Annotated in this window: 54 protein-coding genes and 1 pseudogene (1 of these 55 running past the window's edge); 27 read left to right on the forward strand and 28 right to left on the reverse strand. The window is 64.9% G+C overall.

Going from position 1 to position 56672, the window contains the following annotated elements; genetic code table 11:
• The 4 genes and pseudogenes from QZ755_RS10815 to QZ755_RS10830 form a co-directional block, all read right to left on the reverse strand.
• Nucleotides 1-731 (reverse strand): annotated as a pseudogene (locus QZ755_RS10815) (fumarylacetoacetate hydrolase); the annotation flags it as partial.
• A 12-nt stretch (nt 732-743) separates the two neighbouring features.
• Entirely contained in the window at nt 744-2522 is a 1779-nt protein-coding gene (locus QZ755_RS10820) for an IlvD/Edd family dehydratase (RefSeq protein WP_294322695.1), read from the reverse strand.
• Nucleotides 2523-2581: 59 nt separating this feature from the next.
• Nucleotides 2582-3991 carry a sugar porter family MFS transporter gene (locus QZ755_RS10825; protein WP_294322771.1) on the reverse strand — a complete coding sequence of 470 codons (1410 nt, stop codon included), beginning with the start codon at nt 3989-3991 and terminating at the stop codon, nt 2582-2584.
• Nucleotides 3992-4125: 134 nt separating this feature from the next.
• Nucleotides 4126-5181, reverse strand: coding sequence for a LacI family DNA-binding transcriptional regulator (locus tag QZ755_RS10830; protein WP_294322697.1), 1056 nt, complete (start codon nt 5179-5181; stop codon nt 4126-4128).
• Nucleotides 5182-5339: 158 nt separating this feature from the next.
• Here QZ755_RS10830 and QZ755_RS10835 point away from each other — a divergent pair, with 158 nt between their 5' ends.
• Nucleotides 5340-7748, forward strand: coding sequence for a glycoside hydrolase family 3 N-terminal domain-containing protein (locus tag QZ755_RS10835; protein ID WP_366509174.1), 2409 nt, complete (start codon nt 5340-5342; stop codon nt 7746-7748).
• Between the two features lie 1057 nt (nt 7749-8805).
• Here the strand turns inward: QZ755_RS10835 and QZ755_RS10840 are convergent.
• From QZ755_RS10840 to QZ755_RS10860, 5 genes are all read right to left on the reverse strand, one after another.
• Nucleotides 8806-9177, reverse strand: coding sequence for a tetratricopeptide repeat protein (locus QZ755_RS10840; RefSeq protein ID WP_294322698.1), 372 nt, complete (start codon nt 9175-9177; stop codon nt 8806-8808).
• Nucleotides 9178-9326: 149 nt separating this feature from the next.
• The gene (locus QZ755_RS10845) at nt 9327-9755 is read right to left on the reverse strand and encodes a biopolymer transporter ExbD (protein ID WP_294322699.1); all 429 of its coding nucleotides are present in this window, start codon (nt 9753-9755) and stop codon (nt 9327-9329) included.
• Nucleotides 9756-9767: 12 nt separating this feature from the next.
• Nucleotides 9768-10253, reverse strand: a complete 486-nt coding sequence (locus tag QZ755_RS10850; protein WP_294322701.1) for a biopolymer transporter ExbD — start codon at nt 10251-10253, stop codon at nt 9768-9770.
• Nucleotides 10254-10328: 75 nt separating this feature from the next.
• A complete protein-coding gene (locus tag QZ755_RS10855) occupies nt 10329-11123 on the reverse strand; it encodes a MotA/TolQ/ExbB proton channel family protein (RefSeq protein ID WP_294322703.1) in 795 nt (264 codons plus the stop codon).
• 85 nt (nt 11124-11208) lie between these two features.
• Entirely contained in the window at nt 11209-11901 is a 693-nt protein-coding gene (locus tag QZ755_RS10860) for an energy transducer TonB (protein WP_294322705.1), read from the reverse strand.
• A 223-nt stretch (nt 11902-12124) separates the two neighbouring features.
• Here QZ755_RS10860 and QZ755_RS10865 point away from each other — a divergent pair, with 223 nt between their 5' ends.
• Nucleotides 12125-12985, forward strand: coding sequence for a hypothetical protein (locus tag QZ755_RS10865; RefSeq protein WP_294322707.1), 861 nt, complete (start codon nt 12125-12127; stop codon nt 12983-12985).
• Between the two features lie 8 nt (nt 12986-12993).
• Here QZ755_RS10865 and QZ755_RS10870 read toward each other — a convergent pair whose 3' ends face one another.
• Both QZ755_RS10870 and QZ755_RS10875 read right to left on the reverse strand, forming a co-directional pair.
• Nucleotides 12994-13743: an SDR family oxidoreductase gene (locus QZ755_RS10870; protein WP_294322709.1), complete on the reverse strand. Its 750-nt coding sequence runs from the start codon at nt 13741-13743 to the stop codon at nt 12994-12996.
• Nucleotides 13740-14111 carry a dihydroneopterin aldolase gene (locus QZ755_RS10875; protein ID WP_055784047.1) on the reverse strand — a complete coding sequence of 124 codons (372 nt, stop codon included), beginning with the start codon at nt 14109-14111 and terminating at the stop codon, nt 13740-13742. The genes QZ755_RS10870 and QZ755_RS10875 overlap by 4 nt, the downstream gene beginning before the upstream one ends.
• A gap of 129 nt (nt 14112-14240) precedes the next feature.
• Between QZ755_RS10875 and QZ755_RS10880 the strand changes: the two genes are divergently transcribed.
• Genes QZ755_RS10880 through QZ755_RS10895 form a run of 4 tightly spaced genes read left to right on the forward strand, consistent with a single transcriptional unit; the run spans nt 14241 to nt 17141 of the window.
• Entirely contained in the window at nt 14241-14750 is a 510-nt protein-coding gene (locus QZ755_RS10880; RefSeq protein WP_294322712.1) for an N-acetyltransferase, read from the forward strand.
• A gap of 41 nt (nt 14751-14791) precedes the next feature.
• Entirely contained in the window at nt 14792-15355 is a 564-nt protein-coding gene (locus QZ755_RS10885; RefSeq protein WP_294322714.1) for a DUF1285 domain-containing protein, read from the forward strand.
• A complete protein-coding gene (locus QZ755_RS10890; protein WP_294322716.1) occupies nt 15352-15942 on the forward strand; it encodes a CoA pyrophosphatase in 591 nt (196 codons plus the stop codon). The genes QZ755_RS10885 and QZ755_RS10890 overlap by 4 nt, the downstream gene beginning before the upstream one ends.
• Nucleotides 15943-15974: 32 nt before the next feature.
• Nucleotides 15975-17141, forward strand: coding sequence for a CCA tRNA nucleotidyltransferase (locus QZ755_RS10895; RefSeq protein ID WP_294322776.1), 1167 nt, complete (start codon nt 15975-15977; stop codon nt 17139-17141).
• On the opposite strand, the gene QZ755_RS10900 is transcribed toward QZ755_RS10895, so the two are convergent.
• From QZ755_RS10900 to QZ755_RS10910, 3 genes are read right to left on the reverse strand one after another with little or no spacing between them, the layout of a single operon-like run.
• Complete coding sequence (locus QZ755_RS10900) at nt 17111-18865, reverse strand: EAL domain-containing protein (protein WP_294322718.1); 1755 nt, start codon at nt 18863-18865, stop codon at nt 17111-17113. The genes QZ755_RS10895 and QZ755_RS10900 overlap by 31 nt on opposite strands.
• Before the next feature lie 54 nt (nt 18866-18919).
• The gene (gene parC / locus QZ755_RS10905; RefSeq protein ID WP_294322720.1) at nt 18920-21172 is read right to left on the reverse strand and encodes a DNA topoisomerase IV subunit A; all 2253 of its coding nucleotides are present in this window, start codon (nt 21170-21172) and stop codon (nt 18920-18922) included.
• Nucleotides 21173-21232: 60 nt separating this feature from the next.
• Nucleotides 21233-21814: a TetR/AcrR family transcriptional regulator gene (locus tag QZ755_RS10910; RefSeq protein ID WP_294322721.1), complete on the reverse strand. Its 582-nt coding sequence runs from the start codon at nt 21812-21814 to the stop codon at nt 21233-21235.
• A 425-nt stretch (nt 21815-22239) separates the two neighbouring features.
• Here QZ755_RS10910 and QZ755_RS10915 point away from each other — a divergent pair, with 425 nt between their 5' ends.
• Together QZ755_RS10915 and purC are read left to right on the forward strand one after the other, a co-directional pair.
• On the forward strand, nt 22240-23046 hold the full coding sequence (locus tag QZ755_RS10915; RefSeq protein ID WP_294322723.1) for a hypothetical protein: 807 nt from the start codon (nt 22240-22242) through the stop codon (nt 23044-23046).
• Nucleotides 23047-23140: 94 nt separating this feature from the next.
• Nucleotides 23141-23920, forward strand: coding sequence for a phosphoribosylaminoimidazolesuccinocarboxamide synthase (gene purC, locus QZ755_RS10920; protein ID WP_055755990.1), 780 nt, complete (start codon nt 23141-23143; stop codon nt 23918-23920).
• A 63-nt stretch (nt 23921-23983) separates the two neighbouring features.
• Here the strand turns inward: purC and QZ755_RS10925 are convergent, their stop codons facing one another.
• Genes QZ755_RS10925 through QZ755_RS10940 form a run of 4 tightly spaced genes read right to left on the reverse strand, consistent with a single transcriptional unit; the run spans nt 23984 to nt 27410 of the window.
• Nucleotides 23984-25786 carry an acyl-CoA dehydrogenase C-terminal domain-containing protein gene (locus tag QZ755_RS10925; RefSeq protein WP_294322726.1) on the reverse strand — a complete coding sequence of 601 codons (1803 nt, stop codon included), beginning with the start codon at nt 25784-25786 and terminating at the stop codon, nt 23984-23986.
• 4 nt (nt 25787-25790) lie between these two features.
• Entirely contained in the window at nt 25791-26234 is a 444-nt protein-coding gene (locus tag QZ755_RS10930) for a MerR family DNA-binding transcriptional regulator (protein WP_294322727.1), read from the reverse strand.
• Between the two features lie 32 nt (nt 26235-26266).
• A complete protein-coding gene (locus QZ755_RS10935; RefSeq protein ID WP_294322728.1) occupies nt 26267-26731 on the reverse strand; it encodes a histidine kinase in 465 nt (154 codons plus the stop codon).
• Nucleotides 26732-26771: 40 nt separating this feature from the next.
• The gene (locus QZ755_RS10940) at nt 26772-27410 is read right to left on the reverse strand and encodes a squalene/phytoene synthase family protein (protein ID WP_294322729.1); all 639 of its coding nucleotides are present in this window, start codon (nt 27408-27410) and stop codon (nt 26772-26774) included.
• A gap of 110 nt (nt 27411-27520) precedes the next feature.
• On the opposite strand from QZ755_RS10940, the gene QZ755_RS10945 reads away from it, so the two are divergent.
• From QZ755_RS10945 to QZ755_RS10955, 3 genes are read left to right on the forward strand one after another with little or no spacing between them, the layout of a single operon-like run.
• The gene (locus tag QZ755_RS10945; RefSeq protein ID WP_294322731.1) at nt 27521-29515 is read left to right on the forward strand and encodes a TadE/TadG family type IV pilus assembly protein; all 1995 of its coding nucleotides are present in this window, start codon (nt 27521-27523) and stop codon (nt 29513-29515) included.
• The gene (locus QZ755_RS10950) at nt 29512-30096 is read left to right on the forward strand and encodes a TadE/TadG family type IV pilus assembly protein (protein ID WP_294322733.1); all 585 of its coding nucleotides are present in this window, start codon (nt 29512-29514) and stop codon (nt 30094-30096) included. Before QZ755_RS10945 ends, QZ755_RS10950 begins: the two co-directional genes overlap by 4 nt.
• Before the next feature lie 50 nt (nt 30097-30146).
• Nucleotides 30147-30761 (forward strand): histidine kinase, encoded by a 615-nt coding sequence (locus tag QZ755_RS10955; RefSeq protein WP_294322778.1) that lies wholly within the window; start codon nt 30147-30149, stop codon nt 30759-30761.
• 180 nt (nt 30762-30941) lie between these two features.
• Here the strand turns inward: QZ755_RS10955 and QZ755_RS10960 are convergent, their stop codons facing one another.
• From QZ755_RS10960 to QZ755_RS10970, 3 genes are all read right to left on the reverse strand, one after another.
• Nucleotides 30942-32381, reverse strand: coding sequence for a pyruvate dehydrogenase complex E1 component subunit beta (locus QZ755_RS10960; RefSeq protein ID WP_294322735.1), 1440 nt, complete (start codon nt 32379-32381; stop codon nt 30942-30944).
• Between the two features lies 1 nt (nt 32382).
• On the reverse strand, nt 32383-33432 hold the full coding sequence (gene pdhA, locus QZ755_RS10965; protein ID WP_294322736.1) for a pyruvate dehydrogenase (acetyl-transferring) E1 component subunit alpha: 1050 nt from the start codon (nt 33430-33432) through the stop codon (nt 32383-32385).
• A gap of 100 nt (nt 33433-33532) precedes the next feature.
• The gene (locus QZ755_RS10970; RefSeq protein WP_294322739.1) at nt 33533-33889 is read right to left on the reverse strand and encodes a septum formation initiator family protein; all 357 of its coding nucleotides are present in this window, start codon (nt 33887-33889) and stop codon (nt 33533-33535) included.
• 62 nt (nt 33890-33951) lie between these two features.
• On the opposite strand from QZ755_RS10970, the gene QZ755_RS10975 reads away from it, so the two are divergent.
• Together QZ755_RS10975 and QZ755_RS10980 are read left to right on the forward strand one after the other, a co-directional pair.
• Complete coding sequence (locus tag QZ755_RS10975) at nt 33952-34320, forward strand: tRNA-binding protein (protein WP_294322741.1); 369 nt, start codon at nt 33952-33954, stop codon at nt 34318-34320.
• A 113-nt stretch (nt 34321-34433) separates the two neighbouring features.
• Nucleotides 34434-35156: a hypothetical protein gene (locus tag QZ755_RS10980; RefSeq protein ID WP_294322742.1), complete on the forward strand. Its 723-nt coding sequence runs from the start codon at nt 34434-34436 to the stop codon at nt 35154-35156.
• A 76-nt stretch (nt 35157-35232) separates the two neighbouring features.
• On the opposite strand, the gene eno is transcribed toward QZ755_RS10980, so the two are convergent.
• A complete protein-coding gene (eno, locus tag QZ755_RS10985; protein WP_294322743.1) occupies nt 35233-36507 on the reverse strand; it encodes a phosphopyruvate hydratase in 1275 nt (424 codons plus the stop codon).
• A 143-nt stretch (nt 36508-36650) separates the two neighbouring features.
• On the opposite strand from eno, the gene QZ755_RS10990 reads away from it, so the two are divergent.
• The 5 genes from QZ755_RS10990 to QZ755_RS11010 all read left to right on the forward strand — a co-directional run bounded on the left by QZ755_RS10990 (nt 36651) and on the right by QZ755_RS11010 (nt 38558).
• Complete coding sequence (locus tag QZ755_RS10990; protein ID WP_294322744.1) at nt 36651-37145, forward strand: hypothetical protein; 495 nt, start codon at nt 36651-36653, stop codon at nt 37143-37145.
• 8 nt (nt 37146-37153) lie between these two features.
• Entirely contained in the window at nt 37154-37489 is a 336-nt protein-coding gene (locus QZ755_RS10995; RefSeq protein ID WP_294322745.1) for a phage holin family protein, read from the forward strand.
• On the forward strand, nt 37486-37791 hold the full coding sequence (locus QZ755_RS11000; RefSeq protein ID WP_294322746.1) for a hypothetical protein: 306 nt from the start codon (nt 37486-37488) through the stop codon (nt 37789-37791). The genes QZ755_RS10995 and QZ755_RS11000 overlap by 4 nt, the downstream gene beginning before the upstream one ends.
• A 4-nt stretch (nt 37792-37795) precedes the next feature.
• Nucleotides 37796-38245 (forward strand): hypothetical protein, encoded by a 450-nt coding sequence (locus QZ755_RS11005; RefSeq protein ID WP_294322747.1) that lies wholly within the window; start codon nt 37796-37798, stop codon nt 38243-38245.
• 91 nt (nt 38246-38336) lie between these two features.
• The gene (locus QZ755_RS11010; protein WP_066687371.1) at nt 38337-38558 is read left to right on the forward strand and encodes a DUF4170 domain-containing protein; all 222 of its coding nucleotides are present in this window, start codon (nt 38337-38339) and stop codon (nt 38556-38558) included.
• A 171-nt stretch (nt 38559-38729) separates the two neighbouring features.
• On the opposite strand, the gene QZ755_RS11015 is transcribed toward QZ755_RS11010, so the two are convergent.
• The 5 genes from QZ755_RS11015 to carA form a co-directional block, all read right to left on the reverse strand.
• Nucleotides 38730-39386: a rhomboid family intramembrane serine protease gene (locus QZ755_RS11015; protein ID WP_294322748.1), complete on the reverse strand. Its 657-nt coding sequence runs from the start codon at nt 39384-39386 to the stop codon at nt 38730-38732.
• 6 nt (nt 39387-39392) lie between these two features.
• Nucleotides 39393-39869 (reverse strand): transcription elongation factor GreA, encoded by a 477-nt coding sequence (gene greA, locus QZ755_RS11020; protein ID WP_066687369.1) that lies wholly within the window; start codon nt 39867-39869, stop codon nt 39393-39395.
• Nucleotides 39870-39958: 89 nt separating this feature from the next.
• The gene (gene carB, locus QZ755_RS11025) at nt 39959-43291 is read right to left on the reverse strand and encodes a carbamoyl-phosphate synthase large subunit (RefSeq protein WP_294322749.1); all 3333 of its coding nucleotides are present in this window, start codon (nt 43289-43291) and stop codon (nt 39959-39961) included.
• A complete protein-coding gene (locus QZ755_RS11030; protein WP_294322750.1) occupies nt 43291-43782 on the reverse strand; it encodes a hypothetical protein in 492 nt (163 codons plus the stop codon). The genes carB and QZ755_RS11030 overlap by 1 nt, the downstream gene beginning before the upstream one ends.
• 110 nt (nt 43783-43892) lie before the next feature.
• Nucleotides 43893-45080, reverse strand: a complete 1188-nt coding sequence (gene carA, locus QZ755_RS11035) for a glutamine-hydrolyzing carbamoyl-phosphate synthase small subunit (RefSeq protein ID WP_294322751.1) — start codon at nt 45078-45080, stop codon at nt 43893-43895.
• A 145-nt stretch (nt 45081-45225) separates the two neighbouring features.
• Between carA and QZ755_RS11040 the strand changes: the two genes are divergently transcribed.
• The 8 genes from QZ755_RS11040 (at nt 45226) to QZ755_RS11075 (ending at nt 54697) form a co-directional block, all read left to right on the forward strand.
• The gene (locus tag QZ755_RS11040; protein WP_294322753.1) at nt 45226-45678 is read left to right on the forward strand and encodes a GatB/YqeY domain-containing protein; all 453 of its coding nucleotides are present in this window, start codon (nt 45226-45228) and stop codon (nt 45676-45678) included.
• A gap of 39 nt (nt 45679-45717) precedes the next feature.
• Nucleotides 45718-47523 carry a DNA primase gene (gene dnaG / locus QZ755_RS11045; RefSeq protein ID WP_294322754.1) on the forward strand — a complete coding sequence of 602 codons (1806 nt, stop codon included), beginning with the start codon at nt 45718-45720 and terminating at the stop codon, nt 47521-47523.
• A gap of 168 nt (nt 47524-47691) precedes the next feature.
• Nucleotides 47692-49734 (forward strand): RNA polymerase sigma factor RpoD, encoded by a 2043-nt coding sequence (gene rpoD, locus QZ755_RS11050; protein WP_294322756.1) that lies wholly within the window; start codon nt 47692-47694, stop codon nt 49732-49734.
• A gap of 174 nt (nt 49735-49908) precedes the next feature.
• A complete protein-coding gene (locus tag QZ755_RS11055) occupies nt 49909-50559 on the forward strand; it encodes a hypothetical protein (RefSeq protein ID WP_294322758.1) in 651 nt (216 codons plus the stop codon).
• A gap of 48 nt (nt 50560-50607) precedes the next feature.
• Complete coding sequence (locus QZ755_RS11060; RefSeq protein ID WP_294322780.1) at nt 50608-51453, forward strand: MoxR family ATPase; 846 nt, start codon at nt 50608-50610, stop codon at nt 51451-51453.
• A 103-nt stretch (nt 51454-51556) separates the two neighbouring features.
• The gene (locus QZ755_RS11065; protein ID WP_294322759.1) at nt 51557-52099 is read left to right on the forward strand and encodes a CHAP domain-containing protein; all 543 of its coding nucleotides are present in this window, start codon (nt 51557-51559) and stop codon (nt 52097-52099) included.
• Between the two features lie 54 nt (nt 52100-52153).
• Nucleotides 52154-53509 (forward strand): hypothetical protein, encoded by a 1356-nt coding sequence (locus QZ755_RS11070; RefSeq protein WP_294322761.1) that lies wholly within the window; start codon nt 52154-52156, stop codon nt 53507-53509.
• Between the two features lie 9 nt (nt 53510-53518).
• Nucleotides 53519-54697, forward strand: a complete 1179-nt coding sequence (locus tag QZ755_RS11075) for a VWA domain-containing protein (RefSeq protein WP_294322763.1) — start codon at nt 53519-53521, stop codon at nt 54695-54697.
• Here QZ755_RS11075 and QZ755_RS11080 read toward each other — a convergent pair whose 3' ends face one another.
• The gene (locus tag QZ755_RS11080) at nt 54698-54988 is read right to left on the reverse strand and encodes an Hpt domain-containing protein (RefSeq protein WP_294322764.1); all 291 of its coding nucleotides are present in this window, start codon (nt 54986-54988) and stop codon (nt 54698-54700) included.
• Nucleotides 54989-55068: 80 nt separating this feature from the next.
• Between QZ755_RS11080 and QZ755_RS11085 the strand changes: the two genes are divergently transcribed.
• Nucleotides 55069-56672, forward strand: partial view of a hypothetical protein gene (locus QZ755_RS11085; protein ID WP_294322766.1) — the 5' portion only. It continues 682 nt past the right edge of the window; 1604 of the gene's 2286 nt are visible here — the first part of the coding sequence; its start codon is at nt 55069-55071; its stop codon lies off the right edge, out of view.

The raw sequence follows: 56672 nt of genomic DNA on the forward strand, positions 1-56672 counted from the left end.
GAACAGGACGCGTTATTGTCCTTCGCCTTGCCCAGCAGCAGTGCCGATCGCCCTTCGAAATCGCGCAGGTTGACGTCGTTGCCTAATGTCGCGCCCACTGCCTTGCCCTGGGCATCGACCAGCAGCACCACCTCCGGCTCCGGGTTGTTCCACGTCGAATCGGACCGCACGCCGACGTCCGCGCCCCAGCCCACCGTCGACAGCACAGGCGATTTGGTGAAGATTTCCGCATCGGGGCCGATCGCGACCTCCAGATATTGCGACCACATTCCCGCCTCGATCAGCGCGGCCTTCAGCTCGGCCGCTTCGTTCGAACCGGGCTTCACCGAACGAATGCCACCACCGATGCGCGCTTCGAGGTCGCCGCGAATGCCCTGTGCCGCATCGGCATCGCCACGTGCGCGTTCCTCGATCACGCGTTCCAGCGCAGACACGGCAAAGGTCACGCCTGCCGCCTTCACGCATTGCAGGTCGATCGGCGACAGGATCGGCGGATGCTCGCCCGCCGGATCGGCCAGCGCCGCCACGGCGCAGACGACCGGACCATCGAGCGTCGCCACATCGCTGCGTTCCAGCAGGTCGGCGACGGTGGCAGCATGGGCCGACACGTCGATGACCTTGCCGCCCTTCAGCACGACCGGTGTCGGGCCGTCGGCCAGTTGCATCCGGCCGACCAGCAGCGCCTTGTCGTGATCCGCCGGCAGCATCCGCGCGGCATGTTCGGTCTTCATGTCCACCACCCCTTAGTGATTGTGGCGCGGCGTCGTTTCCGACGTCCGGCGATATTTGAGCGCGAGATCGAGGACGCCGCCGTCACCCAGCTGGCCGACCTTCTCACGATAGATTTCTTCCCACGGCGTCTGGCTGGCCGGGACCGGCGGGATGCCCTCTCCCTTGCGCCGTGCGATTTCCGCGTCGTCCACCAGCATGTCGCAGCGACCATGGTTCAGGTCGATGCGAATCATGTCGCCAGTGCGCAGCCATGCCAGCCCTCCGCCGACCGCGCTTTCGGGTGACGCGTTCAGGATCGACGGGCTGTCCGACGTCCCCGACTGCCGCCCGTCGCCGATCGTCGGCAGGCTCTGAATCCCCCGCTGTAGAAGCGCCACGGGCGGCTGCATGTTGGTGACTTCGGCCGATCCGGGCCAGCCGATCACACCCGCGCCGCGAATGACGAGGATGCAATTCTCGTCGATGTCGAGCGCCGGATCGTCGATGCGGTGGTGATAATCGTCCGACCCGTCGAACACGATCGCGCGCCCTTCGAAACAGCCTTCGTTGCCCGGCTGCGACAGGTAGCGTGTCCGGAAGTCGGGACCGATCACGCTGGTCTTCATGATCGCGACGTCGAACAGATTGCCCGACAGCACCAGAAAGCCGGCCTGGTCCTTCAGCGGCTGATCGTACGGCCGGATGACCTCACGATCCGTCGCGACGCGGTTGGCGACATTTTCGCCCAGAGTCTTGCCGGTGACGGTGGCGACGCTCCCATCGACCTTGCCCACCGCAATCAGCTCGCTCAGCACCGCCGGCACGCCGCCAGCACGGTGGAACCGTTCGCCAAGGAACCGTCCGGCCGGCTGCACATCGACCAGCAGCGGCAGTTCATACCCATAGTCCATCCAGTCGGACGGCTTGAGTTCGACATCGGCGTGGCGCGCCATCGCGTGCAGATGCGGGTGCGCGTTCGACGATCCGCCGATCGCGGTGATCAGCGCGATGGCGTTCAGGAACGACTGGCGCGTCAGAATCTTCGACGGTCGCAGGTCGTCATACGCCATCTCGACGATGCGCCTGCCGGTCTCATAGGCAATCTGCCCTCGCTCACGATACGCTGCCGGGATCGCCGCGCAGCCCGGCAGCGACATGCCCAGCCCCTCGGCAATCGCGTTCATGGTCGATGCGGTGCCCATGGTGTTGCAATGTCCGGCCGATGGCGCCGAAGCGGTCGCCGCCTCCAGAAACTCTTCCTCGGTGATCTCGCCCGCCGCCAGCTTGCGCCGCGACCGCCAGATCACCGTGCCCGACCCGACCAGATCGCCGTCGTGCCAGCCATCGAGCATCGGCCCGCCCGACAGCACGATGGCCGGAATATCGACCGTCGACGCCGCCATCAGCGCCGAGGGCGTCGTCTTGTCGCAACCGGTGGTCAGCACCACCGCATCGATGGGGTAGCCGTTCAATATCTCGACCAGCCCCAGATAGGCGAGGTTCCGGTCGATCGCCGCGGTCGGCCGCCGGCAATTCTCGAAGATCGGATGGGTTGGAAATTCCATCGGAATTCCGCCCGCCGCCTCGATCCCCGCCTTCACGCGCTTGACCGTTTCCAGGTGGATGCGGTTGCACGGCGTCAAGTCCGATCCCGACTGGGCGATGCCGATGATCGGACGCCCGCTGGTCAGTTCCTTGGGCGTGATGCCATAGTTCATGAACCGTTCGAGATAGAGCGCGGCCATGTCGAGACGGCCGGGCGCGGCAAACCATTCGCGCGAACGAAACGGGCGGGCGGGAGTGCGGGTCATCTTGTCCACTCGATCATGAAGAAAAAGCCCCGCCCGTCGTGAAACGGGCGGGGGCAAGGTCAGCCCTGCATGTCCTCCAGCTCCTTGCCCTTCGTCTCATGAATGAACTTCTGGACGAGGAAGAAGCTGATGACCGCGCAGGCACCATAGAAGCTGTAAGTGATCGTCAGGCCTAGCCCGGCAGCCATCACCGGGAAGCTCTGCGCGATCAGGTAATTGGCGAACCACTGAGCAAAGCCGCAGATCGCCAGCGCCGATCCGCGCATCTGGTTCGGGAACATCTCGCCCAGCATGACCCACATGATCGGGCCCCAGCTGACATTGAAAAATACGACGTAGAGGTTCGCCGCCCACAACGCGAGCGTGCCGAGTTCAGCCGACAGCTGCAGCTTGCCCGCCGCATCCAGCGTGCCGTTGTGGAAGCAATAGACCAGCGCCCACAGCGTCACCGCCATGCCGGCCGATCCGATCAGCAACAGCGGCTTACGCCCGATCTTGTCGACCAGCGCAATGGTCACGAAGCACGCCGCGATCGACACGACACCCGACAGGATGTTGATCTGCAGCGACTGATCTTCGGTGAAACCGGCCAGCTGCCACAACGTCGCACCGTAATAGAAAATAACGTTGATGCCGACCAGCTGCTGGAACACCGCCAGCACCAGCCCGGCCCACACGATCGGACGAATGCCGCCCTTCACCGGATCAAGAATGTCGCGCAGTGCCGGACGATGGTCCTTGCTGAACGATGCCTCGATGTCGCGGATCTTGATCGCGGCGGCGGCAGGTCCGAATAACCGGGTCAACACGATGCGCGCCTCGTCGAGCCGCCCCTTCTGCACGAGATAGCGCGGGCTCTCAGGAATGAAGAGCAGCGCAACCAGGAACACGGCGGCCGGAATGGCCTGCATCCAGTACATCCAGCGCCACGCTTCATACCCGCCCCACCAGATCGAGGTGGAAGCACCGGCCGCTGCGGCAAGGTAATAGTTCACGACGAACGCGGCGGTCAGGCCGGTGATGATCATGATCTGCTGGATCGTGGTCATCCGCCCACGAATGTTCGCAGGCGCGACTTCGGAGATATAGGCGGGCGACAATACCGACGCCGCGCCGACCGCCATGCCGCCCATGAACCGCGCGACGACGAATAGCAGCTGGACATGGCTGAACCCCTGGACCAGCGCACCGATCAGGAACAGCACCGCCGCCAGCATCATCACCTTGCGGCGGCCCATCGCATCGGCCAGCTTGCCGGCCAGAAACGCACCGACGAAACACCCGATCAGCAGCGAGCCGACCGTAAAGCCCAGCCCAGCTTCGCTCAGGCCGAATGCGGTCTTCAGGCCCTCCTGGGTCCCGTTCACCGCACCGCTGTCATATCCGAACAGCAAACCGCCGATCGTCGCCACCGCGACGATGGCGATGACAAGCGCGATATTCACGCGCTCCCCGCCCGCCTCTGTCATCCCCATCCACTCCCAAGCTCACTGCCGTACTGGACGACGTGTTAGCGGTAACGGTGGCGAATAATTATGATAATTGCAAGCGTCGCGATCAAACTGTCGCATGGATTACGGTCAACGGCACCCACCTGTCCGAATCAATGCGGTGCAGGCCCCGAGGATTCGCGCACGACCAATTCGTGTTCCAGCACCCGGTCCTCGTTTTCGCCATCGTCGATGCCCGCGCGCCGGTCACGTATTTGGGCGAGCAGCATCTCCACCGCCGCCTCTGCCATCGCTGCAATCGGCTGACGGATGGTGGTGATTTCCGGCCATGTCGTGGTCGCCAGCGAGGTATCGTCGAACCCGACGATGCTGACATCCTGCGACACGTGCAATCCGCGCCGATGCGCCACACTGATCGCCGCTGCCGCCATATCGTCATTGCTGGCAAAGATCGCGGTTGGCCGGTCGGACCGATCGATCAGCCTTTCCGCCGCATCGATACCCGATCGATAGGTGAACAGGCCCTGTTCGACTGGCATCGCCGCGACCGGCAAGCCGGCCGCTTCGATCGCAGCGACGAAGCCGCGCCAGCGCTCCCCGCTTGCCCCGTTGTTCGGATTGCCGCGAACGAAGCCGATGCGACGGTGGCCAAGGCCGATCAAATGCTCGGTCATCGCCTTGGCCGCCGCGAAATCGTCGATTCGCACCGACGCTCGCCCCGGCTGCGCCATGCCGACCGCCACCGCCACCGATGGCGTCCCCGCCGCGTCCAGTTCGTCCTGCACCAACGGAGCATCCGACAGCGGCGGAGGCAGGATGACCCCCTGCACCGGCGTCGAGGCGAAGCGCCGCGCACCCTCTGCCTGCGCCTCCGGGCTGTCGCCGTCGCACGGCTCCAGCACCAGGTGGCAACCCACCTTGCGCGCCCCTTCCAGCGCACCGATCAGGAAGTGCGACAGATACGCCATCGAAGGATTGGCATAGAGCAGGCCGATCTGCGCCGCTTCTCCGGCCGCGAGGCTGCGCGCGGCACTGTTGGGCGAATAGTTCAGCTGCTCGATCGCCGCCGACACCGCCTCGCGCGTCGACTGGCGGACATTGGCGCCGCCATTGACGACTCGGGATACGGTCATCGCTGAAACGCCGGCAGTTCGCGCGACGTCCTGTATCGTGACGCTACCACCACTGCGGCGACTAGGTTTATCCATGAAAAACGGTGGCTCCTTCGCAATGCTGATTATGGCGCGGCAACGCCGATTGCAAATCGCGACGATCGGTTGACGCATCGCGGTCAGCCCGATAGCTGATAGCGCTACCAATTACGGTGACGGCGCTGCCGGACGCCGAATGTCATGGGAGAGAGATCGTGACCCTAGCGTCCAAGCCCGTTCGCCTTGCGCTCGCCTGCCTGCTGGCGACTGCCGCCACCGGTACCGTCATCGCACAATCGCGCCCTGCCCGTCCGACTGCTGCCGAAAAGATGCTGTACAAAGACGCGTCGCAACCGGTTCCGGCGCGGGTCGAGGATCTGCTGCGGCGCATGACGCTGGAGGAAAAGGTCGCCCAGATGATTGGCGTCTGGGAAAAGAAGGGCGATATCCAGGACGCTCAGGGTAATTTTTCGGCGGCCAAGGCCAGTCGCGCCTTTCCCAACGGGCTCGGCCAGATCACCCGCCCATCGGACAAGCGCGGGGTGACCGTCAGCAACAACGCCGCCGGTGTCGCCGCGGACGCGGTCAACCGCACCGCACAGGAAACCGCCGACTATATCAACGCCGCACAGCGTTGGGCGGTGGAGAAGACCCGGCTCGGCATCCCGATGATCATGCATGAAGAGGCGCTGCACGGCTATGTCGCGCGCGGCGCGACCAGCTTCCCGCAATCGATCGCGCTCGCCTCGTCATGGGACCCGGCCTTGGTCGAGCGTGTCTTCGGCGTGGCGGCGCGCGAAATGCGGGCGCGCGGTGCCAATCTGGCGCTGGCCCCCGTCGTCGACGTCGCCCGCGACCCGCGCTGGGGCCGGATCGAGGAAACCTATGGCGAGGACCCCTATCTGGTCGGCGAAATGGGCCTTGCCGCGATCCGTGGATTCCAGGGCACGACCCTGCCGCTTGGCGCCAACAAAGTCATGGTCACGCTCAAGCACATGACCGGCCATGGGCAGCCGGAAAACGGCACCAATGTCGGCCCGGCCAACATCTCCGAACGCACCCTGCGCGAGAATTTCTTTCCGCCGTTCGAGCGTGCGGTGAAGGAACTGCCGGTCCAGGCGGTGATGGCATCGTATAACGAAATCGACGGCATCCCAAGCCATGCGAACAAATGGCTGCTCGACGACGTATTGCGCCGCGAATGGGGCTATAAGGGATCGGTCGTCAGCGACTATTTCGCGATCAGAGAACTCAACACCCGCCACAAGCTGTACGGCAACGACATGGCCGCTGCCGGCCGCCGCGCGCTAGACGCCGGGGTCGATATGGAGCTGCCCGATGCGGAAGGCTGGTCGACCCTCGCGCAGATGGTGAAGTCGGGCCAGGTGCCGCAGGCACAGGTCGACAACGCCGTCCGCCGCATCCTGACCATGAAATTCCAGATGGGGCTGTTCGAAAACCCCTATGTCGACGCCCGCACCGCCGAAGCGAAGACCGCGACGCCGGACGCGATCGCCCTGGCCCGCGAAGCTGCCGTGCGATCGATGGTGCTGCTCAAGAACCAGAACAACCTGCTGCCGCTCGATCCGTCCAGGGTCGGCAAGATGCTGGTCGTCGGCACGCACGCCCGCGACACCCCGATCGGCGGCTATTCGGACGTGCCCAAGCATGTCGTCAGCGTGCTGGAGGGGATGCAACAGGCCGCACACGGCCGGTTCTCGGTCGACTATGCCGAAGGTGTCCGCCTGACCCGCAGCCGCCAATGGGCCGCCGACAAGGTGGAACTGGTCCCGGCAGCCGAAAACGCTCCGCTGATCGAGGAAGCCGTGCGCAAGGCGGCGCAGGCCGACACGATCCTGCTGGTGCTGGGCCAGAACGAACAGCTGAGCCGCGAGGCTTGGGCCGACAACCATCTGGGCGACCGACAGAAGCTCGACCTGATCGGCGAACAGAACGAACTGGCGCGCCGCCTGTTCGCGACCGGCAAGCCGGTGGTCGTCGTGCTGTTGAACGGCGGTCCGCTGGCGGCGACCTATATCGACGCGACCGCACCGGCAATTCTGGAGGGCTGGTATCTTGGTCAGGAAACCGGCCATGCCGTCGCCGATGTCGTACTGGGCCGCGCCTATCCGGGCGGCAAGCTGCCGGTATCGGTGCCGCGCAGCGAGGGCCAGCTGCCGATCTTCTACAATCACAAGCCGACGTCGCGGCGCGGTTACCTTTTCGACAGCACGGCACCGCTCTATCCGTTCGGCTACGGCCTGTCCTACACCAGCTTTACCATAGGCGCACCGCGTCTTGCCAAGGGCACGATCGGCCGCGACGAAACCGTTCGCGTGTCGGTCGACGTCGCCAACGCCGGCCGCCGCACCGGTGACGAGGTCGTCCAGCTCTATGTCCGCGACGACGAAGCGACGGTGACCCGCCCGGTCCTCGAACTGAAGCATTTCCAGCGCGTGACGTTGCAGCCCGGCGAACGCCGGACGGTGACGTTCGACCTGAAGCCGAGCGATCTCGCCTTCTGGAACGTCGAGATGCACCGGGTCGTCGAACCCGGTACCTTTACCATCAGCGCCGGCAACAGTTCGACGCAGTTGAAGGCTACGACCCTGACCGTACGCTGACCGGCGATACGGGCCGGTACGTCGATGCTTCATGACGTACCGGCCATCGGACCAGACTGTCAGGCTGCCGCGCCAGTCTTTCGGTGCGTGTGCGTGCATGCTCGGCAATGGCGGTAAATCTGTAGCGCGGGGACCTTGGCCGAAGGGCAGTTCTGGGTTCGGCGTCCTAAGTCATGATCGCAAGGTCCGGTCCGGCGCGCGCAACGCGCCTGCTAACGGCACGAAGCCATCTGCAACGACACGGCCTCGGGACACTATGCTGTCAGCCGCCCGTTCCCGGTTCGATCTACCACAGATGCAAATAACCGGAACGCCGATCCTGCGGACGAAGGAGAGCGGGGCGGTTGGCTGTTCCGCACATAACGGCACCCTGTGCGGTGGATGCCGTACCGGCAGAATTGCCGCGTAGCCGGTTACGTTACAGCAGAAGGGGCACGACTGTTCCTGGCTGCTTCGTTGGCGAGGGTCGTCACCAACCGCACCAACGCGAACCCGTCTTGTTGAGCGCTTCCACTGCTACCCCGGCCAAAATTCAACTGCCCGGAACTGGACATGCCGCTTCAAGGCACTCGTTTCCCTGAGAACCCAATCGCTGGCGAGCTTCCGTCGACCTTCCATCAAACAGTGCCACCACAGCGTATTCGCCGCGTGGACTGGGACTGGGGATGATTCCGCCCACAACGCACGCCAGGCGCCAATGCCCCCAACCCGGCCCGCTCCTTTGAGCTGAGGTAACGCGAAACTGACGGCAGCTCGTCGATCCGACATGTGTCAGCCGACTTTGAGGTCCTAACCGAACACCAGCGGGGCTTTAGGTAGCGGCAGAACGACGTTCGTAGTTGCGCCCTGCCAAAGCCTAATCCGGGATTCGGTTGGCAAGCAACCGGATTGCGCTATCGAATCGTATCCGGATCGCCCGAAGTAACGAACACGCCGGCGTGGTCGATCAGACGACCTCTCGTCACGGGCACGTCAGCTTGGAAATGCGGGGAACTGGACTAAACCCGACAGATCCGGACGCCGTCGATGGCCATACCGGATCGATCGGGAAGTCGGATCAGCGAGCAGTCAACTGCAGCGCGCCGGGTTGCTCGAGCAAACGCAATCCGCGACGCGCGACGTCGTGGGAGTTGGCGACCTGCGACGACGACATGAGCAGCGACGCATTCTTGCTATCCAGTACACGCTCATACAGGTCCCGCGCTTCGGCCGGCCGCTGCGTCATCACATAGACGGCGGCAAGATTGAGAAGAACTTCCGGCTCGCGGCTTCCGGCACGGGTCTCGCGCTCCAGCGTGCGTCCAGCGGAAGACAGGTTGCCGGCCGTAATCGCGGCATGGGCATATTGTGCATCCTGGGCGTTCGCGCTGGAGGCGATCCCCATCACCGCCAGCGCCGAGCCAAGCAGTGCAACGGTTCCGATTCGCATGACATCATCTCCTGTTTGTTACATCGTGATGACATCAATGTTTCATTTTAAAGACGGTTGCACAAGCGATCTGACCGGCTTCAGACACAAAAAAGGGCGACCCGAAGGCCGCCCCTGATCGCCGTTGTTCCGGCCGGGCAAATCGCGGGTCAGAAGTCGCCGCGATACTGCTCGTTACCGACGAAGCCGAGCTTCGTCACATTGGCGCGCTTGACGATCGCCAGCACCCCGTCGACCACTTCATACCGCGCAGTCGCGTCGGGCTGGAAGTGAAGTTCCGGCTGCGGGCTCATCGCCACGGTCTGATCCAGATACTGGGTCAGCGTGACCTCATCGACCGGCGAGCCGTTCCAGAAGGTCTGGCCCTGTGCGTTGATCGAGATCTTGTTCTTCTGCGGGTCGATGTTGTTCTGCGGCCGATTGTCTGGCTGCGGAAGGTCGACCTTCACCGCGTGGCTCTGGATCGGAATGGTGATGATGAACATGATCAGCAGCACGAGCAGCACGTCGATCAACGGCGTCGTGTTCATGTCCATCATCGGTTCGTCGTCTGCGCGACCGCCGCCACTCATTGCCATGTCAGGCTACTCCTATTGACGCGTGCGCGGCGTGGTGTTCGGGTCCGGTTCGGAAATGAACCCGACCTTGGTGAACCCGGCCGACTGCATCGTGTAGATCGTGCCGCCGATGCAACGATACGGCGTGTTCACGTCGCCGCGAATATGCACTTCCGGCAATTCGAGGTTCGGGTTGCCGATGCCACCCTGGCGGGCGACTTCGTCTTCCAGCTTCTTGACCGCGCGGGTGCGCAGTTCGTCTGCCGTTACCCGAGTCAGACCCCAATATACCGCGCACTGGCCATCGAGGCCCTGCACCGACAACGAGACGTTTTCCGGCTTGGTCGTCGTCGGTTCGAACACGACCTTCGGGACCTTTAGGCCGCTCACCTGCTGGACCACGACCGGAACCGCGATCAGGAAGATGATCAGCAGCACGAGCATGACGTCAACGAGCGGCGTGGTATTGATGTCCGAGAGGGGGGCTTCATCGCCGCCGTCGCCAACACTCATCGCCATGAGGCTATCCTATCCACTTCTACTCAATCGAACCGCCGGACCCGATCACGGACCCGGCGGTAGTGCGCCGTCAGATCAGGCGCGCGGTGCGGTCGGCACGCCACCGGCCTGACCGGCGGTGGTGCTGCCGACTGCCGGCTTGGCAACCGGGGCCGGGCCACGAGCGGCGATGGTCGGACGAACCGCGCCGTTCGACGCGAGATAGCCCAGCACGTCGTTCGAGAACGACGACAGGTCCTTCTGGATCGACTTGTTGCGGCTCTGCAGCCAGTTGTAGGCAAGCACGGCGGGAACCGCGACGACCAGACCGATGGCGGTCATGATGAGCGCTTCACCGACCGGACCGGCGACGTCACCGATGGCGGCCTGACCGGCGGCACCGATCTTCACCAGCGCGCGGTAGATGCCGACCACGGTACCGAACAGACCGACGAACGGCGAGGTAGCGCCGACGGTCGCTAGGAACGGCAGGCCGCTGTTCAGCTTCGAGTTGATCGCCGATTCCGAACGGGCGAGCGAACCGTGGAGCCAGTCATGCGCTTCGACCGGATCGGTCAGCTTGCCATGCTGTTCCTGTGCGGCGAGGCCGTCGTCGACGATCTGACGATAGGCCGAGTTCTTGTCGAGCTTGGCAGCGCCTTCACGGAGCGAGTTCGACTGCCAGAACGAGGCACGGACGCGCTTCGCCTGGTTCATGATCTTCTGCTGTTCGAACAGCTTGGTGAACAGGATGTAGAACGAGCCGACCGACATGATGACGAGAATGACCAGCGTGCTGATCGCGATCGCGCCGCCCTGCTGCAGTGCCTCGTAGAAGCCGAAGTTCGGAGCCCCGGCGGGCGCACCGGCGGCAAGGATGGGGGTGAGCATCGAATAGTTTCCTTAGAGCTGATATGTTCTGGAAGAATATTGCCCCGGACGGCCCCGCGACCCGGAAGTCGCGAGGTACCCGGTCTTACCGATCTGCCGGCAGCTGCCAGCGAACGCGACGCGACGAACTCGACCGGATCGCATTGCCGGCCTGATCGAGCGCCGGGCTGTACCGGCCGCGACGAGTGATCGCGGAGCAGGCAGCGCGATCAAGCGCAGCCGAACCGGACGATGACGTCACGCGGCAGTTTTCGACACGACCCTGCGTGTTGATGTCCCAAGCGATTGCCGTCACGCCTTCGTCGCCGCTGTTCAGCGCGCTGGGCGGATAGTCGTCGTTGGTGATCCACTGCGCAGGATCGCCCTTTGCCCCCGCGGCCTTGCTGACCACGGGCGCCGGCGGCGCGGGAGGCGCGACCGGAGCCGGCGGTGCGGGCGGGCCGGCGGTCGGAATCGGCGCATAGGTCGGCGGCGGCGTCGTCACCGACTGCATCACCACAGGCGGCGGGGCCTGCGTGCGAACGATCGGCGGCGGCGTCACGACCGGCGGCGGCGACTGCGGCTGCGGCTGCTCGGGCGGTGGCGGGGGAGGAGGAATCTCCTCGGGCGGGGGCGGCGGTTCCTCGACGTCGAATGTCTCGGTGTCTTCGACCGCCTTCTTCACATATTTATAGGCAAGGCCGGAAATGAACGCATACCCGATCAGCACGTGGAGCAACCCCACGATGATCAGCGCGACGATCCGGCCACTACCTGCTTTTTGGTCAGCGTAAGCCATTCAGCAACCAAACTCCTCTAGCCCGGTACATTGGATCGATCCGTCCGGCGAAAACCGGCACGCAACGACCGCGTGTCCGGGGCTACGCGGCATTCCGGACCGCGATTGTCTATCGCGGCCTTTTAAACGACGCAAACGCTTTGTCGGACGAAACATTCGTACAATCGCCCCATGACCGAAATAAGTCTGTAACCACGGTTTTCCGGGGGGTAAGAGCGAGTGCATGAAACGCACTCCGCTCGCTACCGCAGCAATATCGCTTTGCATAGTCGCATGTTCGCCGGTTCTGGCCGGTCAGGGCGGGCCGGTTTCTGTTACCGCTACCGCCGATTCGACCCCGATCGCCTATGCCCGCCTCGCCCGGCTCGCGCTGGACAGCGACATCGTGCTGGACGCGACGATTCGCTCGGTCGCCCGGATCGCACCTGACGAGGCGCCCGGCCTCGCCGCCGGCCATGTCCGGTTCTACGTCACGGCCGATGTCGGCGCGCTGATTCGGGCGAACGGCCCCCTGCCCGCCAGGATCGGTTACCTGGTCGACGTGCCGTTCGACCCGCGCGGCCGTGCGCCCAACCTGAAGCGGCAGCGTGTCGTCGCCTTTGCCCGCGCGGTGGCTGGGCGTCCCGATCAGGTACAATTGGTCACGCCCGACGCACAGTTCGCCTGGGCACCCACGCTGGACCAGCGGGTGCGCGACGTGGTGCGCGACGTCATCGCCCCCGACGCGCCGCCCGCGATCACCGGCATCGGCAACGCCTTTCACGTCCCCGGCACCCTGCCCGGCGAGGGCGAGACGCAGATTTTCCTGCAGACGACCAATGGCGCGCCGGTGTCGCTCCTGATCCTGCGCCGTCCGGGGGAGCAGCGCCGCTGGGCCTTGTCGCTGGGCGACATCATCGATGAAGCGGGCGGCGCGCCCAAGCCCGATACGCTGGCATGGTATCGACTGGCCTGCGGCTTGCCCGCGACGCTGCCCGAGACGAGCCTGCAGTCGCAGGACGCCGACAATGCCGCGATCGCCCGCGACGATTTCGCGTTCGTTCGCGAATCGCTCGGTCGCTGCGACGACGGTCGGGACGGCTGACCCCGCCTTCAGCGCGCCAGATGGACGAAATCCCGTTCGAACCAGACCAGCCCGGCCCCGCCATCGACATAGAGTATCTGCCCGGTCGAGGCGCCGGCCCGAGCCAAGAACAGGACCGCGTCGGCAACCTGATCGACCGTCGGCAGCCGGTCGAGCGGCATCAGCGCCGCAAGCCGCTCGACCTGTTCGGGGCTGTAGTCGTCGGTCGCCAGCGTCAGCCCCGGAGCGACGCCATTGACCCGGACGCGCGGCGCCAGGGCCAGCGCAAGCGTCCGCGTCGCCTCCCCCAACGCCTGTTTCGACAAGGTATAGGCAAGCTGGTCGCGATGAGGGTGGGCGATACGCTGGTCGAGGATGTTGACCACCGCACTTCCCCCCTGTTCGGCCAGCGCGGTTGCCAGCACGAACGGCGCGGCGGCATTCACCGCGAAATGCGCGGCCAGTGAATCGACCGTCGGATAGCTTGCATCGTCCGCTCGAAAACAGGACGCATTGTTAACCAGCAGGTCGACCCGCCGTCCGAACCGCGCTGATACCGCCGCGATCAGCCCGCCGGCCGCCTCACCATCGGCCAGATCGGCTGCGAACACGTAATGTTTCGCCCCCGCCGCCGCGATCGCCGCGACGACCCCTGTCTCCGGCTCGCCCGGATGCGATGCATGGAGGGCGACATCATGGCCGGCCTGTGCCAGCCGCACGGCGATATGGCCGCCCAGCCGCCGGAAGCTGCCAGTGATCAGCGCCAGCGGGCGGCTCACCGCCGATGCCGGACCATGGTGACGCCGATCGATTCGCCCGCTTCGGCGATGGCCAGCTTCACGATGCGGATCTTCACCCGTTGCACGCGCGGATCGGACAGGAACAGCGTGTCGACGATATGGTCGGCAACACCTTCGATCAGGGTAAAATGGACCCCTTGCGGCAGTGACGTGGTAGCCGCTTCCTTCAAGTCCATATAGCTTTTCGATGCCGACAGCGGCGTATCGGGCGTGAAGCGTTCGGGGCAATCGAGGTCGACCGTCATCGAAATGCGCAGCGGCTGCGGCAGATGGGTTTCCTCGGAATAAATGCCGGTCAGGACATTCACTTCGACATCATGGACTTCAAGCTGAAGCGAATCGCGCAAGCGGCACCTGTCATCATGTGGGAATATGCGCGCGATAGCAGAAGGGCGCGAGCGCGTAAGCCGCCCGGTAATCTTCGCTTGTGCCCGGCCGATGCGACGGTACAGGCGCGTCCAGCATCCGTTTGTCGAATGGACCGAATATTGCCCGACCTGTTGCCCCTGGCCACCGTTCCCGTCGCCGATGTCGAGGCATTGCTCGACGCCGCGTTCGGTCCCGAGCGGCGCGGACGAACGGCCTATCGCGTGCGAGCCGGGCTATCGGTGATCGACGCGCTTAGCTTTGCGCGGGTCGAGGACGATCGGTTGATCGGCTGTATCCAGTGCTGGCCGGTGCAACTCGATGGCGACGATGGCCGGGTGTTGCCGCTGGTCATGGTCGGCCCGGTGGCGGTCGCACCCGACAGGCAGGGATTGGGGATCGGCCACGCGCTGATGCAGCGGGCGATCGCGACGGCGGGCGACGACGCACCGCTGATGCTGGTCGGCGATGCGCCCTATTATCAGCGCTTCGGCTTCACCGCCGAGCGGACCGGCGGGTGGCGGCTGCCCGGTCCCTATGACCAGGCGCGGCTGCTGTCGCGTGGGACGGTGCCGCTGCGGTCGGGCATTCTCGCCCCCCGGATCGCGCTGGCGGCCTGAACCCCTTGTCGCAGGCGGGCAGAGCGAGCTAACGGATTTCCATGCCCATGCAGCCTCCTGCCGATTTCGCTTCACTGTCGCTTGCCGAGGTGGCGCGCCTTGCCGCCGAGGCGAAGTTGCCGCCCGTCGAGCGCTGGAACCCGACCCATTGCGGCGACAGCGAGATGCGGATCGCCGCCGATGGCAGCTGGTTTCACCAAGGCAGCCCGATCGCGCATGCAGAGATGGTCCGGCTGTTCGCAACGATCCTGCGGCGCGAACCTGACGGCTCGCACGTGCTGGTGACCCCGGTCGAAAAGCTGTCGATCGCGGTCGATGACGCACCGTTCGTCGCGGTCGAGGCGAAGCTGTCGGGTGACGGCGATCAGGGCCGCATCGCCTTTCGCCTCAATACCGATGAAATGGCGGTGGCCGATGCCGACCATCCGATCCGGATCGAGGGGACGGTGGATACCCCCCGCCCCTATCTGCGGGTCCGGGGCGGCATGGATGCGCTGATTGCACGGACGGTCTTCTACGAACTGGTCGAACAGCTGGTCGCCGGGCCGGATGGGCGGCGCGGATTGTGGAGCGAGGGCGCGTTCTTCCCGTTCGAGCCGGCATGACGCTGGCGGAGCGGTTGCGGGCGCGGCTCGCGGCCCCCGCCGGACCGTTGCTGGTGGGGGACCTGAACGGCGAGGCACCGATGCCCGCGACGGGATGGCGTCCGGCGGCGGTGCTGATCGCGGTGACCGATCGGACGGAACCGGGTGTATTGCTGACCCAGCGGACCGGTGACCTGCGCACCCATGCGGGGCAGGTGGCGTTTCCCGGCGGCAGCATCGACGCGCAGGATACCGGGCCAGTCGGCGCGGCGCTGCGCGAGGCGGCCGAGGAGATCGCGCTGCCTGGTGACACGGCAGAGGTCGTGGCGACGCTCGACCGCTATCACACGGTGACCGGGTTCGAAGTGACGCCGGTCCTGGCGACCGTGCCCGCCGACCTGCCGCTGACCCCCCATCCGCGGGAGGTCGATGCGATCTTCGAAGTGCCGCTTGCCTTCCTGCTTGACCCTGCGAACCACGGGCGTGGCAGCCGGTGGCACGACGGGCGGGAGCGACAATTTTACGAACTGATCTTTGGCGAACGGCGCATCTGGGGTGCGACCGCCGCGATGATCGTCAATCTGGCGCAAAGACTTACATGGCCGTGACCGAACCTGCCACTCTTCCCCCCGCCGACTGGATGACGCGGCCCGGCCTCGACCGGCTCGCCGAGGCGCTGGGCGCCGACGCGGGGGCCGCACGCTATGTCGGCGGAGCGGTACGCGACACGTTGCTCGGCATTCCCGTCGCCGACATCGACGTCGCGACGATCCACCCCCCGCAGGAGGTCGTCCGCCGGTTGCAGGCGGCGGGGATCAAGGCGGTGCCGACCGGCATCGCGCATGGCACGGTCACCGCGGTCGCCGAAGGCACGGTGGTCGAGGTGACAACGCTGCGCCGGGATGTCGCCACCGATGGCCGCCATGCCGAGGTCGCGTTCACCGACGATTGGCAGGCGGATGCGGCACGCCGCGATTTCACGATGAACGCGCTGTATGCCGATATGGCCAGCCACCGGCTGTACGACCATTTCGGCGGGATCACCGACCTGCGCGCCGGCCGCATCCGCTTCATCGGTGATCCGCTGCGCCGTATCGCCGAGGATCATCTGCGTATCCTGCGCTTCTTCCGCTTCCTGGCACGGTTCGGCAACGCGCCGGACGAAGCGGGGCTGGCGGCGTGCGTCGCACGGGCCAACGACCTGATGGCGCTGTCGCGCGAGCGGATCGCCGACGAACTGCTAAAGCTTCTGGTCGCGCGCGACGCCATCGGCGTCCTGCGGCTTATGATCGATCATGCCATATGGCAGCCGGTCCTGCCGGAGTTCGACGCCGCCGGCATCGATCGCCTCGCCGCGCTGGTCGACGGGGAAACGGCGGCGGCCATCGCGCCGGACCCGATCCGCCGCCTCGCCGCACTGCTCGACGCCGGCAACGCGGAAGGGGTCACCGCCCGGCTGAAATTGTCCAATGCCCAGCGCAAGCGGGTCGGCGTCGCGCTCGGCGATGCGACGGGTAGCCCGCTGGCACTCGGCTATCGCCTTGGCATTGAGGGCGCGATCGACCGGCTGCTGCTGGGCGGCGATCCGGCGGCGGCGGCGACCGTCGCCGGCTGGACGCGGCCCAGCCTGCCGCTGTCGGGCGGTGCGCTGGTCGAACGCGGCCTTGCGCGTGGCCCCGATGTGGCGCGCGCGCTGCGACAGGTCGAGGACAGGTGGATCGCCGAGGGCTTTCCCGATGCGGAACGAACGGCGGCGATCGCCGACGACGTGGTGGCTCAGGCGTTGCGCGCGACCAGCAAGGCGTAGGCCGCGTCGGCGTCGATCGGACTCGAGTAGAAATATCCCTGGCCAAAGGCGCAGCCGAGCGCGACCAGCGTATGTTCCAGCTCCTGCGTCTCGATCCCCTCCGCCGTCGTGCGCAGGCCCAGCGCCTGGGCAAGGCTCAATATCGCACGGACGATCGCCACCTTGTCCCGATCGGCGAGCATTCCGGTGATGAAGCTGCGATCGATCTTCAGCTTGTCGATCGGCAGTTTCTGCAGATAGGCGAGGTTGGAATAACCGGTGCCGAAATCGTCCATCGCGATCTGCGCGCCCATGTCCTTCAGCGCCAGCATCGTACACAGCGTCCGATCCGGATCGACCACGAACGCGCTTTCGGTCAGTTCGATGGTGAAGCGATCGCCCGAAAGGCCATGCTGCGCCAGCATCTCGGCGAACATCGCCTCGACATTGTCGCGCTGCAACTGCACCGCCGACAGGTTGACCGCCATCCGCGCGCCGCAATCGCCGCCGGCCATACGATCCCACCGTTCCAGCGTCCGCCCCGCCTCTTCCATTGCCCAGCGACCAAGCGGCACGATCAGGCCGGATTCCTCGGCAACCGGGATGAAATCGACCGGTGAGATATTCTCTCCGTCCGGCGTGCGCCACCGCGCGAGTGCCTCGAAACTGCTGATCCGGCCGTTGGACAGGTCGCAGATAGGCTGGAACGCCAGATGGAGCTGTCCATCCTCCAATGCATGACGCAGCCGGGTCTCGATCGAGAACTGGCTGCGTACGATGTCGAACAGGTGCGGGCGATAGACCTCGGTCTGGCCGGTGCGTTTCGATCGCCTCACCGCGAACTGCGCGTGGCGGATGACGTCCTCCGCCTCCGCCTCGGCATCCTCGCCCAGTGCGATGCCGATCGAACATTCAACGCGGATATTGAAATCGGACAGCTGAAACGGCTGGACCAGGGCCTGTTGCAACCGCGTCGCTGCCTGCAACGCATCGTCGGCCCCGTCGCGCAGGCCAAGCAGTACCGCGAATTCGTCGCCGCCCGTCCGGGCCAGCACGTCGCAACTGCGCAACACGCCCTTCAACCGGCGGGCGACCGAAATCAGCAGTTCGTCACCCGAAAGCGACCCCATGCAGGCGTTGACTCGGCTGAACCGGTCGAGGTTGATCGCCAGCACCGCATAGCGCGCACGGTCGCCATCCGCGACCTGTTCCTCGACCAGATCGCCGAAGCCGGTGCGATTCGGCAGGCCCGTCAGCGAATCGGTATTCATTTCGCGACGCAGGCTGGTTTCAGTGCGCTGTTCCGGCGTCTGGTCGACCAGCGACATCATGCAGCGCGGGATTCCGATCGATTCCTGCCGCCGGGCAAGCGTCACGTCATAATGGCGACTATCGACCGCATCGCCCAGCTGCAGCGCCAGCCGTCGCCGGGTATCGCCGGACAGCAGAAACGCCAGCATCTGATCGCCGATTTCCTGCAGCAACGCCGCCTGGCCATCGACGCCGGTGAATCCGGCGGCACGAAAGGCGATATTGACCGACTCGAACACGACCTGCCCTGCCTTCTCCGAAACGATGGCCGTCGGCAGCGGCAACAGGTCGAGGACGGCTTCGAGCGGATCGGCGGCGGGCGGGGTGCAGATCGGCGGAACATCGACGCGCAACAGCCGCTGCCCCTGCACCTGCACGGGGAGCGGGGAAGACTGCGACTTGAACGCCGAGAATATCTGCCTGCCGAACGCCATTGCAATTGCTATGACCGACGGAGGTTAAAAGCTTCTGAAACCGGCGCCGCTCAATCAGAAACGATTGTCGCGCGGAAAACCGTTGGGCGGCATCCGGCCGGCCGCCCCGCGCGCGGCGCGCCATGGCGACAGGTCGCTTTCGGTGCGCATTCGCCCGGTTTCGCCCCCCATCGTCCAGTGCAGGCCGTCCGCGAACCGCAACGTCCGCGCATCGGACAGGCCGCCGTCGCGGAACCGTTGCAGCTGCACCCCCTGCCCGCGCGCCATTTCCGCCAGTTCGGCGAGCGGGAACAGCACCAGCTTGCGATTGTCGCCGATCGACGCGACATAATCGTCGTCGGCTGCGATCGGCCGGACGACCTTCATCTTAGCTCCCGGACGCGGTGCCATCACCTGCTTGCCCTTGCGCGTTTCCGCCAGCACATCGGCGACCCGCACCATGAAACCGCGCCCGTCGGTCGCCGCCAGCAACAGCCGTTCGGACGCCGCCGCCCGCGCCAGTCCGACGATCCGCGCCTCCCCGTCTAGGTCGATCATCGCCCGGACCGGTTCGCCAAAGCCGCGCCCGCCCGGCAGCTTGTCGGCCCCCAGCGTGTAGAAGCGTCCGCCATCGGTCGCGAGCAGCAGCTTGTCGGTGGTGTGGGCGTGGAACGCAAAGGCGGGGCCATCCCCCTCCTTGAACCGCGCGGTATCGGCCGATGCCAGGTCGACATGGCCTTTCAGTGCCCGCACCCAGCCGCGCTGCGACAGGATGACAGTCAGCGGCTCCCGCTCGATCATCGCCTCCGCCGGAATTTCACGCGCAGGTGCCGCTTCCTCGACCATGGTACGCCGCGCCCCAAGCGGCGTGTCGTGACCATAGCGGTCGCGCATCTTCGTCAGATCGCGCTTCATCCGCGTCCGCTGCCGTGCGTCGCTCGACAGCAGCAGCGTCAGTTCGGCCTGCTCCTTTTCCAGCTTCGCCCGCTCGCCGCGGATTTCCATTTCCTCCAGCTTGCGTAGCGAACGCAGCCGCATGTTGAGGATGGCTTCGGCCTGTCGATCGGTCAGCGAGAATTCCGCGATCAGCACCGGTTTCGGCTCGTCCTCGGTCCGGATGATCGCGATCACCCGGTCGAGGTTCAGATAGGCCGCGAGATAGCCGTCGAGCAGTTCGATCCGGTCGGCGATCTTCGCCAGCCGGTGTTCGCTACGCCGGCGCAACACGACGAACTGGTGGTCGACCCACGCCTTCAACGCCTCGCGTAGCGGCATGACCCGCGGGGTTCGGTCCTTGTCCAGCACGTTCAGGTTCAGGGGAACGCGCGTTTCGAGGTCGGTCAGCCGGAACAGCCCGTCCATCAGCACCTGCGGGTCGACGGTGCGGCTGCGCGGTTCGAGGACGATGCGGATTTCGGCATCCGATTCGTCGCGGACGTCGGTCAGGATCGGCAGCTTCTTGTCGTTGATAAGCGCGGCGATCTGCTCGATCAGCTTGCCCTTCTGCACGCCATACGGGATCTGGGTGATGACGATCTGCCAGCCGCCGCCCTTCTCCCGCTCGATCTCGTGCCGCGCGCGCACGCGGAAGCCGCCGCGTCCGGTCGCATAGGCTTCGCGGATCGCGGCGGGCGGATCGACGACGATGCCGCCGGTCGGAAAGTCGGGACCGCGGACATGCGCCAGCACCGCCGCGTCTTCGGCCTCCGGCTGATCGACCAGCACGATCGCCGCGTCGAACAGTTCGGCGGCGTTGTGCGGCGGCACGCTCGTCGCCATGCCGACCGCGATGCCGCTGGCGCCATTGGCCAGCAGGTTGGGGAACATGCCGGGGAACAGCTCCGGCTCCTGCTCCTCGCCGTTATAGGTCGGGCGGAAATCGGTCGCGTCCTCGTCGAGACCCGCCATCAGATCGATCGCGACCTGGGTCAGCCGCGCCTCGGTATAGCGATAGGCCGCAGCGTTATCGCCATCGATATTGCCGAAATTGCCCTGCCCGTCGACCAGCGGATAGCGCAGCGCGAAATCCTGCGCCAGGCGGACCATCGCGTCATAGACCGACTGGTCGCCATGCGGGTGATATTTGCCGATCACGTCGCCCACGACGCGCGCGCATTTCTTATACCCCGACGCCGGGTCGAGCTTTAGCAGCCGCATCGCCCACAACAGGCGACGATGCACCGGCTTCAACCCGTCGCGGACATCGGGCAGCGACCGCGCGGTGATCGTCGACAGCGCATAGACGAGGTATCGTTCGGACAGCGCGCTGTCGAACGGTGCATCGAACACGCCGATCGGCGTTACAGGGTCGGTCAGATCACTTGCCATCGCATCTGCGATAGCAGGGGAAAGCGCCCCCCGCGAGGGGCGAAATGGAACGAACCGGGATCAGGCGGCCTGTCGCCCCGACTCCACCGGTGCCGAGGGAAGTTTTCCATCGCACAACGCCCACACATCAGCCACGATCGAGCGCCATTCGTCCCCCTCCATATCGACCAGCCCGAACAGGCGCATCAGGAACGCGCCCTCCATCGCCACGAAGGCAAGGCGCAGCCAGCGGCCCTCGTCGGTCGAAACGTCGATCGCATCCATGCGGTTGCGATACCACCGCCGCACCTGCACCATGTGCTGCGGCGAATTGAGCAGCGACACCAGCAGGGTCGGCGCGCCGCGCTTCGACCGATCGTCATAGTTCGCGCCATAGGCAAGATGAGCACGGATGCGCGAAGCCTCGTCGTCGGGCACCGCGCCCAACTCGATCATATGCTCGGCATATTCCTGCTGCCAGCGTTCGAACATCGCCGCGATCAGCGATTCCTTGCTGCGAAAGCTGTACTGTACCCCGCCATTGGTGATGCCCATCCTTTCGGCCACCGCCGCGATGGTCAGGCCCGCCGGACCCTTTTCCATGGTCACCGCTTCGGCGGCATCCAACAGCTTGTCACGCTCGATCGTACGAATTCTACCCACGGTCCACGCCCCCTGTCGCCGTCCGATCGACGGCGCTGCCCTTCCCTAATGTCCCTTTAACCAACCATCCGACGACACACAATTTTATTATACGATATTACTGTTCTAGCGATCATTTCCGACAGCCTGTTGCAAATTTGACGGAATGCCGCGGTCGGGCAAGTGAATTTCGTCTTGAATTTCGATGGTTTGGGTCGAACGGAGCGGGCGGACCTCCCGAACCGGCTCGACCGTTCCCGATCCCACGCCTGACGTCCGACTGCGCGGACCGTCACCGTCGTTGCCCGGTCGAGCAATCCGATGGTGATCGAGCGACACGGCAAGGACATGACGAATTTCGGCCGAATGGCACGCTGTTTCCAAACCCATTGACCACCTGCCCCATAATTGCCACATTTACGCCACAATCAAGGCAAAGGTGGCGTATGCGATACCATGTCCCTGCTCTGGCCCTGCTGATCCTCGCCGGATGCAGCAAGGCACCCAGCGATGCGCCCGATAGTGCCGCACCGGGAGTCGATGTCACTGCCGCGCCGGGCGTTGCGTTCAGCTACCGCTATAGTTTCCGCCTGCCTGCCGCCCGGATCGCGGCGGTACAGGAGGCCCATGCCGCCGCGTGCGAACGGCTGGGCATCGCGCGCTGCCGGATCACCGCAATGCGCTACAGCCGGAGCGAGGATAACGACATTTCGGCGACGCTGGGCTTCTCGCTCGCCCCCGACCTCGCCCGCAGCTTCGGTCGGAACAGCATTCGCGGGGTCGAGGCCGCCGACGGGATGCTGCTCGATTCCGAAATCACCGGCGAGGACGCAGGCGCCAGGATCGACCAGCTTGCCCAGGCGCGCGACGCTGCCGCCGCCGACCGGGCCGCGATCGATGCGCGCAGCGGCACCGCGACCCGCGAAGGCCGCGCCGAACTGGAACGGCAACGCGCCACCGCCGCCGGATCGGAACGCGATGCCGCCACCGCGATTACCGAACAGCGCGCCGCACTGGCGGCGACGCCCGTCGTGTTCGACTATCGCTCCGGTCAGGCGATCCGCGGATTCGATCCCGCATCGCCCTTCACCCGCGCCGCCGATTTATCGGTCGCCTCGGCACGCTGGACGATCAGCACGGCGTTCGCGCTGATCGGCCTTGCCCTCCCGCCGTTAGCCCTGGCGCTGCTTGCCGTGCTGCTCTGGCGCCGCGTCCGGCATCTATGGCCCATGCGGGCGCCGAGCGCGGGCTGATTGCGCACCGCCGCCCCTTCCGCTATGCGGCGGCTTTCCGCAGGGGGCCGGACCCGCAAGCTCTGGCCCATGCCGTTTCGTTGAAGGGAATCGCATGGCTCGCCGCCGCCAGATCTACGAAGGCAAGGCAAAGATCCTCTATGAGGGTCCGGAACCGGGTACGCTGATCCAGTATTTCAAGGATGACGCCACCGCCTTCAATGCCCAGAAAAAGGGCACGATCAACGGCAAGGGCGTGTTGAACAACCGGATTTCCGAACATGTCTTCACGCTGCTCGGCAATATCGGCGTGCCGACCCATTTCATCCGCCGCCTGAACATGCGCGAGCAGCTGATCCGCCAGGTCGAGATCGTCCCGATCGAGGTCGTCGTGCGCAACGTCGCCGCCGGTTCGATCAGCAAGCGTCTGGGGATCGAAGAGGGACAGCAGCTCCCACGCACGATCATCGAATATTATTACAAGGACGATGCGCTCGGCGATCCGATGGTTTCGGACGAGCATATCCTGTGCTTCGGCTGGGCCGCGCAGGACGAACTGCACGAGATGGCCGACATGGCGATCCGCGTGAACGATTTCCTGTCGGGCATGTTCGCGGCGATCAACATCCGGCTGGTCGACTTCAAGCTCGAATTCGGCCGCATCTGGGACAATGATTTCAGCCGGATCATCCTTGCCGACGAGATCAGCCCCGACGGTTGCCGCCTGTGGGACATGACCACCAACGAAAAGCTCGACAAGGATCGCTTCCGCCGCGACCTGGGCGGTGAGGTCGAGGCGTATCAGGAAGTCGCACGGCGGCTGGGCCTGCTGCCCGAAGGCGCGGATTCGGCAGTGCTGGACCTCGAGACGCATCGCAAGAAGCGCGAGAAGTAACGGCTGACCAGGTCACGACGATGACGTACCCCGCGCAGGCGGGGGTACGTACTTCGAGATGAATTACCCGCGCGCGAACAGCGCCGGGTCGAGCGCCATGACCGAATCCGCCCCGCCCTCAATCTTGCGTCGCAGCGCGCTTGCATCGGGGATAATCCGCTCGGCATAGAAGCGCGCGGTCACTCGCTTGCCCTCGATGAACGCCGGATCGCCCTCGCCCGCCGCCGCCAGTGCTTCCGCCGCGGTCAGCATCCGCAGCCACATCAGGCCGGTCGCGACGATGCCCATGATGTGCATGTACGAATGCGCGCCCGCCCCGACATGGTTCGGGTTCTGCATCCCGTTGGCCATGAACCACATGGTCGCCGCCTGCAGATCCTTCAGCCCCCGCTCCAGCCGCTCGGCGAAATCGCGGGTCGCGTCCGATCCCTTGGCGGTCGCGATCTCCTCGCCCACGATGCGGAAGAAATGCTGGATCGCCCGGCCGCCATTCTGGGCCAGCTTGCGCCCGACCAGGTCCATCGCCTGCACGCCGTTGGTGCCTTCATAGATCATCGCGATCCGGGCATCGCGGACATATTGCTCCATGCCCCATTCGGCGATGTAGCCATGGCCGCCATAGACCTGCTGCGCATTGGTCGCCACGTCATAGCCCTTGTCGGTGCCGTAGCCCTTGATGACCGGGGTCAGCAGCGACACGAGGTCGTCGGCCAGCTCGCGCGCCGCCGCATCCTCCGACATGTGCGCCAGATCGACCTGCAGAGCGCCCCACAGGCACAGCGCGCGCAGCCCCTCGGTCAGGGTCTTGCCCTCCATCAGCATCCGGCGGACATCGGGATGGACGAACAGCGTATCGGCCCTTTCGCCCGGCTCCTTCGCGCCGATCAGCGCCCGCCCCTGCCGCCGGTCGCCGGCATAGATCACCGCATTCTGGTACGCGGTCTCCGCCACGCCCAGCCCCTGCAGGCCGACGCCGAGACGCGCAGCGTTCATCATGATGAACATCGCGGCGAGGCCCTTCATCTCCTCGCCGACCAGCCACCCCTTCGCCCCGTCATAGTTCATGACGCAGGTCGAATTGGCGTGGATGCCCATCTTATGCTCGATCGAGCCGCAAGTGACCGGGTTGCGAGCGCCCAGCGATCCGTCGTCGTTCACCAGGAACTTGGGCACGACGAACAGCGAAATCCCCTTCGAGCTTTCCGGCGCCCCTGGCGTTTTGGCAAGGACGAGGTGGATGATGTTTTCGGTGAGGTCATGTTCGCCCGACGAGATGAAGATCTTGGTCCCGGTAATGGCCCACGAGCCGTCGTCGTTCGGCACGGCGCGGGTCTTGATAAGGCCCAGGTCGGTGCCGCATTGGGGTTCGGTCAGGTTCATGGTGCCGCCCCATTCGCCCGACACCATCTTCGGCACGTACATCGCCTGCTGTTCCGGGCTGCCCTTCACCAGCAACGCGGCGATCGCGCCGTGGGTGAGGCCCGGATACATCGCGAACGCCATGTTGGCGGAAATCAGATATTCCTCGAACGCGGTGGCCACGACATGCGGCATCGCCTGCCCGCCGAACTGCTCCGGCGCCGACAACGTGCCCCAGCCCGACTCGACGAACTGGCGATAGGCATCCTTGAACCCCGCCGGCGTCGTCACACTGCCGTCGGCGTGGCGGGTGCACCCCTGCTGGTCGCCGGATGCGTTGAGCGGAAACAATACCTCTGCGACGAAGCGGCCGCCCTCTTCCAGTACCGCCTCGACGGTATCGGGCGTGGCATTGGCGAAGCCGGGCAACGCCGCATGGTCACCGATCTTCAGCACATGGTCGAGGATGAAGCGGGTGTCGCGAACCGGCGGGATATAGCTAGGCATGGGGTCAATCCTTCTCCAGAACAGCGCCCTCTTGCGGGGCGCTCTGATGGGGTAAAGCCGCGATCGTCGCCACGAAGTCGCCCAGTTCGGCGATCGCGGCGTCGATGTCGCGGCGCTGGTTTTCGAGCAGGGCGATCCGGTCACGGCATTTCTGCATCGTCACCTGCCGCTGCACGACCCGGCCGTCGCCGATGTCGTACAGGTCGATCATCTCGCGAATGTCGGCCAGGCTGAACCCGACGCGCTTGCCGCGCAGGATCCACGCCAACCGCGCGCGATCCCGCTGCGAATAGATGCGGGCGAGGCCACGCCGCTCCGGCGCGATCAGCCCTTCATCCTCATAAAAGCGCAGCGCCCGCGCAGTGACACCGAATTCGTTGCACAGGTCGGTGATCGAGAAGCGGTCTGCCTCGTTCGACTCGACGGTCAGGGCGGGGGATGCTGCCATGCCGCCCAAGCTAGTTTACGTTGACGTGAACGTCAACCATCCTCAGCCGGTGCGGCGGCAGGCGGACATTCGACCCGACGGGCGGGTTTGCGCTTCACCGCCGTCGTCGCGAACTCACCGGCGTCCAGCGCGCCATCGCGCCCCTTGTCGGCGGTCGCGAACTTCGTCGCGGTCTTGGCAGCCCATTCGTCGAAATTCAGCCGCCCGTCGCCATTAGTGTCGAGCTTGGCATAGGCTTTCCGCCGCGACGCCAGATATTCGTCGCGGGTGATGCGGCCATCGCGATCCTTGTCGTAACGGTCGAACCGCTTCTGTTCGCGGGTGCGCGGGGTCGCGGCGGGGGGATCATCGGCCAGTGGCACCTCCGCTTCCGCAGCGACCGTCGCCGCGCGCGGTGGGGGCGGCAGCGCCTCCGTCGCGGCATCGCTGCGGAACAGGAACAATCCCGCCGCGACCAACGCCAGCGCCGACCCCACCCCTGCCAAGAATCGCCACATCGCCTGCTCCCCCTTTGCCTGTCCCGTTACACGCCAGCGCTCACCGCCCGGCAAGCCCGAACCACATCAGGCGCGCCGCACGCTTCGGACCGCCCTGCGGCACACCGGCCAGTTCCAGCCGGGCCGACAGGGCCAGTATCCCCAGCGACCGCGCCACGCCGCCCAGCGATCCCGCAAGCGCCGCGCCCGCCAGCACGTCGGCCCGCGCGGCGACCGCGGGGTCGCTCTGATGCCGGGCAAGGTCGAACAACGCCCATCCGCGCCCCAATCGTTCGGCCACTATCGCGTCGCCGCCCAGCAATTGCGCCGCCAGGGCAAACAACCGCCCGCCCCGCTCCGCCGCAAAGCGTTCGAGCGCGGTGTCGTCCAATGCCTCTTCCTCGATCAGCACGTCCCAGCCATCGACGATGCTCGCCAATGCCTTACCGCTTCCCCCCCGCGGCAGGACATCTTCGGCCAGCGCCTCCAGCACCGGCATCGCGGGCGGGACGGCGGTATCCAGCTTCGACAGCTGTTCGCGCCACCACGCCAGCCGGATCTGTCCCAGCGCCGGCTGGGTCGTCGACCGCACGACATCGCCCAGCGCCGAATCTAGCGCGAGCAAGGCGGACAGCGCGGCGCGACGGCCGTCATCGGGGGCATAGGCCAGCGCAAGGCCGCGTTCGGGATCATGGTGCATTGCCGCGATCAGCCCGCGTCTTAAACTTCCGTCAACCCCGATCAGGCATGAAAGCCTGTGATATGCGCAGGGTGCGACTCCTGTGCCATGGCAGATGGACTGGGCGGGGCATGAACGGATCGGCGGGCGGGCAGCACAAGGTACAGGCCGGGGGTATCCTCAGCCGGCTGGCGCGCGACCGTCGCGGCAACACGCTGGCGATGATGGCCATCGCGCTGGTGCCGCTGGTCGGTATCGCCGGATCGGCGATCGACACCGCGCGCGTCTATTATGTGAAAGTGCGGTTGCAGCAGGCGTGCGACGCGGGCGTGCTGGCTGGCCGGAAGACGATGGACGGCACCGATTTCAATACGGACGCCTATCAACAGGCCCAAGCGTTCTTCGGCAACAACTTCAAGACCGGGATGCTGGGATCGCAACCGCCGTCGTTCGTACCGGTAAAGACTACCGAGAACCAGGTTGCCGGCACCGCATCGGTAGTAGTCCCGATGACGTTGACGAAGATGATGGGGATGGCGCCGGTCACCTTGAACGTCGTATGCGAAGCCAAGCTGGAGATACCAAATCTCGATGTAATGTTCGTTCTCGATACCACCGGGTCGATGACCGACACCAATCCGGGTGACCTGCAGAATAAGATTACATCGTTGCGCAGTTCAGTACTGAACTTCTACGACACGGTAGAAGCCGCGAAACGGACCGGTACGCAGGTTCGATATGGCTTCGTTCCCTACTCGAGCAACGTGAACGTCGGCATGTTGTTGAAGCCGGAGTGGATGGTCGATGAAGCGACCTATCAATCGCGAATCCCGGATACAACAACCACGTCGACATCGACGTCAACCGACAACAACGATTATGTTTACACCTATGGTTCGTGGGCCAAGATTGGCGGAACGGCAGTATCCACCACTTCCGCCGGCGCTCCGGAAAACTGCTTCGCACCAGCCAGTACGACCCGCACAGTGTCGACCTATACCGACTGGAGCAGCCCTTCTGGATCCGCGACCAGAACCCTGACGCAGGTCATCAATGGAAAGGCATATTCGGCTCGTGTGACCAACGGCACATGCGTGATCACGACCACCGAATATAGCGACTATACGCAACGCCGCACAGAGACGCGCAGCCCCAATCCCAACAAGGGTAAGCAGACCACGACAACCTCGACGACATACTGGTGGAATTACCAGCCGGTTAAGGTCAATGTTTCGTCGTTGAAGGGAAGCGGCGCAACCATGGCCGGTGGCACGCTGCCGCCGCAGCAGATCGCGAACAATTTTGGGTACCGCAACGATATCACCTGGAACGCGGCGAACGCGTGTATCGAGGAACGGCAGACAGTCAAGCAGACTAGCTACACAACGATACCGACTGCCGCCTACGACCTTGATGTCGATATGGTGCCGACGTCTGATCCAGAAACTCGCTGGAAACCCTGGCTGCCCAAGATGATCTATGTGCGGAACAGCTTCACCGGTCTGACCAGCGCTTCCATCAATACCAACAATCAAGGCAGCAACTCGGGTACCAATCCGAGCTATCCGAACATCAACGATTTCAACAGCGCCTATAATGCGCCGTGTCCATCACCGGCTGCGAAGCTCGCCTCGTTGACCCGTTCGAAAGTAGAGTCTTATGTCAACGGACTGACGCCCGGTGGCTTCACCCATCACGATATCGGTTTTCTGTGGGGTACCCGCCTGCTGTCGCCGACCGGCCTGTTCGCTTCAGAAAACGCGTCCGCACCGAATGGCAGCGCCATTTCGCGGCACCTAATTTTCATGACGGACGGCGACACCGATACCAAACGCATATCCTATGATGCCTATGGACTGTCCGCGATCGATCAGCGCCGAACCAACGGCATGCCGACCGATACCGATCAGAACACGATCGTCGCGAATCGACTGTCAGCGCTTTGCACGGTAGCCAAACGCAAGAACATCACCGTGTGGGTGATCGCGTTCGGTACTTCGCTAAGCCAAATGCTGTCCGATTGCGCCAGCGACGGTCGATCGTTCCAGGCGAACAACGCTGCGCAGTTGAACCAGACGTTCAGCAACATCGCAGCACAGATCGCCAAGCTTCGGGTTTCCCGATGATCCGGAGGATTGCATCAGATCGCCGTGGCGCGACGATTATCGAATTCACCCTGATAGCACCCGTGATGCTCTTACTGCTGATGGGCCTGTTCGACTTGTGCTATCGCTCCTACGCGCAGTCGATCCTGAACGGCGCAGTCCAGTTGGCAGGACGTCGTGCCACACTGGAGGGTAATGCCTCCGGAACCTCGACCGCCGCAATCGACAACGTCGTCGTCTCGCAGGTACGCGTGATTGCGAAGGGTCTGCGCTGGGAAAGCAGCCGACAGCACTACCAGGCATTCGGCGAAGTTCGCGGCGAACCGTTCGATGACAGTAACCACAACGGGCAATATGACGTCGGCGAGTGCTATTCCGATGTAAATGGAAATCGCAACTGGGACGCGAATCCCAGCCAAGATGGCCAAGGCGGCGCGAACGACATCACTCTTTATAGGATAAGCATAACCTATCCGCGGCTGTTTCCGCTGTACGGCCTTATGGGCCTACCCCCGGAACAGACCATTGAGGCGCAGACCTTGCTCAAGAACCAGCCCTATGGTGCGCAGTCAACGACTACTGCGGAGACGATATGCAGTTGACCTCCTACAAAATATTGCGACGAGTGCGTGACAATCGTCGCGGCGTGGCGATGCTCGAATTTGCTCTAGCATTGCCAGTCGTGCTGCCGATCGGCCTGTATGCCGCAGAACTTTGCAACTTTGGCGTTCGCCAGCTTCAACTGAGCCAGGCTGCACTGACGCTCGCCGACAACGGTTCACGTGTCGGCGTTGATACCAACATGGCAACGCAGCAAATACGCGAAGTTGATATCAACGATATCATCGAAGGAATACGGCTTCAGACGGCAGCGCTGCAACTTACGACGAATGGCCGTATTACAATCTCCAGCTTGGAGATGAAGAACGGGGAGCAATGGATACATTGGCAGCGCTGCGTCGGCTTAAAGCGTAATGCGGACTACGGTTCGAGCTATGGCAACGAGGGCGCAGGGGGAATCGCGGGAACTTCGTTCAAAGGGATGGGTGACGGGATGACAGTGAAGTCACCGCCCAATTCAGGCGTCATTTTCGTAGAAATAAACTACGATTACACTCCCCTTATCAGCAAGTATTTTGTCAGCGCGCGCAAGCTCAAACAGGTCGCGTCGTTCATCGTCCGAGATAATCGCGAATTTAGCTCGGGCATCACGAATCCGGTACCTGCTGTCACCGACCGCATGACCTGCGATCGCTTTACGACCTGACGATACGCCCAGCCGCTGCAGCAGGGTATACGTCGTCAGACAAACGCAGTTCCGTCAACCGCCGCCGCCCCTGACCAGCAGACAACAGCACCGGCCGAATAGCCGAAACGCAAAAATGGGGCAGGTATCGCATCTGCGCGATACCCGCCCCATCTGCTTCTGCCGTTCGGTACAGATGCCTTACTTGTAGGTCACCTTCCTCACCGCCGCGACGACCTTGTCGCTGGTGATGAGTGCCAGCTTTTCGAGGTTCGCGGCGTATGGCAGCGGCACGTCCTCGTTGGTGACGCGCAGCACCGGCGCGTCGAGGTCGTCGAAGCCCTGCTCCATCACCACCGCGGCGATTTCCGACGCGATCGAGCAGGTCGGCCAACCTTCCTCGACCACGACCAGGCGGTTGGTCTTCTTGAGCGACTTCAGCACCGTCTTGGTGTCGAGCGGGCGCAGCGTGCGCAGGTCGATGACCTCGGCATCGATGCCCTCGCCCGCCAGCTTCTCGGCAGCTTCGAGCGCCAAGCCCACGCCGATCGAATAGCTGACGATCGTCACGTCCTTGCCCGGCTTCATGATCCGCGCCTTGCCGATCGGCAGGACGAAATCGTCGAGCTTCGGCACGTCGAACGAACGGCCGTACATCAGTTCGTTTTCGAGGAAGACGACCGGGTCGGTCGAGCGGATCGCCGCCTTGAGCAGGCCCTTCGCATCGGCCGCGTCATACGGCGCGATCACGATCAGGCCGGGGACCGAAGCATACCACGGGCCATAGTTCTGCGAATGCTGCGCACCGACGCGGCTCGCCGCGCCGTTGGGACCGCGGAACACGATCGGGCAACGCATCTGGCCGCCGGACATGTAGTTGGTCTTGGCCGCCGAATTGATGATGTGGTCGATCGCCTGCATGGCGAAGTTGAACGTCATGAACTCGATGACCGGACGCAACCCGCCCATCGCTGCACCGGTGCCGATGCCGGCAAAGCCGTATTCGGTGATCGGCGTGTCGATGACGCGGCGGTCGCCGAACTCGGCGAGCAGGCCCTGCGTAACCTTGTACGCGCCCTGATATTCGGCGACTTCCTCGCCCATCACGAACACGCGGTCGTCGGCCCGCATTTCCTCGGCCATCGCATCGCGCAGCGCGTCGCGGACCGTGGTCTTGACCATTTCGGTACCAGCCGGGATTTCCGGGTCGGCTTCGCCTTCCTGGTCGGCGGCGTCGAACAGCTGGCGCGCGCCGGTTTCGGCGTGCTGCTGCGACGTGCCTTCCGGGGCCGGCGGGGCCTTGTCGTCGTTCTTCTCGTCGGCCTTGGGCGTCGCGGCGGCGGCATCACCGGCGCGCGCCTCGGTCGGCTGCGCCGACTTGGCGGCGTCGACGTCCTCGCCCTCGGCGGCAAGAATCGCGATGACCGCGCCGACCTTCACGTTATCGGTGCCCTCGGCGACCAGGATCTGGGCGATCGTGCCCTCGTCCACCGCTTCGAATTCCATCGTCGCCTTGTCGGTCTCGATCTCGGCCATGATGTCGCCCGACTTGACCGTGTCGCCTTCCTTGACGAGCCACTTGGCCAGCGTGCCTTCTTCCATCGTGGGCGACAGCGCCGGCATCTTCAGTTCGATCGGCATCTCAGTAGGTCTCCACCAGTACGTCGGTGTACAGTTCCTTGGCGTCCGGTTCCGGCGCGCTCTCGGCGAAGTCGGCGGCGGCGTTCACCACCTTGCGGATTTCGGCCTCGATCGCCTTCAGCTCGTCTTCCTGCACGCCCGCGGCGTTCAGCTCGCGCTTCAGCCCCTCGATCGGGTCCGAATTGTCGCGCATCGCCTGCACTTCGTCGCGGCTGCGATACTTGGCCGGATCGGACATCGAATGGCCGCGATAGCGATAGGTCTTCATCTCGAGGATGATCGGCCCCTTGCCCGCGCGCACCCATGCCAGCGCTTCCTCGGCGGCACCGCGGCACGCCAGCACGTCCATGCCGTCGACCTGGATACCCGGAATGCGGAAGCTCTCGCCGCGCTTGTACAGCTGGTCCTCAGCCGAGGCGCGATTGACGCTGGTGCCCATGGCGTACTGGTTGTTCTCGATCACGAAGATGATCGGGAGCTTCCACAGCTCGGCCATGTTGAACGATTCGTACACCTGGCCCTGGTTCGCGGCGCCATCGCCGAAATAAGCCATGCAGACGCCGCCGTCGTTCGCGTACTTGTGCCCGAACGCGAGACCCGCGCCCAGCGACACCTGCGCGCCGACGATGCCGTGGCCGCCATAGAATTTATGCTCGGTCGAGAACATGTGCATCGACCCGCCCTTGCCGCGGCTGATGCCGGCTTCCCGGCCCGTCAGCTCGGCCATGATGACCTTGGGATCGATGCCATAGGCGAGCATGTGGCCATGGTCGCGATAGCCGGTGATGACCGAATCCTTGCCGGATTCAAGAGCCGATTGCAGGCCGACCGCGACGGCTTCCTGGCCGATATAGAGGTGGCAGAAGCCACCGATCAGGCCGAGACCGTACAACTGCCCCGCCTTTTCTTCGAAACGACGGATCAGCAGCATTTCCTTGTAAAAGGAAAGCAGCTCTTCTTTCGACGCCTCGTACCGCTTTGGCTCCCCCGGCCGTTCGCGATTGGGAATGACGGGTTCGCTGGTGCGGCCTGGCGCCGGTGCTTTTGCCACGGTTCGGATGCCTCGTTCCTGAAAGGATGGGTTAGGAGCGCCGCCTATGGCGTGATTTCCGCCCCCGCGCAACCGAAGGGGGACGCCTTACGTACCGGAATCAGTCGTCCAGCCGGATTCCGCACCGCGTGCGCGCCGCCGCCTCACCCGTGATCGGCACGATGAATTCGTCCGGATGCGCGACGTTCAGCTTCCTGCGAACCAACTCGTCGACCATGTCCGGGTCGGCATGGCGCGGATCGAGCAGCTCGACCCGGTTGCGCAGATCGGCGCGCACCTTTTCCAGGCACGCATATTGCGCCTTCCGCACGCTCAATTTTCGCTGATAGTCGCGATACGCCAGCACCCCGTTCGGCCCCAGCACCGCATGATAGGCGAAGAAGCCCATGACGAGGATCACCAGCGCCGGCCAACCGGCACGCTTGAGCATCTGGCGAAGGGGGGAAGGACGCGGCATCGCGCGTATGTCGTGTATAGCCGGTTTCCACGCAAGCCGTCTGTGATGCAACCGGAGCCGATATGCACTTCCTCCATGATCCTAACCAGCTTACCGACCCGATCGATTTCGACACGTTCCTGAAGGTCGACATCCGCGTCGGCACGATCCTGTCGGCCGAACCCTATCCGGAGGCACGCAAGCCTGCGATCAAGCTGCTGATCGATTTCGGCCCCGCGATCGGCCGGAAACGGTCGAGCGCGCAGATCACCGAGCATTACGATCCGGCCGCGCTGGTCGGGCGACAGGTCGCGGCGGTCGTCAACTTCCCCCCGCGCCAGATCGGCAAGTTCGTGTCCGAAGTGCTGACATTGGGCTTCCCGGACGAGGCGGGCGCGGTCGTGCTGTTCGCGCCGGACCATAAGGTGCCGGATGGCGGGCGGCTATTCTGACGCCGATCGCCCTGACCCTGCAAGCGGCCCGGATCGGGCGCTGTCGGTTCAGGCGTCAGCCACATTGCGCCAGCGATCCTCGCGCCGAGGGAAACATACAGGGGGATGACAGGATGCGATTGGCGGTTGCGGCAATGGTTCTGCTGGGCGGATGCACGCTGGCGACAATGGACGGGTTCGACACCCTCGCCCCGGACGGGGAACGGGTTGAGATGACCGGCATTCCCGGCTGGCAGGACGGCAGCTTCCGCCTAGGCCATGCGGAGGGTCACGTCCGCCGCCGCGCCGTCGGCGCCACCCGCGAATGGCACGACGATCCGTGGGGCGACGTGACGCAGGCGGTAGTCGAACGGACCGGTACGCTGACCTTCGACCTGTCTGGTGCCGAGGCGGGCGGCCGGATCGAGGGACGATGCCGCTATGGCCGGGGCGAGGTGCAGCAGCATTTCGGCGGACTGTCGATCAGTGCGGTGGGTCACCCCCTGCGGTTCGCCTGCGCCTATCGAATCGACGGGCGGGATGCAGGCGGCATGGACCTGTCCGGTATCCGCCCGTCGGGACCGACCCTGGCCGAACCGCGCGCGGGCGTGGTCGAAATCGAGGGCACCGCGCTGGAGGTGACGTCGCACCACAGGATGACCGGCGGACAACAACCGCTCGAAGCGCCGATCGGCTATGTCCTGTCCGATGGTGATGGTCGCGTGGTGGGGGCGATCGAAACCAACGGCACCGGTACGCGGCGGTTGATCCTGCCCCGACCGGCGAAAGAACGGCGGACAGCCGTCGCCGCCCTGGTCACGCTCGCGCTGTTCTGGGATCCGGGCGACACCGATTGACGCGCGCCACCATCCGCCAATGCAAAGGGGGCGCCGGTTCGCACCGACGCCCCCTTCCGCTGCACGATGCGATCGATCAGCGCAGGATCGAACGACCCGCATAGCGCGCCGCGCCGGCCAGCTCTTCCTCGATCCGGATCAGCTGGTTGTACTTGGCAAGCCGGTCCGACCGCGCCAGCGACCCGGTCTTGATCTGGCCGCAGTTGGTCGCGACCGCGAGGTCGGCGATCGTCGAATCCTCGGTCTCGCCCGAACGGTGCGACATAACGGCGGTATAGCGGTTGCGCTGCGCTAGGTTCACCGCCTCCAGCGTCTCGCTCAGCGTACCGATCTGGTTGACCTTCACCAGCAGCGAGTTGGCGAGACCCTGCTCCAGCCCCATCGCCAGACGCTTCGGGTTGGTCACGAACAGATCGTCGCCGACCAGCTGGACCTTGTCGCCGATCTTGTCGGTCAGCGCCTTCCAGCCCTCGAAATCGTCCTCGCCCATGCCGTCCTCGATCGACAGGATCGGGTAGCGTGCGGCGAGATCGGCGAGATAGTCGGCCATTTCATGCGGGCTGAGCGACTTGCCCTCGCCGACCATTTCATAGCGACCGTTCTTGAAGAACTCGGTTGCGGCGCAGTCGAGCGCGAGCATGACGTCCTCGCCCGGCTTGTACCCGGCGCGCTCGATGCTCTGCATGATGAAGTCGAGCGCGTCGATCGTGCTGTTGAGCGCCGGGGCGAAGCCGCCTTCGTCGCCGACCGAGGTCGACAGGCCCTTTTCCGACAGGCCCTTCTTCAGCGTGTGGAAGATTTCCGAACCGCAACGGACCGCTTCGGCGATGCTGTCGGCACCGACCGGCATCACCATGAATTCCTGGAAATCGATCGGGTTGTCGGCATGTTCGCCGCCGTTGATGATGTTCATCATCGGCACCGGCAGCAGGTGCGCGGACACGCCGCCGACATAGCGATACAGCGGCAGGCCGCGCGCATCGGCCGCGGCCTTCGCGACCGCCAGGCTGACGCCCAGGATCGCGTTCGCGCCCAGGCGGCCCTTGTTCTCGGTGCCGTCCAGCTGGATCATCGCCTCGTCGATGTCGCCCTGGTCCTCGGCATCCATGCCCAGCACCGCTTCGGCGATGTCGCCGTTGACCGCCTCGACAGCGGTCAGCACGCCCTTGCCCAGATAGACCGACTTGTCGCCGTCCCGCTTCTCGACGGCTTCGTGCGCGCCGGTTGACGCGCCCGAAGGCACGGCGGCGCGGCCGAAGCTGCCGTCCTCCAGCAGCACGTCGACCTCAACGGTCGGGTTGCCGCGGCTGTCGAGGATCTGGCGGCCATGCACCTGAATGATTGCGGTCACGTAACGACTCCTTCTATGTCCGTGCGAACGGCTTGGTCGCGGTCCCTCTATCCATTCGTCCCGCGACCCGCAAATCCTCTGCGCAGGACGGAACCGCTCTTGTGCCGCATGGTTTTCCTACCGAAACGAAGAAAGGATTCGTTATGACCGACTTCAATCGGACCGGCACTTCGCCGACGACCAACGACAGCAGTGTCGTCCTCGATACCGACCTGCCGTCGACCAGCGGCACCACCACGGACACCGTTGGCAGCACCAAGCAGACGCTGAAGGACGAAGCATCGAAGCTGTCGGCCAAGGCGACCGACAAGGCACGCAGTCTCGCCGACGAAGGTAAGGCAAAGGCCACGGGTGCGCTGGACGAGTTCTCTAGGCTGATGGAAGACGCCGCCGGCACCGTCGATGAAAAGCTTGGCGAGCAGTACGGCCAGTACGCCCGCTCGGCCGCCAAGGCCATTTCGGGCTTCTCGGACGGCCTGCGCGGCAAGGAAGTCGAGGATCTGCTGGCCGATGCCGGCGATTTCGTGCGCAAGAGCCCGGCAATCGCGATCGGCACGGCCGCCGCGCTCGGCTTCGTGCTGGCGCGCATCGTGAAGGCCGGGGTCGACACCGACGCCACCCCGTCGGCCAAGGGCTGAGCCTGACCATGGGGGACGAGGGACTGGGAACGGTCGTCACCCGCGTTGTCGATGATGCCAAGGCCTATGCCCAGGCAGAGATCACGCTGTGGAAGACGGTGGCCAGCACGCGCGGATCGCAGGCCGGCATTGCCGCCGGCCTTGCGGTCGGTGCGATCGTCATCGCACTGTCGGCGGTGACGGCGCTGCTCGTCGGCGCGATCCTGTCGCTGCGGCCGGTCATGGGTCCGGGTTGGGCCACCTTGCTGGTGGTAGTGGTGGCATTCGCCGTTGCCGCCCTGCTGGGAAAAATGGCCCTGACCGGGTTCAAGCGGGTCACCGCCCCGATGGGAGACAAGCATTGATCCCGCCCTCGCTCGCCGCCGCGCAGGCCGATGTCCTCGTCAAGCGCGCCCGGCTAAAGGCCAGCCTGGCCGAGGCAAAGCATCGGCTGTCGCCAGCCACCATCGCCTCGGGCGTTGCCGACGATCTTCGCGACAAGGCGGAAGAAGGCGTCGCGGTCATTCGCGAACGACCCGGCGTAGCCGCCGGTGTCGCGACCGGAATCGTCGCGCTGCTCGCCCGCAGGCGGATCATAGGCCTGTTCCGCAAGGCTCCTCCACCCCCGCCGCCGCCCTTGCCCCCGACTGCCCCGACAAAGGAATAGCATCATGAGCGAACTCAAGACTGCCCCCACCGCGACCACCACCGGCACGATCGACACGATCAAGGACAAGGCGGCGACCGCCGCCCACGCGACCAGCGACGCAGCGCATGATGCGGCGCAACGCGCGTCGGAAGTCGCCCACGACGCTGCCAAGCGCGCATCCGACACGATCGAGGCCAACCCGCTCGCGGTCCTCGCCGGCGGCCTCGCGCTCGGTGCCGTCGTCGGCGCGCTGCTGCCGCGCACCGCGCAAGAATCGAAGACTCTGGCGCCGCTGGGCAAGAAGCTGGCGGCGGCGGCCACCGCCGCCGCCGCGACCGCCCGTGACGTCGGCAAGGAACAGCTCGCCGCAGCCCTGCCCAGCAAGGACGGCGCCAAGGAGCAGCTGCGCTCGGTGTTCTCGAACGTGGTGCAGGCCGCGACCGATAGCGGGAAAAGCGCTATCAAGGGCTGATCCATACCGCGGCACGAAAGTTATGGGTTGAAGGGTACGCTCCGTTCGCTATGCGACGGTGCGTATTCTTTTTTGCACTGCGGGAACGACCATGAGCAAACTTCACCTCGTCTTCGGCGGCCGCGTCTCCGATCCGCGCACGCTCGACTTCGCCGACCTCAAGGCGATCGACGTCGTCGGCATCTTTGGCGACTATGCCAGCGCCGAAAAGGCATGGCGCGCCGCAGCACAGCGGACGGTGGACGATGCCGAGATGAAATATGTGGTGGTCCATCTCCACCGCCTGCTCGAACCGGAACTGCCGGCGGCATAAGCGCGCCGCGCGTCAACGGATACCGTTCAGTTCGATCAGCTTCGAGCGAAGTCGGGAAGCGTCCGTCGAGAGGGGCTTGATCGGGACACCCCTTCTCGACTTCGATTCTCGACAAGCTCGAACAAAACGGGATGAGGTAGGTTAGCGAGCGGAAGCTGCGTCGGCCGAACGCTACGCCCGGCTCGCCTGCGAACGCCAGCGCCACAGCAACAGCGGCCGCAACAGCACCATCCCCGCGATAAACCCGCCGACATGCGCCGCGCCGGCAATCGGCATCTCACTGCCGGCACTCGACCAGCCGATGAACAGGTTCAGCGCGGTCCAGAAGACCCCAAGCCATATCGCATGGACGACATGCGCCGGAATCGGCCCTATCGCTTTGGCCTTGGTTCCACCGAACAGCAGCGCGTAGGCGCCGATCAGCGCCGAAATCGCACCGCTCGCTCCGATCATCGGCGCTGGCGAACTCGGTCCGGCCAGCCACTGCGCTGCGATCGACGCATAGGCACCGACCAGCAACAGCACCAATACGCCCCGCAGCCCCACCGCCCGCTGCGTCGGCGTACCCACGATCGCCAGGCTCAACAGGTTGAAGCCGAGATGCAGCCAGCCATCGTGGATGAACGCAGCAGTAATCGGCGTCAACCATACCGGCACGAACGGCGCAAACCCCTCGATCGACGCGACATCACTGGTCAATCGCAACGGCACGAAACCCGCTGCGATCGAAGCGCTCCACACACCGCCCGTCAGGATGATCCAACCGCTTAAAAAAGCGATCAGTCCGCCGATCGTCAGGATCGCCGGTGACGGCCGCCGTTCGAACATGGCGGTTTAGATGAACTCGATTTTCGAGATCTGGTAATAACGGTCGCCTGACGGCACCGTCACCTCGACATCGTCGTCGACCTTGCGCCCGATCAACGCGCGGCCCATCGGCGAGTTGTACGAGATACGACCCGACTTCGCGTCCGCCTCGGTCTGACCGACGATCTGGTAGGTGATCGCCTTGTCGTCCTCGTCCAGCAGCGTCACGGTCGCGCCGAACACCACCTTGTCGCCCGACAGGTCCTTCGGGTCGATGACCTGCGCGCGCGACAGCTTGTCCTCGATATCGGCGATCGACGCCTCGATCTGGCCCTGCCGTTCCTTCGCCGCATGATATTCGGCGTTTTCGGACAGGTCGCCATGCGCGCGGGCTTCCTCGATCGCGTCGATGATCTGCGGTCGTTCCACCTTCAGCTGCTTGAGGTGCGCCGTCAGGCGGTCATAGCCCTCCTGCAACATCGGCATCTTTTCGACCGTCGCCATCGCGCGCGCGTCCCTTTTTCTATCATTGCCCCCGCCACACGGACGAACCCGTCAAGGCCCGTCCGCGCGCAACTTTTCGCTGATGGGGATCAGTTGTGCGATTGCGAATAATAGGACTGGAGCGGCCGCACTTCAAGGGACCGGGCACCCAGCGCCTGAATGGCCTGCGCCACCGCGACGCTGGCCGGGGCCGTGGTGAAATACGGCACCTTCTGCGACTGCGCCGATGCGCGGATCGATTCCGAATCCTTCAGCGACTGCCACCCTTCGGTCGTGTTGAAGATCATCGCGATATCACCGTCGAAAATCTTGTCGACGATATGCGGGCGTCCCTGTGCGACCTTGTTCACCCGTTCGACTGGCACGCCGTTTTCGGAGAGGTAATCGGCGGTGCCGCTGGTCGCGACGATCCGGAAACCCAGTTCGATCAGCAGCTGCACGCCCGGCAGGATCACCGGCTTGTCGCCATGCTTGACCGACACGAACACCGTGCCGCCCTTAGGCAGGACGATGCTGGCCCCCATCTGCGCCTTCGCGAACGCAGTAGCGAAATCGCTATCGATTCCCATCACTTCGCCAGTCGACTTCATTTCCGGCGACAACACCGGATCGACGCCGGGGAAGCGACCCCACGGGAACACCGCTTCCTTGACCGCGACATGATCGATGTCGCGATCGATCGTCGGCAGGTCGGCCAGCTTCTCACCCGCCATCACCCGCGCCGCGATCTTGGCGACCGGCGTGCCGATTGCCTTTGCGACGAACGGCACCGTGCGGCTGGCGCGCGGATTGACCTCGATCAGATAGACCTTGCCGTCCTTGACCGCGAACTGGATGTTCATCAGCCCCTTGACGTTCAACGCCTTGGCAAGCGCCACCGTCTGCCGCTCGATCTCGGCGATGACCTCCGCCGACAGCGAATAGGGCGGCATCGAACAGGCGCTGTCGCCCGAATGGACGCCGGCCTCCTCGATATGCTGCAGCACGCCGGCCACGACCACATCGTCGCCGTCCGCAATCGCATCGACATCGACCTCGATCGCGTCGCGCAGATACTGGTCAATCAGCACCGGGCTGTCGCCCGACACCTGCACCGCGGTCTGGATATAATCGTCGAGTTGCTGGAGCGAGTCGACGATCTCCATCGCCCGCCCGCCCAGCACATAGCTGGGGCGCATCAGCACCGGATAGCCGATCCGCTCGGCGATCACCGCCGCCTCGTCACGGCTGCGCGCCAGGCCGTTGGCCGGCTGGAGCAGGCCCAGCGACTTGACCAGATCGGCGAAGCGCTCGCGATCCTCGGCAAGGTCGATCGAATCAGGCGTCGTGCCCAGGATCGGGATGCCGGCGGCTTCCAGTGCGCGCGCAAGGTTCAGCGGCGTCTGCCCGCCGAACTGCACGATCACCCCGACCAGTTCGCCCTTCGACGCCTCAACGTGCAGGATCTCCAGCACGTCCTCGGCGGTCAACGGTTCGAAATACAGCCGGTCCGACGTGTCGTAATCGGTGCTGACCGTTTCCGGATTGCAGTTGACCATGATGGTTTCATAGCCGGCGTCCGCCAGCGCGAAGCATGCGTGGCAGCAGCAATAGTCGAACTCGATCCCCTGCCCGATCCGGTTCGGACCACCGCCGAGAATTACGATCTTCTTGGCGTCCGACGGCTGGCTCTCGTCCTCCGGCTCACCAAAAGTCGGCGCTTCGTAGGTCGAATACATGTACGGGGTCTTCGCCTCAAACTCGGCGGCGCAGGTGTCGATGCGCTTGAAGACCGGCCGCACGCCCAGCTTGTGGCGATGCGCGCGCACTTCGTCCTCGGTCACACCACCGGTCATCATCTTGACGACCTCGTGGATCAGGCCCGAGCCGCGCTGGATACCGCGTTCCATGCCGCGCAGATTGGCGGACTGCAGCGCCAGCCAGGCGAGACGCTTGTCCGAAAAGCCCATGGATTTGAGGCGACGCATCCCCGCAGCGTCCTGCGGCAGCCCGTTGGTGCAGACTTCGGTCTCGGCCGCGACGATTTCCGCCATGCGTTCGAGGAACCACGGATCGTACTTTGCGATGGCGTGGACTTCGGCGACGGTGAAGCCCTCGCGCAGTGCCTGTGCCGCGACGAGCAGCCGGTCGGGGGTCGCGACGGCCAGCGCCGCCTCGATCTCCGCACGCGGCGCGCCGACCAGCCGTTCGACGCTGTTGAAGCCGGACAGCCCGGTTTCGAGGCCCCGCAGCGCCTTCTGCATCGATTCATGGATGTTGCGGCCGATCGCCATGACCTCGCCGACCGACTTCATCGCGGTCGACAGCACCGCCTGCGACCCCTTGAACTTTTCGAAGGCGAAGCGCGGAATCTTGGTGACGACATAATCGATCGTCGGTTCGAACGACGCCGGCGTCGCGCCGGTGATGTCGTTGGTTATCTCGTCCAGCGTATAGCCGACCGCCAGCTTTGCAGCGACCTTCGCGATCGGAAAGCCGGTCGCCTTAGACGCCAGCGCCGACGACCGCGACACGCGCGGGTTCATCTCGATCACGATCAGGCGGCCGTCCTTCGGGTTGACCGCGAACTGTACGTTCGAACCCCCTGTTTCGACACCGATTTCCCGGAGCACCGCGATCGATGCGTTGCGCATGATCTGATATTCCTTGTCGGTCAGCGTCAGCGCCGGCGCGACGGTGATCGAGTCCCCGGTATGGACGCCCATCGGGTCGATATTCTCGATCGAACACACGATGATGGCATTGTCGGCGCGGTCGCGCACGACTTCCATCTCATATTCCTTCCAGCCGAGCAGCGATTCCTCGATCAGCACCTCGGTGGTCGGCGACGCGTCGAGGCCTTCGCGGACGATCTTCAGAAACTCGTCGCGGTTGTAAGCGACGCCGCCGCCGGTCCCGCCCAGCGTGAAGGACGGGCGGATGATCGCCGGCAGCCCGACATGCTCCAGCCCGGCCAGCGCCTCCGCCTCGCTGTGCGCGATATGGCTGCGCGCGGATTCGAGGCCGATCTTGTCCATCGCGACCTTGAACTTCTGACGGTCCTCGGCCTTGTCGATCGCCTCGGCATCGGCACCGATCATCGTCACGCCGAACTTTTCGAGCGTGCCGTCATTCGCCAGCGCCAGCGCGGTGTTCAGCGCCGTCTGCCCGCCCATCGTCGGCAGCACCGCATCGGGGCGCTCCTTCTCGATGATCTTGGCGACGATCGCCGGGGTGATCGGCTCGACATAGGTCGCGTCGGCCAGTTCCGGGTCGGTCATGATCGTCGCGGGGTTGGAGTTGACGAGGACGATGCGATAGTCCTCCTCCTTCAACGCCTTGATCGCCTGCACGCCCGAATAATCGAACTCGCAAGCCTGGCCGATGACGATCGGCCCTGCGCCGATGACGAGGATGGACGAAATGTCGGTGCGTTTTGGCATTACAAGGCATCCAGATCGATAGAAAATTTAGATTTTACGAACGCCTTTATGGCATCTGTAAGCAAAGCGGCAGCAACTGCTTTGGACGTACTTTTGAGAAAGTACCCTGCATCCGATATAGCTAGCAGCACTCCAACTTTTAGCTGCAGGATACGGAAGCTTCCAGCGTTCCAAATCTTATTTGCTGCTTCCAGTTGAGCAATAACGCGAGATCGATCCGCCGGGTCTAGCTCTGCATCATTCGCGCCTCTGACGTCATCCAGAAGTTCCGCGATACCTCGCGAAATATCTACGGCGTCGGCGGAATTATGATCGAACGTAACGAACCGGTCTGATGCGACTGCCAGATCCCTGCCTTCCTGCAGTAGCTCGAATCCATCAGCCCCGAGAGAAAAATAAAATTCCCCGTCTTCTTCCAAACGATCAAAGATGCTACCGTCATCGATGGATAAATTCATAACACGAGAAGCAAACGCCTTCTTGACACTCAAGCCGCTGCGGTCGACTATACTTTGCACGTCAAACCACTCGTATTCGTCTGACTCAACGAGTAAACGATATACTCCTCGGGCTAAAGCAAGCTGAGCGTTCTCGTAGTTTATCACTTCATCATGCCTACGAACCGCTCGAACAGGTAGAAGCTGTCCTGCGGTCCCGGCGACGCCTCTGGGTGGTACTGCACGCTGAACGCGCGGCCGCCGTCCGTTTCGATGCCGGCGTTCGAGCCATCGAACAGCGACACATGCGTTTCCCGCACCCCCGCCGGCAGGCTGTCGCGTTCGACCGCGAAGCCGTGGTTCATGCTGGTGATCTCTACCGCACCATCGGACAGACGCTTGACCGGATGGTTCGCGCCGCGATGGCCCTGATGCATCTTGGTCGTCTTCGCGCCGAGCGCTAGGCCGAGCAGCTGATGGCCCAGACAGATGCCGAACAGCGGCTTGCCCGTGTCGAGCAGCTGGCGGATCACCGGCACGGCATAATCGCCGGTCGCGGCGGGGTCGCCCGGACCGTTCGACAGGAAGATGCCGTCCGGGTTTGCCGCCATGACCTCTTCATAGGTCGCGGTGGCGGGCAGCACGGTGACTTCGGCACCGGCGTGAACAAGGTTGCGGAAAATATTGCGCTTGCTGCCATAATCGATCGCGACGACATGCGGGCGGCGGGCATCGGCGGCCGGCTCCGCGCTGCCGGGCGCAGTGCTGTCGTCATAGCCCTTGCCCAGATGCCACGCCCCGCCGGCCCAGCCATAATGGGTTTCGCACGACACGGTCTTTGCGAGGTCCATGCCCTCCAGCCCCGGCCAAGCCTGTGCCTGTGCCAGCAATGCGGGAATGTCGAATTCGCCGCTCGCCGAATGGGCGATGACGCCGTTCGGGGCGCCGCCCTGCCGGATGCGGCGGGTCAGCGCGCGGGTGTCGATGCCGGCGAGGCCGATGCGGTTGTGCCGTGCCATCCAGGCATCGAGATGCTCGTTGGAGCGGAAGTTCGACGGCGCGGTGACATCCTCGCGCACGATCATGCCCAGCGCGTGCGGGTCGTTCGCCTCGACATCGTCGACGTTGGTGCCGACATTGCCGATGTGCGGGAAGGTGAAGGTGATGACCTGCCCGGCGAAGGACGGATCGGTCATGATCTCCTGATAGCCGGTCATCGCGGTGTGGAAGCATACCTCGCCGACCGCTCCGCCCTCGGCTCCGAAGCCACGGCCCCACAGCACGTCGCCATTGGCAAGGACGAGGACCCCGGTGGCTCCTTCAGGCATGGCGAATGGCTTGGCGTCGGCCATGATGGGCGGGCACTCCTGGGTAAATCTGATGATGTCGCTAAGCGGTGGCGGCTAGTCCCAACCCCGGCCCCCGTCAATCCTGTGATCGTATGATGATTGCGGCTAAGGGTGATCGCTTATCCAAACGAACGACATCGGAACCGCCATGATTCGCGACACCATCAAGGACGCGCTCGTCACCGCCATGAAGGGCGGGGACAAGGAAACGACCGCCACGATCCGCCTGATCCAGTCGGCGATCAAGAACCGCGATATCGAGGCGCGCACCGGCAAGGCGCCCGGCAGCGACGATGCGCTGGTCGTCGAAGTGCTGCAGAAAATGGTGAAGCAGCGCCGCGAATCGATCGACATGTACGAGAAGGGCAACCGCCCGGAACTGGCCGCCGCCGAAGCGCGCGAAGTCGGTGTCATCGAACGTTTCCTGCCAGCCCAGATGGACGATGCGCAGACGGCGGCGGCGATCGAAGCGATCAAGGCCGACCTGAATGCTGCCGGCATGAAGGACATGGGCCGCGTCATGGCGGAGCTTAAGTCGCGCCACGGCAGCGAGTTGGATATGAGCAAGGCCAGCGCGGCGGTGAAGGCTGCGCTGAGTTAAGCCATTGCCGTACCCGTTCCGTTCGGGGCATATGGACCCATGACCCTTTCGCCCCAGTTCCTCGACGAGTTGCGCACCCGCACGACGCTGTCGGCGCTGGTCGGCAAGTCGGTGAAGCTCCAGCGCTCGGGCAACGAGTTCAAGGCCTGCTGTCCGTTCCATACCGAGAAGACGCCGAGCTTCTGGGTCAATGACGACAAGGGCTTCTACCACTGTTTCGGCTGCGGTGCGCATGGGGATGCGATCCGCTGGATGACCGACCAGCGCGGCCTGCCCTTTATCGATGCGGTGAAGGAACTTGTCGCGGCGGCGGGCATGGAGATGCCGGCGCAGGATGCGCGATCGGCACGTCAGGCGGAACGGGCCAAGGGCTTGCACGAGCTGATGGCCGATGCGCAGGTCTGGTTCGCCGACCGGCTGGGCGACGAGGGCGGCATCGCCCGCGAGGCGCTGGCCAAGCGCGGCATCAAGCCGGAAACCGCCCGCGCGTTCGGCATGGGCTTTGCTCCCGATGCGCGCGGTCGATTGAAGGCGGCATTGGCGTCCTATGGCGATCCGATGCTGGTCGAATCGGGGATGCTAATCTCGGTCGAGGGCAAGGAGCCGTACGACCGGTTCCGCGGACGGCTGATGATCCCGATCCGCGATGCGCGCGGGCGGACGATCGCGTTCGGCGGCCGCATCCTCGGCGATGGCGAGCCGAAATATCTGAACTCGCCGGAAACCCCGCTCTTCGACAAGGGGCGCACGCTCTACAATATCGACCGGGCACAGGCCGCCGCGCGCAAGGCCAAGCGCGTGATCGCGGTCGAGGGCTATATGGACGTCATCGCGCTGGCACAGGCTGGCTTCGATGAGGTCGTGGCGCCGCTCGGCACCGCGCTGACCGAGCATCAGCTGGAACGGCTGTGGCGGATGGCCGACGTGCCGATCCTGTGCTTCGATGGCGATGCGGCGGGGATCAAGGCGGCCAGGCGGGCGGCCGAACGTGCGCTGCCGCTGCTACAACCGGGCAAGAGCATCGCGATCGTCACCATTCCCGACGGCATGGACCCCGACGATCTGGTCCGGGCGGAGGGCAGCCAAGCGTTCGAGGATTTGCTGGCGCGCCGCGAATCGCTGTCGGATTTCCTGTGGCGGCTGGAACTGGCGACGCTTCCTCCCGGCGCCGGCCCCGACGAGCGCGCGGCGTTCGAGCATGAACTGGCGCGTCTGGCCGGGACGATCGGGCACGAGGGTATTCGCCGTGAATATTTCCGGACCTTCAAGGACCAGTTCTTCGCGCTGTTCGGGGCGAAAGACCGCCGCCTGCGCATCGTCGCCAACGACATGGCAGCAGCGGCCGAGGTCAAGGAAGTCGATCTAGTCTTCGCGTTCCAGCGCGCAGTGCTTGCCGGGCTGATGCAGCACGTGAACGTACTTACGCAGCATTGCGAATTGATTGCGCAGCTTCCGATCGTGAACGGCGTCCTGCGGCGATGGCGCGACCATTTGATTGACCTAGCCATTTATCGCAGCGACCTCTCCAGCGATCTGCTGCACGAAGCGGTCACGAATGACCGACAAGTCGTGGAACAGGCACGTCGTGACAAACAAACCGATCTCGCGTTCAGCTTCTGGCTGCGTGGTGTCGATCCGACGGTAGCCGAAACCGACCTCTTGCGGGTGATCCAGATCCTGGTCGACGAACAGGCGTGCCGCCGGGCGGAGAATGCGGCGGCCGAACGCTGTCGTCAGGATACGACCGAGCGGACCTTCGCCGATTATCAGCAGGCACGGTCGGACCATGCCGCCGTGCAGGCACGCATTCGCAGCTGGATGGAGGAACTGGACGAGGCGGCTTGATCCCCCCGCCCTCGCCTCCCATATCGCCGTCGTACAATTGCCTCGAATCTACCTCCGAACCGCCCGATTGCACGCTCTTGGCTTGCAAAACGCGCGGTGACGGACAAAGACGGCGGGTAAAATAGCGCCAGTGCGGTTGCGCTGCGTGAACTTTCTTGAGGGTTATTGATGGCCAAGGCGAATGGTGGCGGCGACGACACGATCGATACCGGCGACGCGCCGCTGATCGACCTGAACGAAGGGTCGATCAAGAAGCTGGTCGCCCGCGCCAAGAAGCGCGGCTACATCACCGTCGACCAGCTGAACGAAATGCTGCCGCAGGATCAGATGACCTCGGAGCAGATCGAGGACATCATGTCGGCGCTGAACGACATGGGCGTCAACGTCGTCGAGAATGAGGACGCGGGCGAGGACGGCGAGGGCGAGGAACGCGCCAAGCAGGACGAGGACGGCGACGACGAAGCGTCGGCCGATCAGGACGATGCGTCCGCCGCGTTCGAACCGGTCAAGAAGAAGGAAACCGTCGACCGGACCGACGATCCGGTGCGGATGTACCTGCGCGAAATGGGCGCGGTCGAACTGCTGAGCCGCGAGGGCGAGATCGCCATCGCCAAGCGGATCGAGGCCGGTCGCGACACGATGATCTTCGGCCTGTGCGAGTCTCCGATCACGTTCAACGCGATCATCGGCTGGTCGACCGCGCTGAACGAAGGCACGATGCAGCTGCGCGAAATCCTCGATCTCGACGCGATGCTGTCGAAGGACCCGGCACCGGAATCGCTGTCGGACGACGAGGACGGCGACGACAATGGCGAGATTTCCGCCAAGAACGCCGGCCCGACCTTCAAGGACGAGGAGGAGCCCGAGGAAGCGTCGGCCGATGAGGATGAGGAAGGCGGCGAGCGTCGTGCCCCCCGTCCGAGCGACGATGAGGACGAGGACAACACCCTCAGCCTCGCGCAGATGGAAGAACAGCTGAAGCCGCAGGCGTTGGAGAAGTTCGCCAACATCACCGCGATCTTCAAGAAATTCTCCAAGATGCAGTCGCAGCGCCTGGACGCGATGGCCGCGGGCGATGGCCTGAGCGCCGCCGAGGAGCGCAAGTACCAGAAGCTGCGCGAAGAGCTGACCGCCGAGGTTGAGAGCGTCCAGTTCCACCAGGCGAAGATCGAGTATCTGGTCGATCAGCTCTATGCCTATAACCGCCGGCTGACGGCGCTTGGCGGGCAGATGCTGCGCCTCGCCGAGCGTCACAAGGTACCGCGCAAGGCGTTCCTCGACAGCTATGTCGATCACGAGCTGGACGAGCAGTGGCTGACCTCGGTCGCGACGATCGACAAGAAGTGGAAGGCGTTCGTCGAGAACGAAGGCGCCGCCGTCGATCGCATCCGCAGCGAAATCGCCGAGATCGCGCAGCAGACCGGCATGGCGCTGAGCGAATTCCGCCGCATCGTCAACATGGTGCAGAAGGGCGAGCGCGAGGCGCGCATCGCCAAGAAGGAGATGGTCGAGGCGAACCTGCGCCTCGTCATCTCGATCGCCAAGAAATACACCAATCGCGGCCTGCAGTTCCTCGACCTGATCCAGGAGGGGAATATCGGGCTCATGAAGGCGGTCGATAAGTTCGAATATCGTCGCGGCTACAAGTTCAGCACCTATGCGACGTGGTGGATACGTCAGGCGATCACCCGTTCGATCGCGGATCAGGCGCGGACGATCCGCATCCCGGTTCACATGATCGAAACGATCAACAAGCTGGTCCGCACCAGCCGCCAGTTCCTGCACGAACAGGGCCGTGAACCGACGCCGGAGGAGATGGCCGAACGGCTGTCGATGCCGCTGGAAAAGGTTCGCAAGGTGATGAAAATCGCCAAGGAGCCGATCAGCCTCGAGACGCCGATCGGCGACGAGGAGGATTCGCATCTGGGCGACTTCATCGAGGACAAGAACGCGATCATCCCGGTCGATGCCGCGATCCAGGCGAACCTGAAGGAAACGGTCACCCGCGTCCTGGCCAGCCTGACCCCGCGCGAGGAACGCGTGCTGCGGATGCGCTTCGGCATCGGCATGAACACCGATCACACGCTGGAGGAAGTTGGTCAGCAGTTCAGCGTGACCCGCGAACGCATCCGTCAGATCGAGGCCAAGGCATTGCGAAAGCTCAAGCATCCCAGCCGCAGCCGCAAGATGCGCTCGTTCCTCGACCAGTAAGACTTCCGCCCCGGCCCTACCAAAGCGCCGGGGCGGTTCGTTTCGGGACGGTTTCGACCCGCGTCGCGCGAAGGACACAGCGGTTAAAAACCCGGCAACCTTGTTCCTACGCGCTTGGGTTATCTATTGCCGTCATACCCGTCGTGACGAAGTGACGGGAGCCGGCGGTTGATAGTGGCGATTGCAAACAGGGACGGTTGCGACACGGCGGAGCGTCTGTCGCGGATCGTCCTTGCCGATGGCAGTGCCGGGCATGGGGCGCCCGACCGGCTGTCGCATGGCGACGCCCTGCTGCGCGACGTCGCGGATGCCCTGCACCAGCTCTGCTCGCTCCACGGACGGCATCCGGGAGTCGTCGACCATGCGGCGCGTTCCGACCTCCATCCGTCTGCCACCGCATGGCTGGAACAGGCCGCAGCGGCCTTTGCCGACGAACGCGCCTATCTGATCCGCGTGTCGGCTGCGGTCGGTCCGCCGCCCGGCACCCCCGGACAGGCGGCGGCAGAGGCGGCGCTGGCGGCGCAACGCCACGCGATCGACCTGCTCGCGCGATCGGTGCGTCCCGGTTGTGCGCTTGGTGCGGCGATCGCCGTCACGCTCGACTGGCCCGCGATCCGCCGCCCGCTGGACGCGACCGCGATCCGGCTGGGATTGGAAGCCGTTCCGAACGCCCTGCCCTCGACCGCGCAGACGCTGCGCCTGATCGATACCGTGGCTGCCGAAGCGCCGATCGAGCGCGCGATGACGTTCGGCCTGCAACAGTTGCTGGCGCAGCATCGCGGGTTGTGGGACCTGCTGGACGCGCGGGCGGGAAGCCGCGTCTAGCGCCGGGCGGCCTGCTCGCCTATCGTCCCGGCCATGACGACACCACCGATGCGCTTCGAGGGAACCGACGGCTATGTCGCGACCGACGATCTGAAGGTCGCGGTCAATGCGGCTGTGACGCTGCGCCGTCCGCTCCTGGTGAAGGGGGAGCCTGGTACCGGAAAGACCGTGCTGGCGCAGGAGATCGCGCGGGCGGTCGGCGCGCCGCTGATCGAATGGAACGTGAAATCGACGACCCGCGCGCAGCAGGGGCTGTACGAATATGACGCGGTGGCGCGGCTGCGCGACGGGCAGCTTGGCGATCCGCGCGTCCACGACATCGCCAATTATATCCGGCGGGGAAAATTGTGGGAGGCGTTCACCAGCCCCACCCTGCCGGTGCTGCTGATCGATGAGGTGGACAAGGCCGACATCGAATTTCCGAACGACCTGCTCCACGAACTCGATCGCATGGCGTTCGACGTCTACGAAACCGGGGAACGGGTGACCGCACGCGAGCGGCCGATCGTCGTCATCACCTCGAACAATGAAAAGGAACTGCCCGACGCGTTCCTGCGCCGCTGCTTCTTCCACTATATCCGCTTCCCCGACCGCGCGACGATGCAGGCGATCCTCGACGTGCATTTTCCGGGTATCCAGACCCTGCTGGTCAACCGTGCGCTCGACCTGTTCTTTGCGGTACGCGAAACGCCGGGCCTGAAGAAAAAGCCATCGACCAGCGAGCTGATCGACTGGCTGAAGCTGCTGCTCCACGACGACATGCCGCTGGAGGTACTGGCATCGCACGATCCGGCAAAGGCGATCCCGCCGCTGCACGGCGCGCTGCTGAAGAACGAAGCCGATGTGATGCTGTTCGAACGGCTCGCCTTCCTCCACCGCCGCAAGGGCGGCTGACCACGACAGGACGTTTTGCGGGAGCGGCGGACGGTGGCGGCAGGATTTCGTTAACCATGATCGCCAACCGGTTGGCGACCACCCTGGCCGCACTATCGGCCGCATGTTCGGTTCACTCTTCCGGGGCGTCCTGCTGCTCCTCTTCGCCGGCACCGCCAGCTTCCCGCTCGGCGCGCGCTCGCTGCTCGATTATGTCGGACAGTGTGTGCCGTTCGCCCGTGCCGCGTCGGGCGTCGAAATCTACGGAGATGCGTGGACATGGTGGGATCAGGCGCAGGGCCGCTATCCACGCGGGCATACGCCGCGCGTCGGTGCCGTCCTGACCTTTGCCAAGACGTCCCGGCTCCCGCTGGGACATGTGCTGGTCATCAGCCGGGTGGTCGAACCGCGCGTGGCGATGGTGACCCATGCCAACTGGTCGCGGATCAACGGCGTGCGCGGCGCGGTGGAACAGGATGTGACGGTGTTCGACGTCTCGCCCAAGGGCGACTGGACGCGGGTGAAGGTGTGGTATCGCGACTCGCAGGGGCTGGGCAGTTCGGAATATCCGACCCATGGCTTCATCTATGGCCCCCACCCCGCGACCGAACTCAGCAGCGCCGCACCGGACTATGTCGGATCGCTGATCGATGCCTATGGCCGCTGAGGGCGTGACGATCACCGGACGTCTAGCGTAAGACCCGCATCCATGGGGACGGGCATGGGCCGGGGGCATTGGATCGCAATCGCCGGCATCGCGCTGGCCGGGCTCCTGCTTCGCTGTCTCGCGGCGCGTGGCGGACTGTGGCTCGACGAGGCATGGTCGGCAATCTTTGCACAGGAAGTGGCGACGCCCGCCGGTGTGCTGTTGCAGATCAACCATGACAACAATCACCACCTGAACACCCTCTGGCTGCAACTGGTCGGCCCGGCGGCACCGCCAATGCTCCAACGCGCATTGTCGATCGTCAGCGGTACGGCAACCATCATCGTCGCGGCGCAGATCGCCGGCCTCCGCGGCCCGGTACCGGCGATCCTCGCGGCAGTCGCCTTTTGCCTCGCACCGTTCCTGCTGACCTATGGCGCGGAAGCGCGCGGCTATGCGCCGATGCTATTCGCGTGGGTCTGCGCGATCGGGGTGATCGACCGCTGGCTGGCCGATCCGGTGCAGGCGAAACCGGCGACCGGCGTAGCGATCGCGGCACTGGTCGGATGCCTTGCCCAGGCGACGATGATGTTCGGGCTTGCGATGCTCGCGCTGTGGGTCACGGTGGAGCGGGTGCGGCGTGCGGGTTGGCGACGGGGGCTGATTGATACCGTCGCGCTGTTCGCACCGGCGGGAGTGGTGACGCTTGCACTTATAACAAGCGCCTGGGCTGCAGCCGCGACCGGCGGCACAGGGTTTCACCTCGGCAACCGCGAGCCGCACGATTGGGGCAAGTGGCTGGACGCGATGGGGCAACTGATCGACGGCACGGTCGGTTCGGTCGTCGTCCTGCTTCTCCTCGGCTATCTGGTTCGGAACGTTCGCGAGCGCATGGTGACGCTGGCGGCGATCGCCTGCGTGCTGCCGTTGCTGGTGGCGATAGTGGCGCTCCCGAACAGCGGTGCCGCGCGCTATTATGTCGTCATCCTGCCGCCGCTGTTGCTGCTGGCGGCAATTGCCCTGTCATCCGCTGCCCGGCAGCCGGTCGGACGCTGGCTGGCGGCGGCGATAGGGCTGGCCTTTCTCGCGAATACCGCATGGGCGGATGGGGCATTGCTCCGTAACCTGCGCGGTGATCCGGGGCGGGCGGTGGCGACATTGGCCCACACTGCGCCACATGGTGCCGCCGTTTCACTCGATTATGCCCGGTCGAGCGCGATCCTGATCGCCGCAGCGCGGTCGCAGCACTATCCGATCACCTTGGCCAGCACCCCCTGCCCGCCCGCGCGGTTCCACTTCGTCGAGCGCGACGGTGACGCCGCCTTCCCGACAATTCCGAACTGGTGCGGCCGGCCCTATCGGGAGGTTGCACGCGGCGATCCGAGCGGGCTGTCAGGTACGCACTGGCGCCTGTACGCCGCGATGCGGTAGCGTGAAGCGATGTTCCACACGTTCGTCGAAGCCCTGCGCCGGGCCGGCCTGTCGGTCGGTATCCGCGAGCATCTCGTCCTGATCGATGCGATGCAGCGCGGCGTCATCGAACCGACGCTCGACGCCTTCTATCACCTCGCCCGAGCGACCTTTGTAAAGGACGAGGCACTGGTCGACCGCTTCGATCGCGTCTTTGGCGAAGTGTTCGGCGGCATCGTCGCCCCCGCCGGCGTCGATCCGGTCGCCCTCCCCGCCGACTGGCTGCGCGCAGTGGCCGAACGCTATCTGACGCCAGAACAGATGGCGGCGATCGACGCGACCGGCGACTGGGACACGCCGATGGAGACGCTGCGCCAGCGGTTGGCGGAGCAGGACGAGGCGCATCACGGCGGGTCGAAATGGATCGGCACCGGCGGCACCAGTCCGTTCGGCCATGGCGGCTACAACCCCGAAGGCATCCGCATCGGCGGTGACAGCCGGCACGGGCGCGCGGTAAAAGTCTGGGAACAGCGCGAATTTCGCAATCTCGATCAGGATCGCGAGTTGGGGACGCGCAACCTGAAGGTCGCGCTACGTCGCCTGCGCCGGTTCGCACGCGAAGGAACCGCCGATGAACTCGATCTCGACGCGACGATCGTCGATACCGCGCGACGCGGCTGGCTGGACGTCGCGATGCGACCGGCGCGGCGCAATGCGGTGAAGCTGCTGCTGTTCCTCGATGTCGGCGGATCGATGGACCCGTTCATCGAACGGGTGGAGGAGCTGTTCTCGGCCGCCACCGCAGAGTTCCGGCACCTCGAATTCTTCTATTTCCACAACTGCATCTACGAAGGGGTGTGGCGCGACAACCGCCGACGCTTTGCCGAACGGTTATCGACCGCTGATCTGCTGCGGACCTATGGTACAGACTGTCGGCTGGTGGTGGTCGGCGATGCCGCGATGAGCCCGTACGAGATCGTGCATCCCGGCGGGTCGGTCGAACATCACAACGAAGAGGCTGGTGCCGTCTGGCTGCAACGGCTGACCGCGCACTGGCGATCGGCGGCGTGGATCAATCCCGCCCCGCAGGCGCATTGGGACTGGACCCAGTCAACCCGCCTGATCCGCGACCTGTTCGCCGACCGGATGTATCCGTTGACCCTCGACGGGCTGGAGGCGGCGATGCGTGAACTGTCGCGCTGCCGATGATCAGAAGCGATCGACCGCGCGGTGCAGCCGGCGCAACGTCGCCTGGTCGCCGACCGGGGCCGACGCCGCCTCCGCCGCCAGCGTCATCAACCGGACCGCACCGAAACTCGCAGCTAGGCCCTTCAACCGGAATGCCGCCCCGGCCCATTGCTCTTCGGTCGCGGTTTCCATCGTGGCCAGCACGCGCCGGGCGCTGTCGATGAACGCGCCGCGCAGCTCCGCGATCAGCAGTGGCTCATCGCCCACCGCCGCCGCCAGCGTCGCATCGATCGCACCGGGATCATAAGCCATGGAATCGGGATAGCGCGAACGGGGTTAACCGATCGTTACCCGGCTGTCGCTGCCCATCCGATCGTGTTAGACCCCGGCGCATGAACGGGGGTTCGATCACCGGGCTGCATCAGCATCGCCACGACGCCGACGACGAGTTCACGGCGCCCGACGCCATGGCCGACGATACGCAACACTGGCTGGCGGAGGCGTTTCCCGAAGCGGAACCGATCCGCCGCAACTGGATCGGCCCCGCCGTTGCCGCCACCGCCAGCATCGCGTGGATCGGCGGAATGCTGGCGTGGAGCGCCCCCTCGCTTCCCGCGCTAGGCCCCGTCGGCATCACGTCGTTCGTCGCCGCCTTGTGCGTGCCGCCGATGTTGCTCGGCATCGCCTGGCTGCTCCTGCGCCGGAACAGCCGCAGCGAGGCGCGCCGCTTCGCCGCTACCGCACAGTCGATGCGCGCCGAAGCGTTCGCGCTGGAACAGGTACTGGAGTCGGTTCGCCGGACGCTGGCCGAATCGCGGGCCGAAGTGGTCGATCAGAGCGCGGCACTGATGATGCTCGGCGATGCCGCCACCGACCGGCTGCGCGGGATCAGCGCCGATATGCGTCAACAGATCGCGGCGATCGGCGAAACCACCGCGACGCTCGACCGGATGAGCCTGACCACCGAACAACGGCTGTCGACGGTCCTCGCCACCCTGCCGCGCGCCCATGCCGAAACGGCAGAGTTGGCCACGTTGCTCGACGCGACCGGCCTGACCGCCAGCGAACGGGTCGCGGCGCTGGACGCGCAGCTGGCGGGCGTCGCGCAACGATCGCGCGAGGCCGACGAACTGGCCGGTGGCGCCGCGCAGCGTCTGGCGGCGCATATGAACCGGATGGAGGCGACCAGCGAGAGTGCCGGCGCCCGGCTGGAAAGTGTCATCGCCACCATGTCGGGCGCGATCGACGCGGTACTCGACCGCGCCGCCGCCGCCATCGATGAATCGCGGAAGGCGATCACGGCGCAGGGTGACGCGACCATCGCGATGATCGAGGCGAACGGCTCGGCGATCGAACGTGCCGGTCGCGAGGGTGCGGAACTGCTCGCCACCCGCGTCGCGCAGATCGACGGGTCGATCCGCGGCCTTGCCGGGCAGCTGGACGACCGCCGCCGCGACAGCGAGGCGCTGCTGACGCTGCTGAATGACGGCTTGTCCGGGGTCGATGACCGGTTCGACCGGCTGCGCACCACCGGGGTCGAACGGGCACAGGCGGTGGCCGGCTCGGTCGGTGCGCTGACCCAGGTTGCCGACGCGCTGGCCGAGGCGCTGGCCAATGGCGACGACACCGCCCGCCGGGTGATCGCCACCGCCGAGGAAGTGCTGACCGCACTCGATTCGGCTGCGCGCGAGATGGACGAGACGCTGCCGGGCGCACTCGATCGGCTCGACGCCCGCATCGCCGACAGCCGGGCGGTCGTCGCCCGGTCGAAGCCCGAATTGCTGGCATTGGTCACTGCCGCCGAAAGCACCCATGACGCGATCGAGGCGATTGCCGGTGTGGTGGCGATGCAGCGCGACACGCTGTCGACCGTACAGCAGTCGCTGCTCGACACGCTGGATCGCGGCGCGGAGCGGATCGAGGGTGTGCGGACCATCGTCGATGGCACCATCGCCACTACCGTCCGGTTCGCGGAGGACGCTGCCCCACGCCTATC

The organism is uncultured Sphingomonas sp. (assembly GCF_913776855.1).
Lineage (GTDB): Bacteria > Pseudomonadota > Alphaproteobacteria > Sphingomonadales > Sphingomonadaceae > Sphingomonas.

What these genes read in the sequence shown, in the direction of transcription:
- QZ755_RS10865 (WP_294322707.1), top strand. Translation starts at nt 12,125, where the DNA reads ATGAAACGCACTCCGCTCGCTACCGCAGCAATATCGCTTTGCATAGTC.
- QZ755_RS10915 (WP_294322723.1), top strand. Translation starts at nt 22,240, where the DNA reads ATGCGATACCATGTCCCTGCTCTGGCCCTGCTGATCCTCGCCGGATGC.
- QZ755_RS11075 (WP_294322763.1), top strand. Translation starts at nt 53,519, where the DNA reads ATGTTCCACACGTTCGTCGAAGCCCTGCGCCGGGCCGGCCTGTCGGTC.
- rpoD (WP_294322756.1), top strand. Translation starts at nt 47,692, where the DNA reads ATGGCCAAGGCGAATGGTGGCGGCGACGACACGATCGATACCGGCGAC.
- QZ755_RS11040 (WP_294322753.1), top strand. Translation starts at nt 45,226, where the DNA reads ATGATTCGCGACACCATCAAGGACGCGCTCGTCACCGCCATGAAGGGC.
- dnaG (WP_294322754.1), top strand. Translation starts at nt 45,718, where the DNA reads ATGACCCTTTCGCCCCAGTTCCTCGACGAGTTGCGCACCCGCACGACG.
- QZ755_RS10825 (WP_294322771.1), bottom strand. Translation starts at nt 3,991, where the DNA reads ATGACAGAGGCGGGCGGGGAGCGCGTGAATATCGCGCTTGTCATCGCC.
- QZ755_RS10860 (WP_294322705.1), bottom strand. Translation starts at nt 11,901, where the DNA reads ATGGCTTACGCTGACCAAAAAGCAGGTAGTGGCCGGATCGTCGCGCTG.
- QZ755_RS10990 (WP_294322744.1), top strand. Translation starts at nt 36,651, where the DNA reads ATGACCGACTTCAATCGGACCGGCACTTCGCCGACGACCAACGACAGC.
- QZ755_RS10975 (WP_294322741.1), top strand. Translation starts at nt 33,952, where the DNA reads ATGCACTTCCTCCATGATCCTAACCAGCTTACCGACCCGATCGATTTC.
- QZ755_RS10930 (WP_294322727.1), bottom strand. Translation starts at nt 26,234, where the DNA reads ATGGCAGCATCCCCCGCCCTGACCGTCGAGTCGAACGAGGCAGACCGC.
- QZ755_RS10925 (WP_294322726.1), bottom strand. Translation starts at nt 25,786, where the DNA reads ATGCCTAGCTATATCCCGCCGGTTCGCGACACCCGCTTCATCCTCGAC.
- QZ755_RS10845 (WP_294322699.1), bottom strand. Translation starts at nt 9,755, where the DNA reads ATGGCAATGAGTGGCGGCGGTCGCGCAGACGACGAACCGATGATGGAC.
- QZ755_RS10880 (WP_294322712.1), top strand. Translation starts at nt 14,241, where the DNA reads ATGGACCGAATATTGCCCGACCTGTTGCCCCTGGCCACCGTTCCCGTC.
- QZ755_RS10820 (WP_294322695.1), bottom strand. Translation starts at nt 2,522, where the DNA reads ATGACCCGCACTCCCGCCCGCCCGTTTCGTTCGCGCGAATGGTTTGCC.
- QZ755_RS10980 (WP_294322742.1), top strand. Translation starts at nt 34,434, where the DNA reads ATGCGATTGGCGGTTGCGGCAATGGTTCTGCTGGGCGGATGCACGCTG.
- QZ755_RS11015 (WP_294322748.1), bottom strand. Translation starts at nt 39,386, where the DNA reads ATGTTCGAACGGCGGCCGTCACCGGCGATCCTGACGATCGGCGGACTG.
- QZ755_RS10945 (WP_294322731.1), top strand. Translation starts at nt 27,521, where the DNA reads ATGAACGGATCGGCGGGCGGGCAGCACAAGGTACAGGCCGGGGGTATC.
- QZ755_RS10940 (WP_294322729.1), bottom strand. Translation starts at nt 27,410, where the DNA reads ATGCACCATGATCCCGAACGCGGCCTTGCGCTGGCCTATGCCCCCGAT.
- QZ755_RS10950 (WP_294322733.1), top strand. Translation starts at nt 29,512, where the DNA reads ATGATCCGGAGGATTGCATCAGATCGCCGTGGCGCGACGATTATCGAA.
- purC (WP_055755990.1), top strand. Translation starts at nt 23,141, where the DNA reads ATGGCTCGCCGCCGCCAGATCTACGAAGGCAAGGCAAAGATCCTCTAT.
- QZ755_RS10840 (WP_294322698.1), bottom strand. Translation starts at nt 9,177, where the DNA reads ATGCGAATCGGAACCGTTGCACTGCTTGGCTCGGCGCTGGCGGTGATG.
- QZ755_RS10955 (WP_294322778.1), top strand. Translation starts at nt 30,147, where the DNA reads ATGCTCGAATTTGCTCTAGCATTGCCAGTCGTGCTGCCGATCGGCCTG.
- QZ755_RS10830 (WP_294322697.1), bottom strand. Translation starts at nt 5,181, where the DNA reads ATGGATAAACCTAGTCGCCGCAGTGGTGGTAGCGTCACGATACAGGAC.
- QZ755_RS11010 (WP_066687371.1), top strand. Translation starts at nt 38,337, where the DNA reads ATGAGCAAACTTCACCTCGTCTTCGGCGGCCGCGTCTCCGATCCGCGC.
- parC (WP_294322720.1), bottom strand. Translation starts at nt 21,172, where the DNA reads ATGGCAAGTGATCTGACCGACCCTGTAACGCCGATCGGCGTGTTCGAT.
- QZ755_RS10890 (WP_294322716.1), top strand. Translation starts at nt 15,352, where the DNA reads ATGACGCTGGCGGAGCGGTTGCGGGCGCGGCTCGCGGCCCCCGCCGGA.
- QZ755_RS11005 (WP_294322747.1), top strand. Translation starts at nt 37,796, where the DNA reads ATGAGCGAACTCAAGACTGCCCCCACCGCGACCACCACCGGCACGATC.
- QZ755_RS10970 (WP_294322739.1), bottom strand. Translation starts at nt 33,889, where the DNA reads ATGCCGCGTCCTTCCCCCCTTCGCCAGATGCTCAAGCGTGCCGGTTGG.
- QZ755_RS10855 (WP_294322703.1), bottom strand. Translation starts at nt 11,123, where the DNA reads ATGCTCACCCCCATCCTTGCCGCCGGTGCGCCCGCCGGGGCTCCGAAC.
- QZ755_RS10960 (WP_294322735.1), bottom strand. Translation starts at nt 32,381, where the DNA reads ATGCCGATCGAACTGAAGATGCCGGCGCTGTCGCCCACGATGGAAGAA.
- QZ755_RS11065 (WP_294322759.1), top strand. Translation starts at nt 51,557, where the DNA reads ATGTTCGGTTCACTCTTCCGGGGCGTCCTGCTGCTCCTCTTCGCCGGC.
- QZ755_RS11070 (WP_294322761.1), top strand. Translation starts at nt 52,154, where the DNA reads ATGGGCCGGGGGCATTGGATCGCAATCGCCGGCATCGCGCTGGCCGGG.
- greA (WP_066687369.1), bottom strand. Translation starts at nt 39,869, where the DNA reads ATGGCGACGGTCGAAAAGATGCCGATGTTGCAGGAGGGCTATGACCGC.
- QZ755_RS10850 (WP_294322701.1), bottom strand. Translation starts at nt 10,253, where the DNA reads ATGGCGATGAGTGTTGGCGACGGCGGCGATGAAGCCCCCCTCTCGGAC.
- carB (WP_294322749.1), bottom strand. Translation starts at nt 43,291, where the DNA reads ATGCCAAAACGCACCGACATTTCGTCCATCCTCGTCATCGGCGCAGGG.
- QZ755_RS10935 (WP_294322728.1), bottom strand. Translation starts at nt 26,731, where the DNA reads ATGTGGCGATTCTTGGCAGGGGTGGGGTCGGCGCTGGCGTTGGTCGCG.
- QZ755_RS10885 (WP_294322714.1), top strand. Translation starts at nt 14,792, where the DNA reads ATGCCCATGCAGCCTCCTGCCGATTTCGCTTCACTGTCGCTTGCCGAG.
- carA (WP_294322751.1), bottom strand. Translation starts at nt 45,080, where the DNA reads ATGGCCGACGCCAAGCCATTCGCCATGCCTGAAGGAGCCACCGGGGTC.
- QZ755_RS10895 (WP_294322776.1), top strand. Translation starts at nt 15,975, where the DNA reads ATGACGCGGCCCGGCCTCGACCGGCTCGCCGAGGCGCTGGGCGCCGAC.
- QZ755_RS10900 (WP_294322718.1), bottom strand. Translation starts at nt 18,865, where the DNA reads ATGGCGTTCGGCAGGCAGATATTCTCGGCGTTCAAGTCGCAGTCTTCC.
- QZ755_RS10995 (WP_294322745.1), top strand. Translation starts at nt 37,154, where the DNA reads ATGGGGGACGAGGGACTGGGAACGGTCGTCACCCGCGTTGTCGATGAT.
- QZ755_RS11080 (WP_294322764.1), bottom strand. Translation starts at nt 54,988, where the DNA reads ATGGCTTATGATCCCGGTGCGATCGATGCGACGCTGGCGGCGGCGGTG.
- QZ755_RS11060 (WP_294322780.1), top strand. Translation starts at nt 50,608, where the DNA reads ATGCGCTTCGAGGGAACCGACGGCTATGTCGCGACCGACGATCTGAAG.